Source organism: Hymenobacter glacieicola (assembly GCF_014640315.1).
GTDB classification, from domain to species: Bacteria; Bacteroidota; Bacteroidia; order Cytophagales; family Hymenobacteraceae; genus Hymenobacter; species Hymenobacter glacieicola.
On record NZ_BMGS01000010.1, the window covers coordinates 115,343 to 173,013 of the forward strand.

The following is a 57,671-nucleotide window of genomic DNA, read 5'->3' on the forward strand; positions in this document are numbered from 1 at the left end:
TACACCCAGACAACCGAACAAATCCGTGTAATCCGAGAAATCCGTCTAAATCCGTGATTTATTTAAGGGTAAAAGTGGTCTTGCCGATCATCACGCCGCCTTCGTACAGCTCCACGGTGTGGAGGCCGGTTTTGTAGGCCGCGCCTTTGGCGTACAGGAATTGCACGGGCTGGCGGGTGTTGTCGAATACCAGGTCCTGCTTGGCGGTGTAAAACGCCTCGGCGCCATCAATCATGAAGGTGCCGCCTCCGGTGCTCAGGTTGTACAAGGCCGCGCCGTCGGGCTCAATCAGGCGCATCAGGATCTGCTTGGTTTCCTTCGGCGACACATCATTGCGGGCCAGGTTAAAGGTTACCTTGATTTTCTCGACGCGCTTGGCTTTGAACTCGTTGTCTTCATCCGACTTTTCCTTCTCGCGGCTGTTGACCACGCCCACCCGGATGTTCTCGGCTTGCAGGCGGGAGGCAATGGTTACCTTCTCGTTGAGCTCCTGGTTGGAGCGCACAACCGTCGAAATAGTATCCGTGAGCTTGTTTTGGCGTTCTTTCAGCGTGGTCGTCTCGGTGTACAGCGCTTCGTTGTCGGCTTTCAGCTGGGCAATTTCCTCGTCTTTCTTGCGCAGCTGCGCCTCGAAGTTGGTGGCGCGCTGCTTGAACCGGTTCTGCTCGGCAATGCTGAAGCTGCCGGCCCGGAAGGAGCGAAGCTTGAGCAGGTCGGCATTAATCTGGGCCAGCTTGGCTTCCAACGAGTCGTTGGCCAGACCCATGCCCTGCACTTCCTGGCTTTGCCGCTCGTAGTCGGCCTTCAGCGCCTCGTACTGCTTAATCTGCTCTTCCAGCTTGGCATCCTTGGTTACCACATCAGCTTGGAGCTGTTCATTCTGCTTGGATTTCTGCTGGTTCATGTAGAAAAGCAGGCCGTTGATGCCAAGCAGCACCAGAATCAGGGCCACAATCAGGAGGACGCGGTTGTTGTTCTTCGGCTCGGGACTCTGGTCTTGTTCCATAGCAAGAGGGGTTAAGTGAGGCCCGGAAGAGTCCGGGCGGAGGTAGTACCTTTAGGCAAAAATAACGGAGTTCCGTACCCTGGCAAGTGCCGAAGGTACAACCCCGCTACAATATGCATCCGGATTCGCAACTTGACGCCGCTTATTGGCAGCAGCGCTACCTAACTGGGCAAACCGGCTGGGACGCGGGCAGCATAACGCCCCCGCTACTGGATTATTTCAGGCAGCTAGGATTACCCGATGAGCGCCGCATCCTGATTCCGGGGGCCGGGCGGGCCTACGAGGCCGAATACCTGCACCGCCAGGGCTGGCGCAAGGTGTGGGTAGCCGACGTAGCCGCCGCGCCCCTGCGCGACTTCCAGCAGCGCGTACCGGATTTTCCGGCCGCCCACCTGCTACAGCAGGATTTCTTCGCCCTGAAGCCTACCCCGCCGTTTGACTTGCTAGTGGAGCAAACCTTTTTTTGCGCTCTGGAGCCCAGCCAGCGCCCCCAGTACGCGCAGCAGTGCGCGCAGCTGTTGCGGCCCGGCGGTACCTTAATGGGCCTGCTCTTCGACACGGAGTTTAGCCAACTCGGCCCGCCCTTCGGTGGCTCCCGCGAAGAATATCGTAGCTACTTTGCGCCCTATTTCGACTTCGTGCATTTCGAAACGGCCACCAACTCCTTACCCCCGCGCCGGGGGCGGGAGTTGTTTATCTGTCTAAAGAAAAAGCAACCGTCAGATTCCTGATCTGCGGCCAGTCTGCTTTTCTTCCACTGTTCTTTTTTCAGCAGCCCAGCTCCGGCCGGCGCCCCAATTCTCCTACCATGATTCAAGCCCTTGCTACCGTTCTGCCCCACCTTCGCAACACCAACTCCGGTCAGTTTTTTCTGATGGCGGGGCCCTGCGTGATTGAGGGTGAGGATATGGCCCTGCACATTGCCGAGCAGGTTCGCACTCTTACCGATAAGCTGCAGATTCCATACATCTTCAAGGGCTCCTACCGCAAAGCCAACCGCTCCCGCCTCGATTCTTACACCGGCATTGGCGACGAGAAAGCCCTGCGCATTCTCCAGAAAGTGGGCCGGGAAATCGGGGTGCCTACCGTTACCGACATCCACGAATCGGAGGAGGCCGCCCTGGCGGCCGAGTACGTGGACGTGCTGCAGATTCCGGCCTTCCTGTGCCGGCAGACGGACTTGCTAGTAGCCGCCGCCAAAACCGGCAAGGTGGTAAACGTGAAGAAGGGCCAGTTTCTGAGCGGCGAGTCCATGCAGTTTGCCGTGGACAAGGTGCGGCAGTCGGGCAACGAAAACGTGATTCTTACCGACCGGGGCAACTCTTTCGGCTACTCCGACCTAGTAGTGGACTTCCGCAACCTGCCCGCTATGCGCGCGTTTGGCGTGCCCGTGGTGATGGACGTGACCCACTCCCTGCAGCAGCCCAACCAGAGCAGCGGCGTGACGGGCGGCAAGCCCCAGCTAATTGAAACCATTGCCAAAGCCGCCATTGCGGTTGGGGCCGATGGCCTGTTCATCGAGACTCACCCCACACCCGCCACGGCCAAGTCGGACGGGGCCAATATGCTGGCCCTGGATCGGCTGGAAGACCTGCTGGTGAAGCTCACGCGCGTGCGCGAAGCCATCCGCTAACCTAGTCAAGATACAAACTAAGGCTCCTGCATACTGGCGGTCAGACCTTGCCGGGAGGTATACCTTCTTTGCCAAAACATCCAGTATATTTGCTTCGTTGAAAACAAAAGTAGCAGGAAGCGTGCTGCCTCCTGCTACCGTTACCGCTAAGGGTTAAACAGGAGGTATAAGCCTCCTATTCCGCCTAAAGCGGCCACTACCTTCACTACAAAAGTAGTGGTCACATGAATGGAGCATTGGAAACGAAGCCCATCCATGTCAGTACGACCCTGTCCCATACCAATGGATTTGAGGGTGGCCTAAACACCCTACTTATCCCGAAGCCCGTGCTACAACACGGGCTTCACTGCTTTTGAGGCAGCCGTGTTGGCGGGGTGACAACCGCACGTATGCCAAATATACTAGTATTTGACGGCTTTGTTTTGCTATTTATTTTAGTAATCGTCTTGTGGTTGAGCTTGCCGCTAAGAAGAAAGCCAGCGCACCCGCTCCAGCAGGTTGTCAAGCGGGTTATCAAAACGCAGCGAAAAATGCTGTTTGGGCTGATTTCGGCGGAAAAAAACCAGGCCGATAAAGAACAAATCTACGGTCACGGTCACTTCAGGGTGCTGCTTGATGGTAGCCCAGGCCTGCTCCATTTCTTTGGACCAGTGGATGTCGTCCAGCACGAATACGCTCTGCTCTGTGCGGTAGCGGTTAAGCTGCTCAAAGTAGCGCACGGTGGGCTCATAGCGGTGGTTGCCATCAAAGAAGGCAAAGTCGACGGGCGTAGGTAGCGCGGCCAGGGTAGGGGCCAGGGTGTCATCCAGGTTGCCTTCGATAAGCTCAACTGCTGGTAAACCCAGGTGTTGGAAGGTCTGACGGGCTACGGCGGCAGTTTGGGGGCAGCCCTCGAAGGTAAGCACGCGGGCCCGCGAATCGGCGGCGCTGAGGTAGGCCGTTGTCAGGCCCAGGGAAGTGCCCAGCTCTATAATGGTGCGGGGCTGGAAGTGGTTTACCAACCGAAACAGCAGCTGGCCCAGCTTGGGCGGCTTGGCGGCCGACCGGGCAATGTCGCGCAGGCGGCGGGTACGGCCCGCGCCGGTGTGGGAGCCCGCCCCAAAGTCCCGTACCTGAATGGGGGTAGGGTCGGCTAACAGCTCCTGCCGCCGGGCTTCTACTGCCTCGTACGCCGCAAAGTGCCCGCTGTGGTTGATTACGTGCGCGTACAGGCCAAAGATGAAAGGAGAATGAAGCCCGTGCGCATTACCGGACCCGGTCAGAAAGCGGAGGTAGCTGAGAATCTGAAATAGCAACGGCGAAAGAAGCGCAAGAACCCGGCGCGGGCGGTTCGTGGTAGAAGGGAGGAAACGGCTGGGGCGAAGATACGGCAAGCGCCGCCGACGCAGGGCATGCAATACGAGGGTAGGCGCCAGTCATGAAAAAGCCGCCCCGAAAGCTCGGGGCGGCTGAAAATGGTGGCGGGTAAGCTGGCTCTAGGCTAGTTGAGGCGGTAAGGGACTACCAGCGTGAACTCCGGAATTTCCACCGTAAACTCGCTGCCGTCCATGAGGCGCTCCATTTGGTAGGTGCCGCGCATCTTGCCCAGCCCCGACTTCAGGTTGCAGCCCGACACGTACTGGTGCGACTCGCCGGGCTCCAGCACGGGTTGCTGGCCCACAACGCCTTCGCCTTCCACCTCCCGGACTACCCCGTTGGCGTCGTAGATGTACCAGTGCCGCCGCAACAGCTTCACGGTGTATTCGCTGTCGTTGCGGATATCAATTTTATACGCAAAAACGTAGTGCTCCTGACCTGGACTAGAGTAGTCGGGCAAGTAGTTGGTGGTAACGCTAACGGTTACTCCCTGGGTGGAAATGGTATTCATAGCGCCTGGGGTCCGAGTAGAAAAAAGCTAACAGCCGTATGCGGAATTTGGTTTATCTACGTAGCCAGTGCACGGCAAGGCCCACTCAACCGAAAAAATAATCCTCTCCCGTATGTCTGTAAAGATAGAAGAAAGCTGGCGCAAGGTCCTAGCGGCCGAATTCGAAAAGCCGTACTTCCACCACCTGATTGCCTTTGTAAGAGGCGAGTACGCAACTGCCACTGTATATCCGCCCGGCCCGCTCATATTTCACGCCTTCGACGCCTGCCCCTTCAATGAGGTGAAGGTAGTTATCCTAGGCCAGGACCCTTACCACGGCAAGGGCCAAGCGCACGGCCTGAGCTTTTCGGTGGCCGAGGACGTCCGTACCCCGCCCTCGCTGCAGAACATTTTCAAAGAGCTGCAAAGCGACCTGCCCGGAACCCCGCCCGCTTCCAACGGCAACCTCGACCGGTGGGCCCAGCAAGGGGTGCTGCTGCTGAACGCTACCCTCACGGTGCGGGCCGGAGAGCCCGCCAGTCACCAGAAAAGGGGCTGGGAGCAATTCACCGATGCCGTAATTCAGCAGATTTCGGACCTAAAGGAAAATGTCGTGTTTATTCTCTGGGGAGCCTCGGCCCAGAAAAAAGGAGAAATCATAGACGCCCGCAAACACTTGGTACTCAAGGCCGCTCACCCTTCGCCCTACGCCGCCGACCGGGGCTTTTTCGGCTCCCGGCCCTTTAGCCAAACCAACGCTTACCTGCAGCAACACGGCCAAGCGCCCATTCAGTGGTAAATCACGGATTGAGACGGATTTTCCGGATTACACGGATTTTTTGCCGGGTAACTTCATTGGCCGTTCCCTTTATACAAACTCAAAGAGCCTGGCCATGTGGCCAGGCTCTTTGAGTTTGTATAAAGTTGAGGATTGTTGCTCTAATCTCCCAGCACAGTGAAAAATCCGTGTAATCCGGAAAATCCGTCTCAATCCGTGATTTTAGTTGACTAGGTCGAACAGGCGGTTCCAGCGGATTTTCTGGGCAAAGGAGGCAGTGGGGTCCACGGACATCCAGATGAGCACGGCCTTGCCGACGATGTGGTCTTCGGGCACGAAGCCCCAGAAGCGGGAGTCGAGCGAGTTGTGGCGGTTGTCGCCCATCATGAAGTAGTAGTTCTGCTTGAAGGTGTAGCTCTTCAGCGGCTGGCCGTTCTGCAGAATCTGGCCGCTAGCGTCCACACTCATGCCTTCGTTGTGCTCGTAGCGCAGAATAATTTTCTGATAAATGGGCGAGTTCTGAGGGGTCAGCTGCACCGTCTGGCCTTCCTTCGGAATCTGCAGGGGTCCGTAGTTGTCCTTGTTCCAGGTGGGGAAGGGCGGGGCAGCCAGGGGCTGGCTGTACGGCGAGTCGGGGTTGTTGGGGAACACTTGCTGGCGTTCCGGCTGGCCCACGGGCGTTTTCAGGTCAATGATGCCTTTGATGTAGGGCTGCTGCTTAAAGTAATCGTAGGCGGCCCGGGTCATGTGCACCTCGTAGCCTAGCCCATACTGCGCGGTCTGCATCTGGAAGGGCATGCCATCGGGGGAGCTTTGCTCCCACACGCCAAAGCGCTTAAAGGCGTCGGCCAGGTCGTCGTTGGGTTGCGGCACCTGTAGAAAGTAGCTGCTCTGCATCTCGGGGTAGGTGGCGGCCTGCTTACCGTTCACAAACACCTGGCCCTGCTTAATTTCCAGCACGTCGCCGGCAATGGCAATGCAGCGCTTGATGTAGTTCGTGCGCAAATCAGCGGGGTGCTCGGCTTCAAACGGCACGTTAAACACTACTACATCGTTGTTTTTCACTTCCGAAAAACCTGGCAAGCGGTAGCTGGGGAGCTGAATCAGGTCGGAGTAGCTTTTCAGGCTCGTTCCCCAGATGGTCTGGTGCGTTAGGGGCACCTGCAGGGGCGTTTGGGGCGTGCGCGGACCGTAGTGCAGCTTGCTCACAAACAGGTAGTCGCCCACCAGCAGGGAATGCTCCATGGAAGGCGTAGGGATGGTATAGGCCTCGAACGTGGCCCAGCGGATAAGCGTAGCGGCCACCACCGCAAACAAAATGGCGTCGCCCCACTCCCGAACCACACTCTTGCGCTTCTTAGGTTCTCCTACGGGAGGCGCAGACGCCGGCTTATTCTTCTCGAGGTATTTCTCCCAGGATTGTACTGCCATAATGAATCAGAGGCCAGAAAAAACAAACAGCCGGCACGCGCCGGCCTCCTTCCGGATAAACGCCGGAAGATGCGAAATAATGCGGGTAAAGGTGAAATTGTGAGCTGGTGAACTGGTGAGTTTGTTGTTCAAATGCTCAAATAGGGCAGGTAGAACAACGAACTCACCAGTTCACCAGCTCACAATTTCACCACCTACAACCCCAGCAAATCCTTCATGCCGAATACGCCCTGGCGGCCAGGGAGCCATTCGGCGGCCAATAGCGCGCCCTGCACGAACCCTTCGCGGGTGTGGGCCTCGTGCGTAAGCTCAATGCTGTCGGCGGGAGAGGAGTAGGTGACAATGTGGGTGCCCACTACGGCTCCCTCGCGTTCCGAAAGGATGGCCAGCTCCGTGGGGGTAGTGGTGGCCTCGTTGCGCCAGGTGGTTTTGCCCGGGAAATGGCGCAGAATCCCTTCCGCCGTGGTCAGGGCCGTGCCGCTGGGCTGGTCTACCTTCTGGGTGTGGTGAATCTCGCGTACCTGCACATCGTAGCCGCCAAACTGGTGCATTTTGGCCGCTATGTACTCGTTGAAGTGAAAGAACAGGTTCACGCCCACGCTGTAGTTGGAGGCGTAAAACAGGGGCGTATTGGTCTGCTGGCTCAGGGCCTGGGCTTCGGGGAAATGATGCAGCCAGCCCGTGGAGCCGCACACCACCGGAATACCCTGCTTCAGACAGGCTACTACGTTTTGGAAGGCCGCATCAGGATGAGTAAACTCAATGGCCGCGTCGACCTGTTCGGTTGTAAAATCGGAGATGCGCACATCGGGCCGGGTAGGGTCCACGATGCCGGCAATCTGGTGGCCGCGGGCAATGGCCTGGGCTTCGATGGCCCGGCCCATTTTGCCGTAGCCAATCAGTAGGAGCTTCATTGAAAAAGTGCTGGCAGCAGACAGCTGGTTGGGGCGGCTGGGTAAGCAGCGCCGTAAGCAGGTGCGCTATTTTAGGTAGAAAGTAAGTGCCAGCCCTGTGCGTGGCACTGGTGAAGCAGAAGGAAGCAAGGCGGGGTCAAGGCGCAGACTTAAATCTTCGCTGATATCGAAGTCGCGCAAGTGGGCATCTACCAGCGCATCCAGAATAGTAATGCCATAGGCCAAGGCCGTGTAGGCAATAAATTTGTCGCGGGCGCCACGGTAATTTTGCAGGCCTACAATGACGTTTTGCCGGGAGGGCTCGCGCCGTACGCGGGAGCCTTTTAGTTCAGCAAGCGTTTTGCCGTTGTCCAGGTCATTCTTGGCAGTTTTGTACTCTTTAAAGGCCTTTTGATAGAAATACAGGCCGTAGCCCGTCCCCCCGATGGCTCCGTACACCAAAGGCAGCTTCCAGTACCGGCGGTTATACACCTGCCCGGCCCCCGGCAGCACCAACGCCAGCAGGGCGGCCTTCTGCGGCCTGGTAACGCGCATGCCCAGCAGCCGCTCCGTGCGCCGCGACGAATCCGGCACGACTTGGGTAGCTACCCGGGCCGAGTCGGGGCCCGCCGTGACGGTTTGCGCCTGCGCACTTTTCCCTAGCAGCACCAAACCAACCAGAAGCAGTAGCTGAAGGAAAAGACGTGAACAGCGCATAAGACGAATTTCTGCCGGGGCCAGTCGGAAGCAAGGCCGCGGCAGGTGAAGTTGACTGTACTCTCCGAAACCAGCGCCCCGCCACTTCGGCCACGAACCCTAAAACCAGCTAACGCCTACGTTTATCCGGTTAGTCTGCCCAGAAGCGGCGGGGCCTGAAAAGCCGATTCGCCGGTCCGCGCCCCAAAGGCCTCAACGTAGCGGGCAGGTAGCAAGGTAGGCTTGGGCCGGGAAGAGAAAGGTTACGCGGGCTGCAGAATGTGCAGAATACGCTGCATGTCCTCCACCGAATCGAAAGCAATTTTGATTTCGCCCCGGCCCTGGGGCCCGGGCTTCACCATCACGCGGCTACCGAAACGCTCCGAGAGATGACGCTCGGCGCGCTTGAGCTCCGCCGGCGGAACTACCGGGGCCGCTGGTTGAGTAGGTTTCTTTTCCGCGTCGGTGGGGGCGCCGGCGCCGGTTCGCACCAGTTGCTCCACGCGGCGCACGGAAAGGTCCTCGTCCACAATGCGGCGGAATAGGCTGAGCTGCTGCTCAGTATCCTCCACGTTAACCAGCGCCCGGGCGTGGCCCATGCTGATAACGTTGTCGCGCAGGCCAATCTGGATGTCGGGGGGCAGCTTCAGCAGACGCAGGTAGTTGGTAACGGTCGAGCGGTTTTTGCCCACCCGGTCGCCCAGCTCTTCCTGCTTCAGGTTGCACTCGCTTACCAAGCGTTGGTAGCTTAGGGCTATTTCAATAGCATTGAGGTTCTCGCGCTGGATGTTCTCAATCAGGGCCATTTCCAGCATCTGCTGGTCATCGGCCTTGCGGATGTAAGCCGGAATGGCATCGAGGCCGGCCAGCTTGGAGGCCTGCAGGCGCCGTTCCCCCGAAATAAGCTGGTAGGCGTTGGTACCGGTCTGGCGCACCGTAACGGGCTGGATAATGCCTTGCAGCTTGATGCTCTCGGCTAGTTCCTGCAGGGCCGCCTGGTCGAAGTGGGTGCGGGGCTGGTAAGGGTTGGCCTCAATCTGGTTCACGGCAATCAGGCCCACCGAGTTCACCGGGTGCGGAACCAGACCCAGCCGCTCACTTTTCTTCTCGTAGCTGCCCTCAATCAGGGCGTTCAGTCCCCGGCCCAAACCGCCAACTTTGCGCTTAACGGCGGCGGAAGCCGCGGCCGGCGTATTCTTCTCTTCGTTTTTCTCTGACATACCTGCAAGCAGCCCTCGCCCAATAGCACGGAGCGAAAGCGGGATCCAAAAATACACAAACGCCCGGGATGGCGGGGAAATTTGTTCCACGACTTGAAAAATTCGTGAAACACTACGTATCAGATTGCTACCTCCCGCGTCAGCGGGGTAGCCTGGTGGGAGAGAACGAAGCTCCAGAAGCTAAAACCCCCGCGGGGCAGCGCCCGCCGTCGTTAAACGAATGGTGCTGCCCCGCGGGGATTCTTTCGAGCGGTACGAATAAGGCCGCCGGTAGCGCTACGCCGCAGTATCCTCGGCGGCTTGCTCCTGCTCGGGGTCAGCCGAAACCACGTTCTTTTCCACGATTTCGCGGGCCAGATTAAGGTAGCTGATGCTGCCCTTGCTCTCGGCATCGTGCAGAATAACGGGAATACCGAAGCTCGGCGACTCCGACAATTTCACGTTGCGCGGAATGATGGTGTCGAACACGAGCTGCTGGAAGTGCAGCTTTACTTCTTCTACTACCTGGTTGGAAAGGCGCAACCGCACATCGTACATCGTGAGCAGAATGCCCTCAATTTCCAGTTCCTCGTTCAGGCGACTCTGAATGATTTTGATGGTATTCAGCAGCTTGCCCAGGCCTTCCAGGGCGAAATATTCGCACTGCACCGGCACAATTACGGAGTGCGCGGCCGTGAGGGCGTTTACCGTAATCAGGCCCAGGGAAGGCGAGCAGTCGATGATAATAAAGTCGTACTGATCGGCCAGGGGGCGCAGGGCCTCCTTCATTTTCTCTTCCCGGTTGGGTAGGTTGATCATCTCCACCTCGGCCCCTACCAGGTCGATATGGGAGGGAATCAGGTCGAGGTGGGGCAGCAGGGTGGTCTGCAGGATGATGTCCTGCACGTTAATCCCGTCTACCATGCACTCGTAAATGCTGTTCTGAATGTCCTTCGGGTCGAAGCCGACGCCGGAAGTGGCATTGGCCTGGGGGTCGGCATCCACGAGCAGGGTCCGATATTCCAGCGCCGCCAGCGAGGCCGCGAGGTTGATCGAGGAGGTGGTTTTACCGACCCCGCCCTTTTGGTTGGCTACCGCAATGATTTTGCCCATGTGGTTGAAAGCTGGTGGCTATCAGCGGTGAGCTGTTAGCTTGTCTCGGGTAATGCAAGAAATGAAAAAGCGGCTAGCTAACAGACGTAAGCGGTGCGCTTCTTACAGGGTAATCGTTTCTCCAATGTGCAGCAGCACCAGTTCTTTGCCGGCCTGCTGAGCCTGGGTTTTGGCTTCTTCGTGGTTGATGACCAGGGGCGGGAACGTATCGTAGTGCATGCCGATAATCTTGGGAGCCCCGGTCCAGTCGGCCGCAATCAGGGCATCTTCCACGCCCATGGTGTAGTGGCCGCCGATGGGTAGAATGGCAAAGTCGAGCGTGTGCCGCTCCCCAATGATTTTCATGTCGTAGGTCAGGGCCGTGTCGCCGGCGAAGTAGAAGGTTTTTCCTTCCGTTTCGATAACAAAACCGGCCGCTAGCCCGCCGTACGAGCCGTCGGGCAGGGAGCTGGAGTGCGCGGCGGCTACCATCTTCACCAAGCCGAAAGGCAGCTTTACGGTGCCGCCCAGGTTCATGGAGTAGGTGGCTTTCAGGCCTTTCTGCTCAAACCAGCCCAGCACTTCCACCATTCCAAGCAGGTCGGCGCCGGTGCGCTGTCCAATTTCCTCCGCGTCGCCGACATGGTCGCCGTGGCCGTGACTGAGCAGGATGAAATCTGCCTCAATTTTATCCACGTCCACGTTCTTGGCCAGCGGGTTGTGGCGGATGAACGGGTCAAAAAGCACTTTGCTGCCACCGGCTTCGAGCAGGAAGCAAGCGTGGCCGTAGTAGGTCAGGTTCATAAAGAAAGGCTAGGTAGGCGCCGCAGGTGGGCCGCAAACCCCGGATGTGGGATACCTTTGCAAATATACACTGTTTCGCCGTTCCCATGCTCCCGTTTTCGCGCTGCGCCGCTGGTTCCGCTTTGCTCCTGACCGCCCTGCTGGCCGCCTGCTCGGGCCCTACCACTACCACCGATGCGCGCCGGGTGTTTCGCTACAACCAACCCGAGGGCCTTACTTCCCTCGACCCCGCCTTTGCCCGCAACCAGGCCAACACCTGGGCCGTGACCCAGCTCTACAACGGCCTGGTAGAGCTGAATGACAGCCTCAAGCCCGGCCCTTCCCTGGCCCGCCGCTACGACATCAGCCCCGACGGCCGACGCTACACCTTCACCCTGCGGCCCAACGCGTTTTTCCACGATTCCGAAGTGTTTGCGGGCGGCAAGGGGCGGCGCGTAACGGCTCAGGACTTTGTGTATAGCTTCAAACGGCTGCTGGACGGGGGCACGGCCAGCCCCGGCGGCTGGATTTTCCGGGGTAAGGTGCTGGAAAACAGCCAGGGCGAGCCGTCGGATACCTGCTTTGTGGCCGTGAATGATTCCACGCTGCGCATTCATCTGCAGGAGCCATTCATTCCGTTTCTGGGCATCCTGACCATGCCCTACGCCTACGTCGTGCCGCGGGAGGCCGTGCAGAAATACGGCAAGGACTTCCGGGAGCATCCGGTGGGGACGGGGCCGTTTCGGTTCAAGGAGTGGGACGAGGGCAATGCCATTATCTACCACCGCAACTCCACCTACTGGAAAAAGGACGCGCGAGGCCGGCAATTGCCCTACCTCGATGCTGTGCAGATCAGCTTTATCCAGGACCGCAAATCGGAGTTCCTGACCTTTATGCAAGGCAAGCTCGACTTCGTGAGCGGCATCCGGAGCGGCTCCCGCGACTTGATTCTGTACCCCGATGGTACCGTGCGGGAAGACTTCCGGGGCAAGTTTCGCTTCCAGAAAGTGCCCTACCTCAACACCGAGTACCTGGGCATGCAGCAGGACCCCGCTAACCTGCGCGGCGACAACGCCGCAACTGGCCGCGCCCTGCAGGACAAGCGCGTACGCCAGGCCCTGAACTACGCCCTCAACAAGCCCGAGTTTCTGGCTTACTTCCTGAACAACGTGGGCAAGCCCGGCAACTCGGGCTTCGTGCCGGCTTCCCTGCCTTCCTTTAGCGCCTCCCTGGTTCCCGGCTACACCTACCAGCCCGACAAGGCCCGGCAGTTGCTGAAGGCGGCGGGCTACGGCCCCGGCAAACCGCTGCGCCTACGCCTGAGTACCGTGGCCGAAACCAAGGAATACTGCGAGTACTACCAGAAAAAGTGGGCCGAAGTAGGCGTGCAGGTAGACATTGACGTAAACCAGGCGGCCGCTCACGGGGAGCTGATCGACAACGGCCGCGCCGCTTTCTTCACCCGCAGCTGGCTCGGCGACTACCCCGACGCGGAAAACTACTTGGCCCTGTTCTACAGCAAGAACTTCGCCCCGGCCGGCCCCAACAAAACCCACTTCAAAAGCCCTGCCTACGATAAACTGTATCAGCAGGCCAAACTGGAGCAGAACACCGAAAAGCGCTACGCCCTCTACCAGCAAATGGACCGGCTGGTGGTGGAAGAAAGCCCCGTTATTGCCGTGTACTACGATGAGGTAGTGCGTCTGACCCAAAACAACGTGCAGGGCCTCACGCCCAACCCCATGAACCAGCTGGTGCTGGAGCGAGTACAAAAGCAGTAAGCCTGGCAGTAGTGGAGCACCTTCGCTGTCATTCCGAGCCCAGTGAGGAATCTGGGTTAGTCTCTGGAGACTAACCCAGATTCCTCACTGGGCTCGGAATGACAGGAGGGAGGAACTGCTAACGTCAACTCAAAAGCCGTCATGCAGGGCGGAGCGAAGCATCTCGTGTGCTGCTGTTGCCAAAGTATTGTCATGTGAGGCGGAGCCGAAGCATCTCGCTCGGTTGATGTATAAGTTACTACCACAGCGTCAGCCGAGCGAGATGCTTCGCTCCGCTCTGCATGACGGCCTTGTGTAATCCATGAGCCCTGACTGTTCACTCGGCCTAGTTGACCTAAGCTAGTTCGCCTGAACTAGACAGGTTGCTACAAGACAAAACAACAAGCGCTACAGAGAGGTAGGGCGCTACCTCACTCAGCATCTAAACCACGTAAAACCCCAACGCCCTGCTGCCGGAAAGCAACAGGGCGTTGGGGTTTTACGCTACGGCTCTGAATTACGAGCGGCGCGTTTTGCGGGGGCGCTTGGGCGAAATATCCGAGGCGCCGGTGCCGGGCTCCACGTCCGAATCGTCGGTGTCATTGGCGGCGGTAGTGTTGCGGCCGGCCTGGCGAGTCTGGGCTTCTTTCTCCTGGGCGGCTTTCATGGCATCGGCGAGGCGGGCACCCAGGCCGGAGGGCTTCTTGTCCTTGTTTTTGATCTTGTTGGCTTCCAGCTTGGCGCGCACCTTGGTGTCATCGACGAAGCGGCGGGTAAGGGCCTGCTGGCCCAGGGTTACCAGGTTCGAAACGAGGTAGTACCAGGTCAGACCGGCAGCGAAGTCGTTGAGTACGAAGAAGAACACCAGCGGCATGAGGTAGCTGTAGAACTTCATCGGGCCCTGCATGGCTGCCGGGTTGGCCTGGTTGCTCTGGTAGGTCATGGCCAGGGTCGAAATCGTCATCAGCAAAGTAAACAGGCTGATGTGGTTACCCAGGAAAGGCACGTTGAAGGGCAGCTTAATCAGGTCGTCGTAGGTGCTCAGGTCCTTGGCCCACAGGAAATGCTCCTGCCGCAGCTCAATGGCGTTGGGGAAGAACTGGAACATGGCAAACAGAATCGGAATCGTCAGTAGCGTAGGAATACAGCCGCCGAGCGGGTTCACGCCCATACTCTGGTTCAGCTTCATCGTTTCCTGCTGCTGCTTCATCTGGTCATCGGGGTACTTCTCCTTGATGGCGTCCAGCTCGGGCTTCAGCACCTTCATCTTGGCCTGCGACTCGTAGGTTTTGTAGGTCAGGGGCCAGGTCACCAGCTTAATCAGCACCACCAGCAGGGCGATGATGATGCCGTAGTTGCTGATGAATTTCTCCAGCACGTGGAACACGGGCAGAATCACGAACTGGTTAACCCAGCGGAACAAGCCCCAGCCCAGGTACACGTTCCGGTCGAAGCCCGGCGTAACTTCCTTCAGAATGTTGTAGGCGTTCGGTCCGAAGTAGAAGCGGAAGTTGGCCTTGCCCTGCTGCACGTCGGCGGCCGGAATGGTCAGGGTAGAGCTCAGGGTTTTGAGGTAGGTCGTGTCCTCCAGATTTACCGTGGAGTTAAACTGCCCGTTGCTGAACTGGTTATCGGCAATGATGCCGGCCACGAAGAAGTCGTGCTTGTGAGCGGCCCACTTCACGGGCTCCGTTATCTTTATTTCCTCCGGATTCTCGCTGGTCTCGGACAGGCTACCCGGGTCGTCGCTGGCCAGGTAGTGGTTGATGGTGGTGTGGTTGCGGTTCTGCTTGGCCACCTGCTCGGTCTGGCGCACCCGGTCGAGGAAGGTAAACGTCACCGGCTCCTGGGCCAGGGTGGCCGTCAGGTTGTTGAAGCGCAGCTTGTAGCCGACCTCAAAACTGTTAGCGGGCAACGTATATAGCTGCTCAATCTGGCCGCCGGCCACCTCGGCCACGAAGCGCAGCTCGTTGCTACCCCGGGGCTCAGCACGGAAGTACAGGTCGGAGAGCTTGATCTGGCGGCCGTCGGTAGTGCGGAAGCGCGTATCCAGCTGGGCGCTCTGGGCATCAAGCAAATCCAGGGGCTGGCCCCGGAAGGTCTTGTACTTGTTCAGACGCACGGCCTGGATCCGGCCTCCCTTTGACGAGAACGTAATGGTCAGGTTCTCGTTCTGCAGCTGCGTGGTTTGGGCCGTGCCCTGGGCGGCGGCGGCAAACGAGCCAAGCTGCTGCGCCAGTGCGGCCGAATCGGGGGCCGCTGGGGTAGTGCCCGGAGCAGCCGCGGCGGTTTTGGCGGGCTGCAGGGCAGGCTCAGGCTTCGGCTTGGGCGCGAACTGCAAGTAAATCAGAAGCAAGGCAGCCATCAGGAAGATGCCTATTGCTGAATTTCGGTCCATTCAAGTAATGGTGAAGGCAAATAAAAGAGAGACGGGGCAGCGCCAGCAAAAACCGACGCTGCCGCCGCAAAGGTCGGATTTGTCAGGCGAATATTTTTCGCGGCGGCACTTTTGTCAGGTGGAAAGGTGAGATTGTGAGGTGGGGCAGAAGGAATATGAGTTAAGCGACAGCCAGAAAACGCCAAAAGAAGGTCATGCAGAGGCGCAGCCGAAGCATCTCGCTCGGCTGACATTGTAGGTACTACCTCACATCAGCCGAGCGAGATGCTTCGGCTGCGCCTCTGCATGACAAACAAGCGGTGAGTTGGTGAGATACTGTTCTCACCAACTCACCGCTGCTACCCCTTGCGGTTCTGGATAGCGGCGCGCACGAAGCGCACAAACAAAGGGTGGGGGTTCTGGACGGTGCTTTTCAGCTCGGGGTGAAACTGGCCGGCCACAAACCAGGGATGGTCCTGAATTTCCACTACTTCCACTAGGCCAGTTTCAGGGTTGAGGCCGGAGGGAATCATGCCAGCTTCCTCGTACTGCTTGAGGTACTGGTTGTTGAACTCGTAGCGGTGGCGGTGCCGCTCGCTGATGTGGTTGCGGCCGTAGGCTTTGGCCGCCTTGGAGCCCCGGCGCAGCTCGCAGTCGTAGGCGCCCAGGCGCATGGTGCCGCCCTTCTGGGTGATGTTCTTCTGCTCCTCCATCATGGCAATGACGGGGTCCGGCGTCTGGGCGTGCATCTCAGTGGAGGAAGCCTCCGGGAGCCCCAGCACGTTGCGGGCGAATTCTACCACTGCTACCTGCATGCCCAGGCAAATGCCAAAGAACGGAATGTTGTTTTCGCGTACGTGCTTCACGGCCAGGATCTTGCCTTCGAAGCCCCGCTCCCCGAAGCCAGGCGCCACCAGCACCCCATCCACGCCGTGCAGCAGCTGGGCCACGTTGTCGGGGTTGATGTGGTCGGACTGAATGCTGCGCACCGTCACCTTGCACTCGTTCTGGGCGCCGGCGTGCACGAAGGCTTCGTTGATCGACTTATAGGCATCGGGCAGCTCCACGTACTTGCCCACCAGGGCAATGGTCACTTCCTCGGTGGGGTTTTTCAGCCGGCCCAAAAAGTCCTTCCAGGCTTCCAGATCGGGCTGGGCCGCGCCGCCCTGTAGCTTCAGCTTCTTGATAACCCGCTCATCGAGGTGCTCTTTTAGCATGAGCAACGGTACGGAGTAGATGCTGTCCGCGTCCAGGCTCTCGATAACTGAGTTGATGTTGACGTTGCAGAACAGGGCAATCTTGCGGCGCATCTCGGCCGGAATCGGGTACTCGGAGCGGCACACCAGAATGTCGGGCTGGAGGCCGGCGCTGCGCAGGTCGCGCACCGAGTGCTGGGTGGGCTTGGTTTTCAGCTCGCCGGCCGCCTTGAGGTAGGGCAGCAGCGTGAGGTGAATCACAAGGGAGCTGTTTTCGGGTAGCTCCCAGCGCAACTGCCGCACCGATTCCACGAAGGGCAGCGACTCAATGTCGCCAATAGAGCCCCCGATTTCGGTAATCACCACGTCGAACTCGCCGGTCTGGCCCAGCAGCAGCATGCGGCGCTTAATTTCGTCGGTGATGTGGGGTACTACCTGCACGGTTTTGCCAAGGTAGGCACCTTCGCGCTCCTTCGTGATGACGTGGTCGTAGATGCGGCCGGTGGTCACGTTGTTGGCCTGGGAGGTTGGCACGTTCAGGAACCGCTCGTAGTGGCCCAGGTCGAGGTCGGTTTCGGCCCCGTCGTCGGTTACATAACACTCGCCGTGCTCATAAGGGTTGAGCGTGCCGGGGTCGATGTTGATGTAGGGGTCGAACTTCTGGATGGTGACGCGGAAGCCGCGGGCTTGCAGCAGCTTGGCCAGGGAGGCCGAGATGATGCCTTTGCCCAGCGAGGAGGTCACTCCACCGGTGACGAAAATGTACTTGGCCGTTGCAGCCGTGGGGGTAGGGGTTCGGTCTGGCATAACGGGAAACAAAGTTAGCGGATATATCCGGGGCTGCCCACGAAACTTTGTGCTACGCGCGCAACAGCCGTTGGGCTACTAACGGCTATCATATTAAATGCAACAATGTTTCATATATTCGTGCCGAATTTATGCCCTTTCCTTTATTTCGGCTCCTATGAAAACGGACCTTGTTGCGGACGTACTGATTGTGGGGGGTAGCACGGCGGGATTGAGCGCAGCCCTGGCCCTGGGCCGTGCCTTGCGCAACGTAGTGGTACTGGATGCCGGCCGGCCCTGCAACCGCCAAACGCCGCACTCGCACAACTTTTTCACCCGCGACGGCGAAACGCCAGCCCAACTACTCGCTTTAGGTCGCGCCCAAGTGCAAGCCTACCCAACCGTGCAAGTGCTGGCTCGTACCGTGACCCAAGCTGCTCACGCAAACGGCCTGTTTCAGCTTTCAACTGCGGAAGGGGAGGTGTTTCAGGGGAAGCGGGTGCTGCTGGCTACCGGTGTTCAGGACGAGCTGCCGCCCATACCTGGCCTGGCCGAAAGCTGGGGAATATCGGTGCTGCACTGCCCCTACTGCCACGGCTACGAGGTGCGCGGGCAGGCGCTGGGGGTGCTCGGCAACGGGGACGCGGGCTTTGAGTTTGCCCGCCTCATTCGGCACTGGACGCCCAACTTGCAGCTGTTCACAGACGGCCCGTCCACGCTGTCAACGGCTCAGACCGGCCAGCTGCTGGCTCACGGCATTCAACTTATAGAAGCGCCCCTGGTTGCAATTGAGCATGACAGGGGCCAACTGCACCACCTTCAATTGGCCGATGGGCAGCGCCGACGGCTTGCGGCCCTGTACGCCCGCGTTCCGTTCGTGTTACCCGGCACACTGGCCCAGCAGCTAGGCTGCGAGCTGACCGCCCAAGGACTGATTCAGGTAAACGAATTTGGGCAAACCTCCGTGCCGGGCGTGATGGCGGCCGGCGACAACAGCTCACCCATGCGTCAGCTGGCACAGGCCGCTGCCAATGGCTCCAAGGCCGGCGCATTTCTCAACAATGAGCTGATTGCAGCAGAATTTTAGGTAGCTGGTAAGCAAGAAGCGGCGGTACGGCCCTACCAGAATCATTGGTCTGGTAAGGTCGTACCGCCGCTTGATATAAAACTCAAACAAGCAGCTTAAGCCTGTTTGGGCTCGGGTCCGCGGAAGGCGTCGGTGCCCTGCACTGGCTGAAGCTTCACGGGGCGGCCTTCGCGCGCCGATTGGTAGATGGCCTCCATGATGCGCTGGTCCTGCAGGCCTTCCTCGCCGGGCGTGTGGGGCTCTTTGTTTTCCAGTACGCATTCCGAAAAGTGGTCCATTTCAGCGGCAAACTGGTTTTTCTCGCTTAGCACCACCTGCGTTTTCATCTTGGCCGGACCCTCGGCGTGGGAGGTTTGGAGCTGCTGACCGGTGTAGGCGTAGGCGTTATCCAGGTGCAGCCAGCCCCGCTCGGTGTTCACCCGGTAGAAGCGCGAGTCGTGGGTGTTGTAGTGGGTAATGCAGTTGACGATGACGCCCTCCGGAAAGCGCATCTGCCACGACATGGCTTCTTCCACCTCTTTGAACAAGGGGTTGCCGGGAGTGCTGTGGGAGTAGGCAAACACCTCGGTAGGCTCGGTGCCCAGCACAAAGCGGCTGGTGTTTAGGCAGTACAAACCGATATCGGGGAGGGCCCCGCCGCCCGCCAAATCCTTTTTGTGGCGCCAGTGGTCGGGGTTGGCGGAGCTCTGGCTGTTCTGGGCTTCGATGTACTTGGGCTTGCCGAACTTGTTGCCCCGCACCATCTCCTTTACCTGTCGGTTATAGGGCTCGTACTGGATGCGGTAGGCAATCATCAGCTTTTTGTTGGCCTTTTTGCAGGCTGCAATCATGGCTTCACACTCGGCCGCGGAGTTGGCCATGGGCTTCTCGCAGAGAATGTGCTTGCCGGCCTGCGCCCCCCGGATGGTGTATTCGGCGTGCATGGAGTTAGGCAGCACAATGTAAATTACCTGCACCTCGGGGTTGTCCTTGAGCTTGTCGTAGTCCTGGTAGCTGTAGCAGCTGTCGGGCTTGATGCCATACTGCTGGGCTACTTTCTTAAGTTTTTCTGGCGAGCCACTGACCAGGGCCACGGGCTTCGACTTCTTGCATTCCCCGAAAGCGGGTAGTAGTTCTTCCAGGGTCAGGTGGCCCAGGCCCACCAGGGCGTAGCCCACCCGCTTATCCGGGGGTAGGGGGGTAGGCACCGGACCCGACTGCGGGTCCACGTCGGACTTCCATGCTTCCAGTTCAATGGGCTTGCTCAGGTCGGCGGGTACCTTGGCCGGGGGCGACGCGGCCTCGGAAGAAGGTACTTGCAGGCCGCCCGGTGCGGTGTATATCGTCGAACCGTCGACCTGCGAAGCGGGCGTACCGGTAGTAGGCGTAGTCGCAGCTGAAGCGGCGGACGATTTATCCTGGCAGCTAGCCAGTGTGCTAGTTGCCACGCCCACGGCCAAGCCGCGCCCGGCCAGGCTTAGAAACTCCTTGCGCGATACCTCCTGGCTGGCGTGGCGTAACACAGTATTGAACAGTTCATTGGTGATGGACATAGAACGCAGGCTGTAGGTGATAGATATACTATGGCATACTCTCAGACCCTAAGGAGGTTGCCTTTATCCGTTCAGCATCTCGAAGGAAATTATGGCTTTGCGAAGGCGTCGGCGCTGAAAAAAGGCCAGACCCAGTAGGATAGTTGAAAACCGCCGCAGTTTTACCCAAGTTGCGGGCGTTTTGTCTGTAGTTTCTGCCTTGATGTTGCTTTTTCGCCTGTGGCAACGCGCCTTGCTGGTACTTCTGTGCCTACAGCTTGGGGCTCCTGTTGTTGCTCAATCCCTGCCCGCTGCTACCCCTGCACCAGCTTCCAATCTGCCCTGGCTGGAACAACTGCTTGCCAGCTCCCCGATATTGCGGCGGCACCACGTGGGCGTGAGCTTAACCGATGTAGCCACCGGCCAGCAGTTGTTCGGCCTCAACGACGACCGGTATTTCACCCCGGCCAGCACCATGAAGCTGTTCAGCCTCTACGCCGGCCTGCGCCTGCTCCCCGATTCCTTGCCCAGCCTGCATTATGTAGTGCGCCCCGACAGCCTCGTGTTCTGGGGCACCGGCGACCCTACCTTGCTCCACGGCGACGTACCCTCCGCCCGTGCCCTGACGTTCCTGCAAAACCGGCCTGAAAAGCTGTTTTACGCCGAGGTGCCCACGGTTGCGGCCTTCGGTCCCGGCTGGAGCTGGGACGATTACAATTACTACTTCCAGCCGGAGCGGGGCGCTTTCCCGGTCTACGGGCACACGGTGCGTTTCTACGGCAAAGCAGGCCAGCCACTGCCCCGCGTGTATCCGCGCTTCTTTCGGCCGCTTACGGAGCTAGCCCCGGCCGGAGCCGCCAACCCGGCCGAGGACCACGTGCGCCGTACGCCGCTGGAAAACCGCTTCACCGTTTTTCCAACCACGAAAAACTGGGTCGATGAAACCCCATTCCGCACCAGTTCGGCGCTTCTGTTGCAGCTCTTGCAGGATACTTTGCGCCGGCCGGTGCTACCTACGCCGTTTCGGCTGCGGCCCCAGGATGCGGTGTACACCCTGCGCGGGCTGCCCGTCGATTCGCTCTACCGCCGCATGCTGCGGGTCAGCGACAACTTCCTGGCCGAGCAGCTCCTGCTGATGTGCTCCTCCTCGCTCCGCCTCGACTCCTTGAACACCGCCCGCGCCATTCAGGTGGTGCAGCAGCGCTACCTTCAAGGTTTGCCCGACCACCCTACCTGGGTCGATGGCTCCGGCCTTTCGCGCCTCAACCTCGTGACGCCCCGCACGCTCACGGCGTTGCTGCTACGCCTGCACCAGGAAGTAGAGGAACCGCGCCTGCTGAGCCTGCTGGCGGCTGGCGGCGGACAGGGCACGTTGCGCCGCCGCTACCGCCCCGTGGCCGGCAAACCCTGGCTGTGGGGCAAAACCGGCACGCTCACCAACAACCACAACCTGGTCGGCTATGTGCGCACGAAATCCGGCCGGCTGCTGGCCTTCAGCTTCCTGAACAACAACCTGCCCGGCGACGACGCCCCCGTACGAGCCGAGATGGAGCGCATCCTGACCCAGGTGCGGGAGCGGCTGTAGTTTCTATAGCGGGTTAGCAGTCCACTGCTTATCGACCTGAGTGAAATATTTACCAAGTAAAGTATAAGCGGCTTGCGTTCTGAATAACTCGTGCTGCAGTTGCATAGAGCTATCTACCACGGGATGGTGATGATTGAGCAGTCTGCACACATTGCGCTTGAGGCTTTGCGGCTCAAACGGCCCTTGCATGGCTTCTATAACATCCACACAAGCTAGCATTGCTTCACCCGGGTCAATGCATCGCAGCATAAGGTCCACGAAGAAGCCCAGGTGCTTGGTGCAGTCGTACTTGGCACAGGGCCAGATCAGGGTCGAGCTGTACTGCTCGTTGACTGGCGCTATAGCCGCCTTCATCAAAGGCTTTAACACTTTCTCGTCCTTCGCATAAGCGAAAGCATCGGCAACGAAATGTTGAACGTCCCGGTCGGTATCATCCTCCAGAAAATGCGCGAAAGAAAGGAAGAAAGCTACTACCCTGTTTCCAACAGTTCAGAAGCGCCGCTAACGCATCGTAACGCTCTGTATGGCCATCATTAGCAGCTTGTTTGGTGCTGTTGCGGAGTTCAGCCAGATGAGCCTTCTTCGAAAGGTTCATATACTCTTGGTCTAATACAGCACCCGAAACTTAATGGTGTGCTCCACCTTGCGCAGCTCGCCGATGACCTCCGGCTCGTATTGCTTGTCAATGTCGGTAATCACGTAGCCGATGTGCTCGTTGGTTTTCAGGTACTGGCCCAGGATGTTGACGTGGTGCTGGGCCAGCACGTTGTTGATGCGGGCCAGCACGCCGGGCACGTTGTGGTGAATGTGAATGAGGCGGTGGGCCTGCTGCTCGGGCAGCTGAATGTTGGGGAAATTGACGCTCTGCTGGGTGTTGCCGGTATTCACGTACTGCATAATCCGCTCGGGCACGAACTCGGCAATGTTGCGCTGGGCCTCGGCCGTGCTACCCCCCACGTGGGGCGTAAGCAGCACGTTGGGCAGGCCGCGCAGCTCGCTCTCGAAGCTTTCGTGGTTGGTTTTGGGCTCGTAAGGAAACACGTCCACGGCCGCCCCGCCCAGGTGGCCGGAGCGCAGCACGGCGGCCAGCGCGGGTACATCCACCACGTGGCCGCGGCTGTTGTTGAGCAGCAGGGCGCCGGGCTTCATCATGGCCAGCTCGGCCGCCCCGATGAGGTTGGTGTTGGCCGGGCGACCATCCACGTGCAGGGTCACGATGTCGGACTGGCGCAGGAGCTCCTCCAGGGTGCGGCACTTGACGGCGTTGCCCAGCTGCAGCTTCTCGGCTACGTCGTAGTAAAGCACCTGCATGCCCACGGCCTCGGCCACCACCGAAAGCTGGGAGCCAATGTTGCCGTAGCCGACGATGCCCAGCTTCTTGCCCCGGATTTCAAACGAGCCCTTGGCCGACTTATCCCACTCACCCTGGTGCATTTTGGGGCTTTTCTCCGGAATGCGGCGAGCCAGCATAATGATTTCGCCCAGGGCCAGCTCCACTACCGAGCGGGTGTTGCTGAAGGGGGCGTTGAACACGGCCACGCCCTTTTTCATGCAGCCCGTGAGGTCAATCTGGTTGGTGCCGATGCAGAACGCCCCGATGCTGATAAGGCGGTTGGCGGCATCCAGCACCCGTTGCGTTACCTGGGTTTTGCTCCGGATGCCCAGAATGCTCACGCCCTCAATCTGCTGCACCAACTCGTCCTCGTCGAGGCCGCCCGGCACGGTGTCTACCTGGTAGCCTTCCTGGCGGAACAGCTCGGCGGCGCGCGGATCGGGGTTTTCGAGCAGCAGGACTTTGATGCGGTTTTTGGGGTAGGAGAGGGTCATCGGGAGCTTGTTCTGGTAGAGAAATTCGTCGAAGGAAGGCAGCACCTCGTCGGCGCGGGCCACTACGGCCGCGCGGTGCACGTTTTCGGTGAAGGCGTAGAAACGGTTGGCCAGCCCGGCTTCCCGAATCTGATAGTCGGTGTACCCGTCGCCGAGGGCGTACACGTCGCCGTTGAGGTCGAGCTGGCGCAGCTGCAGAATCTTGCCGCCGTCGCGGCTGAGCACGTTTTCGGGGTCAAAGCCGGTAATGCGACCCTCGGCATCGAAGGTGAAGGTGTTGGCCAGCACGTGGTCGGCGTCAATGCCAAACTCGGCCACCACCGGCTCAATAAACTCCCGGAAGCCGCTACTGACAATGTAAATTCTACCCTGAAATTTCTCGAAAAAGCCCCGGTTGCGCTGGATGCTTTCCGACACTTTGCCGCGCAGGCGCTCTACCAGCAACGGCAGGTGCTCGCGCCGGGCCGGCAGCAGGGCTAGCCGCTGCCGCAGCGACTCCGAGAAGTTCAGCTCCCCGCTCATACCCCGGTCGGTGAGGGCCCGGATGGCGTTTACTACCTCCTCCCGGTTGGGCTGACCTTGCAGGGCAATGTCGGCCAGTTCATCGAGGCCTTCTACTTGGGTGAAGGTGCTGTCGAAGTCGATAATGAGGTAGGGGAGTGGTTGCGGCTGATCGGGCATAGTAGGGCCAAGGTAGAACGGAACGGGCAATAGGCGGCAAAGCGGCCGAAGCGCGCTACGATTTCTAACGGGAAAGCAGAGCGGTTTCGTAAACGGCTACCTCCTGCTTTCAGATACACTCAGGCTTTTGGTTCAGGCTGTTTTAAGGATGTTAGCCCTGCTGTTTTAGGAGAAAGGAGCAGTAAGCGGGCCGGCCGGTACTATGAGGCTCCACTTCGTGACCATTGTACGACCATCATTTGTACGACCATTATTCCGGCGGCGCGGCAGTCAGCAACGGCGCGAGGTGGAACTGCGCGGTACTGGCCGGCAGAGCAACGGCTGGGGGAACAAGTCGCGTAAAAAGCCGCATACCATGTAAGTCCGTTCGGTAGCCTTGAGCGGCTGGATGGACGCCCCAACGCCCTGGCTCCTGAGCCAAGGCGTTATTTTTTGGCCACCTATCCTCTGAATTTTAGTCAATCATTCCTCATAGAACTCTAGCGGCAGCCCGTCGGGGTCCTGGATGAAGGTAAAGCGCCGGCCAGTAAACTCATCGACCCGTAGGGGCTCCGCGGCTACCCCGTGGCTGCTGAGGTGATGCACGGTGGCTTCTATATCCGAGACGGCAAAGGCCAAGTGGCGCAGGCCGGTGGCCTCCGGGTGGGAGAGGCGGGCCGGTGGTGCCGGAAACGAAAACAGCTCAATGATGTACTGCTCACCCAGGGCCAAATCCAGCTTCCAGGACTCCCGCTCGGCCCGGTGCACCTCCCGAATAATGCGCAGCCCGAGCACTTCCGTGTAAAACCGTTTGGATGCAGCGTAATCGGCGCAAATAATAGCAATGTGATGAACGCGAAGCAGAGGTAGCATTCGGCAACGAGGTAAGAAGAGGGGAATGGTGCAAAGCTACACGACACGCGGGCCGGGGGGGCTCTACCAACCACCTCGGCCGCATCAATTTCCGCTGGGAGCAGTACACGTCGTTGAATATCAACCAAGTGGCGCAATCATGGCAAAGCAGCAACAACCGCAGGAGTATGCATTGGAAGCCGTAACGGTAGAGCGGCACGCGGCAGGAATGGAAGAACTCACGCTGCACACGAATGCTGGCCCCATGCCTGCTCGCCTGCACCCGGCCACCCCCGGAGCGGCCGCCGTAGTGTGGGTAGGCGGTTCAGGCGGGGGCCTCGACGGCCCTGCCTGGGGAATGTATCCGCGACTGGCAGGACAGCTGGCGGGGCAGGGCATTGCCTCCCTGCGCCTGCATTACCGCAAGCCCAACTACTTGGAGGAGTGCGTGGTGGATGCGCTGCTGGCCGTGCAGTATCTGGTGGAGCAGCGCGGCTACGGGCATGTTGCTTTAGTGGGGCACTCGTTTGGGGGCGCCGTGGTGATTAGCGCGGGCGCCCTGAGCCCGGAGGTAGTGGCGGTGGTGGCCATGAGCAGCCAAACCTACGGCACCGACCTAACGGCGCAGGTAAGCCCACGGCCCCTGCTGGTGTTGCACGGCACCGACGATGAAATACTACCCCACCGGTGCTCGGAGAATATTTATGAGCGGGCGCGTCAGCCCAAAGAGTTGCTGCTTTATCCCGGTTGCCGGCACGGGCTGGACGAGTGCCGCGACCAGGTAGACGCGGATGTGGTACGGTGGCTGCTTACCCATCTACGTGCCACGGCTCCGTTAGCGCAGGAGTTAAGTAAGTCGTAAGCCCCTTTCTTCGCTACTGGCTGGCCCGCAGTGGCTTACTGCACCCGCTTATCGGCGCAGGTGGGCACCCAGACGTCTTGGTGGCATACGGCGCAGTGGGCTACCCCACCGCGGGGTAGCTGCTGCACGTGACCGCAACTGGCGCAGGCATACTCGCCGGCCTGCTCGACCCGGCGCTGGGCTTGTTTGATGCGCTCGGGCCAGATAGGCAGGCCGGGCCGTACGTCGGCGTCCTCAAAAAAGTAGATGCTCACGTTGCCGGTAGCCTCAATGTAGGCGCGGCGCACCTGCCCCAAATGCTCTACCTGGTACTGGCGCAGTTCTCCAAATAGCTCTTTCTGAGTCAGGTTTTGTTTTTTCAGGGCATCAAACTTGATTTCGCCTTCCTCAATCAGCAGAATAGGCGCCCCTTCCAGCCAGTCGGAGAAACGGGGGTACTGTTCAGTTAGCCAGTTGAACAGTAAATACAAGCCGGAAATCAGCACGAACACCACCGCCACGTGCGCTAGGGGCACGTCGTCGTAGAACATGGCGTCGCCGGCGGCCGAGCCCAGGGCCAGAATGATGCTCAGCTCGAAGATGGACAGTTGGCGTACTCCGCGGCGGCCCGTTACGCGCAACGCCCCCAACACCAGCAGATACGTGACTACGCAGCGAAGGGCAATTTCCAGCAGAAACAGCGGGGGCGCGTTGTCCGAAATAAGAATACGTTTCCAGTCGAAGGGCTGAATATCGGCGGCAAGTAGCATACACAACGGAGTAGCAATCCGGCCGATGTGGCCGGATTGGGTCTAACGCAGGTAATAACTGAACAGTTAATTAAATCGGTATTAACAGCCCGGTTGGGTTGCCTCTCTACTGGACGGGCGGCGTCAAGGGCAAGACGAAATGGTAGGTAGAAGGCGCAAAGCCCAATGCCGTCCAGAACTGAACGCCGGCGGGGTTGGCCACGGCCACCTGTAGCTCCAGGTGGTCGGCGCCTTGGCGGGTAAGCCACTCCTTGGCCGTCTCGAACAGCAGCCGGCCCAGGCCGTTGCGCCGGTACTGGGGGCGCACAATGGTTTCGGCAATGTAGCCGCGCCGGCTGAAGTGCATGCCGTTGTTGCCAATCTGGTACATGGCCACGAGCAGCCCCATCAGCCCCTCGGCGTTTTCTACCACAAAAAAACGCGTATACGGCTCCTGCAGACGCTGGAGCAGCACGCGTCTCAGCTCCGGCTCAGCCTGACGGTAGTAGCCGAAAACAGGGTGGTAGGCCTCGTGGGAGTCCATTAGCTCGCACCACATGGAGTACAAAGCGTCAAGGTCGGGCCGGGTAGCGGTGCGGATGGTCATAAGCAAAAGCCGGGAAGCTAGCGCAAAAGTTGCAGAAGGATGGCCATAAACCAATAGCTTTCCAGCGTCGGTTGTCAGTGAGCTAGCCATGAACACGGGGCTGCCACGCTTTTTTAAGCTGACAAAAACCGGGAGCTATTGCCTCGGGGGGACTACCTCGCGGCAGGTCTGAACCGAAAGCCGCAAAACCGGCTGGGCCACGGATCCGGTAGCAGCTACCGGATCCGTGGCCCAGCCGGTTTTACAAACAAGATTAGGCGCTGGCCTCGTTCAGGGCTTGTACATCGTTGGGGGGGAGCTGCAGCTCGGTGGCTTTGAGCAGTTCGGTTACCTGCTCGGGGCTGGTGGCGCTGGCAATGGGCGCTGTAAGGCCGGGTTGAGCAAGTATCCAGGCCAAGGCTACCTGGGCGGGCGTGGCCTGCTGGCGGGCTGCCACGGCATCCAGGGCGCCGAGGATGCGCAGGCCTTTCTCGTTTAAATATTTCTGGCCTACCCCGCCCCCGCGGGCGCTTTTCTGCAGGTCGGCCGCGGTGCGGTACTTGCCCGTGAGGAAGCCCGCCGCCAGCCCGTAGTACGGAATCACGCCAATGTTGTGCTCCTGCACCAGGGGTAGGAGCTGCTGCTCGAACTCGGCCCGGTCGTAGAGGTTGTAGAGCGGCTGCAGCGACTCGTAGCGCGGGAAACCCAGGCGGGCACTGGCTTCCACCGACTCCCGGAGGCGGGCCGCATCAAAGTTCGAGGCCCCAATGACGCGCACCTTGCCCTGCTGCACTAGTTGGGCGTAGGCCTCCAGCGTTTCTTCCACGGGCGTGGTGGGGTCGTCTTTGTGGGACTGGTAGAGGTCAATGTAGTCGGTTTGCATGCGGCGCAGGGAGCCTTCCACGGCGCGCAGGATGTAGTCTTTCTTGAGGCCCTTGTTTTCGGGGTTGACTTCCCAGCCAACTTTGGTGGCAAGTACCACGTCGTCGCGGCGGCCGCGCTGGCGCAGCCACTTGCCGATGATGGTTTCCGACTCGCCGCCCACGTGGCCCGGCACCCACACCGAGTAGCCGTCGGCGGTGTCAATGGCGTTGCCGCCCCCGGCCACAAAAGCGTCCAGAATCCGGAAGGAAGTAGCTTGGTCGGCGGTCCAGCCGAAGACGTTGCCGCCCAGCACGAGCGGGGCAATGTGCAGGCCGGAGCGGCCCAGTTCACGGTGTTGCATAACTTAGGTACGTAAGGAAAGGAAACGGTAAGGTAAACCGGCGGGGCGCCCGGAGGTTAGGACCCGGGCACGCCACCTCGTATTTTTCCCCGATGGCTACCAAACTCGATACCCTGGAAATTGTAGATGCTCCCAGCCGGGCGGCGTGGCGAGCGTGGCTGGCTGCTCATCATACCCGGCCGGTCGGTATCTGGCTGGTACTCTACAAGAAAGGTAGCGGCCCGCGCCGCCTCACCTACGCCGAGGCCGTGGAGGAAGCCCTGTGCTTCGGCTGGATTGACTCGCTGCCCCGCAAGGTCGATGACAGCCGATTTCACCTGTACTTTTCGCCCCGGAAAAAAGGCAGCGTGTGGTCGGCAGTCAATAAAAAGCGAATTGCGCAACTGGGCGCCGCCGGCTTGCTCATGCCGGCCGGACAGGCCAAAATAGCCGCCGCGCAACAAGACGGTAGCTGGACCGCCCTAGATGAAGTCGACGCCCTGCTGGTGCCGCCCGATCTGGCCGCGGCCCTCGCCGCTACCCCCGGCGCGGAACAGCGTTTTTCCCGTTTAGCTCCCAGTACCCGCAAGCAGCACTTGCAGCAGTTGGCTGCCGCACGCCGGCCCGAAACGCGGCAGCGACGCATTGCGCGCCTGGTAGACCAGCTTATTGCGCCGCAGCCACCCCGATAGATAAGGGGAAAGTGCGGCTGCCCGTGCGCTAGGCTGCGGGCACCTCCTATCTTCGCGGCTATGCTACGGACTTGCTACCTGCTGCTGAGCCTCAGTTGCGTGCTGCTACTTGGTGCTGCTCCCGCGCCCCGCGTTACGGAGCGCAACCTGCAGCGTCACTTCGACCAGTACGGGGTGCGCGGCTCGTTTCTGCTCTACGAAACTGCCACCGGCCGCTTTACCGCCTACCAGGAAAAGCGCTGCCGTCGGGGCTTCCTGCCGGCCTCTACCTTTAAAATCCCGAATACCCTTATTGGCCTGCAAACCGGCGCCCTGCCCGATACGGCTACCCTCTGCCGCTGGGACGGCGTGAAGCGCGACTTTCCGCAGTGGAACCAGGACATGCCCTATGCCCGTGCCTTGCGCGTTTCCTGCGTGCCCTGCTACCAGCAGTTGGCTCGTAAAGTGGGCGTGAAACCGTACCAGCAGTGGCTGCGGAAGCTGCACTACCCTGGTATCGTTGTCACGCCCGGCACCCTCGATACGTTTTGGCTGGATGGCAAGTCCCAGATCAGTCAGTTTGAGCAGGTAGATTTCCTGCGGCGTCTGCAGGCCGAAACCCTGCCGGTGGCCGTGCGCCACCAGCGGGCCGTCAAGCAGCTGCTGATCTTGCAGAAAACGCCCACGCACACGCTGTACGGCAAAACCGGCTGGCGTTTCTATTCCGCTACCAACCCCGACAATGGCTGGTTTGTGGGTTGGGTCGAGCGCGCCGATGGCCGCACGGCCATCTTCGCCCTCAACGTGGAACCCCAGCCCGGCCCCAAAGCCGATGAGCGGTTTCTAACCGGCCGCCGCGCCCTCACGGAAGCTATTTTGCGGGAAATGCAGTGGCTGTAGAAGAAAGAATGCCGTGCCACGTCAAGCAGTAGCGCTTCCGTAAATAACCGCGCAACAAAGCAGGGCTGGTCTGCCTTGCCTATACTAGCTTCTCGCCGATTCGAAAAGTAGCCCGCTGCGGCGCTACCTTACGTTTCTATGCGCTACTACCTGCTGATTTTCCTGTCGCTGCTTACCCGCCTGGCCGTGGCCCAAACGCCGCGGGCGGACCTGCTGATTCGTAACGGCCGCCTCTACGATGGCACCGGCAACGCCTGGGTGCTCGGCGACGTGGCGGTGCGGGCCGGCCGCATCGTGGCCGTAGGACGGCTGCCCGCCACTTACCCCGCCGATACCGTGCTTGACGCCCAGGGCCTGGCCGTAGCGCCGGGTTTCATCGACGTGCACACCCATATCGAGGACGACGAAGTACGCCAGCCTACGGCCGATAACTTTCTCTACGACGGCGTCACGACCGTGGTAACCGGCAATTGCGGCTCGTCCCGCCCTAACCTGGGCCGTTACTTCCGCACCCTCGACAGCCTGCATTTATCCGTGAATACGGCCTCCCTGATTGGTCACGGCACCGTGCGCAAAGCCGTGATGGGCCGGGCCCAGCGCCCGCCTACCCCGGGTGAGCTAAGCCAGATGGAAAGCCTGGTGGATCAGGCCATGCGGGCCGGCGCCGTGGGGTTGTCGTCGGGGCTGATTTACGTGCCGGGCACCTACTCCCGCACGCCTGAGCTGATACAGTTAGCGAGGGCAGCGGCCCGCTACCGCGGCCTCTATGCCACCCACATGCGCAACGAAAGCGACAGTGTGCTGCTGGCCATGCAGGAAGCCTTGCGAGTAGGCCGGGAGGCCGGGCTGCCGCTCCAGATTTCCCACCTCAAACTGGGTGGCCAGCAGAACTGGGGCCGCACCGCCGAAATGTTGGCTTTGCTCGACCAAGCCCGCCACAATGGTCAGCAGGTCACCATCGACCAGTACCCGTACACGGCCAGCTCCACCTCCTTGAGCACCCTGCTACCCGATGCCGTGCAGGCCGACGGCCGCGACTCTCTGCGCCAGCGCCTGGCCCGTCCGGCCGTGCGCCGGGCCGTGGAAGCCAGCATGCTCGAGCGACTACGGGCGCGCAAAATGAAGCACTTCAGCTACGCCGTGGTGGCCAGCTTCCCGCCCGATACCAGCTACCAGGGCCAGAGTATCGAAGAAATAAACCGTCGCCGGGGGCGCCCGCACAAGGCCCGCGCCGAGGCCGCCACTATTCTGGAGCTGGTGCTCCAGTATGATGCGGGCATGGTGTTTCACGGCATGAGCGAAACCGACGTGCAACGCATCCTGCGCTACCCCCAGAACATGGTAGCTTCCGACGCCAGCATCCGGGTGTGGCGGGAAGGTGCGCCCCACCCGCGCGGCTACGGTTCCAACGCCCGGGTACTGGGCCGCTACGTGCGTGAATTGCGCGTGATTACGCTGGAAGAAGCCATCCGTCGCATGACCAGTCTGCCGGCCCAAACCTTCGGCTTCCCGGACCGTGGCCTGCTGCGCCCCGGTTTCGCCGCCGATGTGGTCATCTTCGACCCCGCTACCGTGCAGGACCGCTCCACCTTTGCGCAACCCCACCAGTATTCCACCGGCATGAAGTACGTGCTGGTGAACGGCCGCCTCACTGTCCGCAATGGCCAGCACACCGGCCAGCGCGCCGGACAGGTGCTCTACGGGCCCGGCAAGCAGTAAGCTGCCAGCGTGGTTGCCTGGTGTATTTGCCACCTCGCTTTCTGCCCGTCGCCTCCCGAATTCTCCATTTACCGGCTTTTTACCTCTTCTCAAATCTCTCGATCTGCCGGCCCGTCTCTCACCTCATGGGCTTGTTCTAGGCGAATGCGGAGAGGATGCCAGGGCTTATTTCCTACTGTTTTTCCAGCACCCGCCAGCCCTGGGGCGGCAACACCAGTTCTTCGCCTGCCCGGAATATGAGCTGTTCGCCGCTGAACGCGTCCAGCCAGGTGCCGGCGGCCTCGGCGGGCAGTTGAAGCAGGCGAGGTTCGGGGCTGGTGTTAACGGCCGTGAGTACGGCCGCCAGCCCCTTGGCACGCAGAAAGCAGTACGTGTCGGCGGGGCCGGGGAGGCGCTGGAAGAGGCTGAGCGGGTCGCCGTTCCGCAGGGCAAAGTGGCGGCGCTTGAGTTGGAGCAGGCGGGTATAAAAATCCTGCAGGGGGTAGTCTTGCCAGTCGACGGGGTCTTTGTCGAAGAAGGCCAAGCGCTTGTTGAGGGCCGCTTCCTGCCCGGTGTACACCAGGGGCATGCCCGGCAGCAACACCGTAAGTACGGCAAAGGGGAGGGCCAGCGGGCCCAGGCGCTCATACTCGGTGCCGTCCCAGCTGTTTACATCATGGTTACTGGTGAAGTGCATCAGGTACACCGAGGGCGGGTATTTGGCCCGCTCGGCGGCCAGGTACTCGTCAATGTCGGCAAGCGGCTGCTTGCCCTCCGCAATGTGGTCGAGCAGGTAGTGCAGGCGCAGGCCAAAGGTCATGTTGAAGGCCTTTTCCAGCAGCTTGGTGTCGGAATTGAATTGCTCCCAGGTCAGGCCACCTGAGGGGTAAAGCTCGTCCCACTCGGCCAGCATAAACAAGGGCTTCACGGCGTCCAGCTCCCGCCGGGCCTCGTCCCAGAAGTCGGTGGGCACGAGCCCGGCCACGTCGCAGCGGTACCCGTCAATGCCGGCCTCGCGCACCCAGTACAGCAGGGCATCGGTCATGTAGCGGCGCAGGGCGGGGTGGGCATAGTCAAAGGCTACCACGTCGGTCCAGTCGGGGACGGGCGGCACCAGGTGGCCCTGGGCGTCGTGCTGGTACCACTCGGGGTGCTGCTGCACCAGCGGGTTGTCCCAGCTGGTGTGGTTGGCTACCCAATCGAGCAGCACGCGCAAACCCAGGTGGTGAGCCGTCTGCACGAGGTGGCGCAACTCGTCGAGGGTGCCAAACTCCGGGTTCACTCCCAAATAGTCGCGCACGGCGTACTGGCTGCCCAGCGTGCCCTTGCGCTCCACTTCCCCAATCGGGTGGATCGGCATCAGCCACACTATGCTCACGCCCATGGAAGCCAGCCGGGGCAAGTGGGCCTCAAAGGCCCGGAACGTGCCCTCCGGCGTAAATTGGCGCAGGTTGACTTCGTAGATGGTGGCGTTGGCGGCCCAGTCGGGGTGGCGCACCTGAAACAGGTGCGCATCGGGGTGGGAGAGGAGTTCAGACATAAGCGGCGGGGTAGGAGCTAGCCCGTTCAACGACAAGCCGCCGCCGTAGTTACGCGGCTTCTCGCGCGCGGTAGGCGGCGCGGCCGGCGAGGCATCTGCCGCCAGGGCACGCACAAGCCATGCATAGGTCATGCGCAGCCCGAGACTACAGGAAACTGTAATTGCTTTTGGCTGAGGCTATTCTGGCTGCTACGATAAAACTTGGCGGCTTAAAACCAGCTGGTGTCCGGGTTCGGGAGCTGCTCATACACCTGGTAGCTGTGCGGGGTCAGCAGCAGGCGGGAGCCCGAGCCCAGGCTGAGCACCTTGCCCGTGAACACCTCCCGGTACACGCCCGGACCCAACCCGCTCAGGAGCAACTCGTGGGGTTGCTGGCCCAGGTTCACGGCCGTCAGGACGCCTGCGGGGCCCTTGCGGCGCACGAAGGCGTAGGTGTCGGGGCTGGCCGTGGGGGCCATGCGCGTAAACTCGCTGCACGGGTCGCCGTTGCGCAGGGCGGGGTGGCGCTTCTTGAGCTGAAGCAAGGTGGTATAAAAGTCCTGCAAGGGGTAGTCCTGCCACGGAATTGTGTCCTTGTCGAAGAAGCGCAGCCGCTTTTTCAGGGCCGCTTCCTGGCCGCTATATACCATCGGGATGCCGGGCAGCAGGGCCGCTAGCACGGCCTGGGGCAGGGCATCCTTGCCCAGACGCTCATACTCCGTGCCGTCCCAGCTGTTGATGTCGTGGCTGGTGGTGAAGTACATGAGGTAGGCCGAGGCGGGGTAGCGGCTGCGCTCTACCTCCCGATACGCATCGAGGGCCGTGAGGGGCTGCTGGCGCCGACTGATGCTGTCGAGCAGGTAGCGCATGCGCAGGGCGTAGGTGGCATCGAAGGCCTGTTCCAGCATGCCGGTGTTGGGGTTGAACTCGCCTTTGTTGAGGAAGGGCGGGCTGTGCAGCTCGTCCCATTCGGCCAGCATAAACACGGGCTTCACCTTTTCCAGCATAGGGCGGGTCTGGTTCCAGAAACCCATGGGCACGAGGCCGGCCACGTCGCAGCGGAACCCATCGAAGCCCACGTCGCGCAGCCAGTACACCATGGTTTGCTGCATGTACTGGCGCAGCTCGGGCTTGCTGTAATCCAGGTCGATGACGTCCTGCCAGTCGGCCACGGGCGGTACCAACTGGCCCTGGGCATTGCGCGTAAACCACTCGGGGTGCTGTTGCAGCAGCTGGCTGTCCCAGCTGGTGTGGTTGGCCACCCAGTCCAGAATGACGTGCATGCCCAGCTGATGCGCCGTCCGGATCAGGTGGCGCAACTCGTCGAGGGAGCCAAACTCCGGGTTTACGGCCCGGTAGTCCCGGATGGAATACTGGCTGCCCAGCCTGCCTTTGCGGTTGAGCTGGCCGATGGGCTGCACCGGCATCAGCCACAGAATGCCCACGCCCATTTTCTGGAGGCGGGGCAGGTGGGCTTCAAAGGCCCGGAACGTGCCCTCGGGCGTGTACTGCCGGATATTAACCTCGTAAATACTGGCGGAATCGGCCCACCGGGGGTGGCGAACGGTGTACGCTTCGGGAGCCTCGGGGGCGCAGGTTATGGCGGGCTCCTGGCGGCAGGCGCCGAGCAGCAGCAAGCCAAGGAGCAGGGAAAGAAAAGCACGGGACATGGCGAAACTTACCGCTTTTCCCGCATTTGCCGGGGCAAGAACTAGTACGATAGATGCAGCCCGGCGTAAACTAAGCAGCGCAATCAGCAACGCAGGGCCAAGACTGGATCGGGTGAACAGTCAGGGCTTGTGAATTGCATTAGCCCGTTGTGCCGAGCGCCGCGAAGCATCTCGCGGGCCGACTTCTAAGTTACTACCCAACGATTCGAGCGAGATGCTTCGGCTACGCCTCTGCAGGACGACCATTTTCATTACTGACCAGTACCCTCAGAGGCTGTTTGAGTTAGCGCAGAAGGGCGCTGCCCCGTGCCGTTTAGTTGCTCAAGTAGCTTGAAACAGCTTCTTGGCGGGTTTTCGGCCGCCGGTGGCGGTACGTGATGCCGCCAAACCAGTACAGCATCAGGGTGCGGGAGTAGCGCAGGCTGAGCGGGGTCAGGAGCACGGCTACCACGGCTACGCTCGTCACGTACACCCACACGGCCGGGTCGTGGAACAGGAAGTACACCAGCAACCCCGTTATCAGCATAATGGCCGTGGAAAAGGCGTAGCTGATGAACATGGCACCCCAGTAAAAGCCCGGCTCCGGCTCGTAGGCCTGCCCGCACACGGGGCAGTGCTCGGGCATTTCGGCAAAGTGCACGGGGTTGAGCGCCGAGTGCGTAAACAAGGGACTTTCGTGGCAACGGGGGCAGCGCTGTTGCAGCATGGCCAGGGCCGTCGAATGTAGCTTCGTCATGATTTCTTAGCGGGTTGGTGAAATCGTATGACAAAGATAAAATGCCGCCTACGCGCCCGTAAGAGCTATTTCCGGGTTTGTCCGGTACAAATCAACGCGGGCCAACCGGGGTTTTGCTGCCTTCCGGCTCCTCTCGCTCCTCCCGAAACGCCTCGGGCGTAAGGCCGGCGTGCTTGCGGAAGTAGCGGCTGAAGTACGACGCATCATCGAAGCCCAGGGAGTCGGCTACCTGCGCAACGGTAGCGGGCGTGTGGCGCAGCAGGCGGCGGGCTTCCACCAGAACCCGCTCCTGAATCAGGGCGCTGGCGGTTTTGCCAAGGTGGCGCCGGCACAGGGCGTTGAGGTGGTTGGGCGACACGTGCAGCAAATCGGCGTAGAGCTGCACCTCGCGTTGGGTGCGGAAGTGCTGGTTGATAAGGGCCCCGAATTCGCGCAGCTGCTGTTGGGCGTGGCGGGGCTCTCCGGCCGCCGCGGGCGGGCCCGCGCCCGCGGGGTAGTGCCGGGCGGCCAGCTCTAGGCAAATGTGCAGGTAGGAGCGAAACACCTCGTCCTGCTCCGGGGCGGGGGCCAGGTGCTCCTGCCACATCCGCTCGAACAGCGGCAGCAGCTCGGTGTCGGCGGGGCCCAGCTGCAGCACCGGTGGGTGGGCGTGCTGGAAGAAGGGGTAGGCAAACAGCCGAGAGCCGGGGTAGCGAAACAGGTAGAAATCAGCCTCGAACAAGACTACGTAGCCCTGGGCATCCGGGGAAAGCTGCCAATGGTGAACCTGCCCGGGCGTCATGAAAAACAGGCTGCCCGGCCCCAGCTCGTAGCTGACTAAATCAATGGTGTGGGTGCCGTGGCCGCTGGTGACGTAGAGCAGCAGGTAAAAATCGTGGGCGTGGGGCTGGCTGACCCCGGGGAAGTTAGCCACGTGGCGGGCCAGCTGCTCCAGGTACCAGGGCCGGGGCCGTCCCTGCGGAAAGGACTCCAGGGTGAGAACGGGCAGGCCGGGCGGATTCATGGGAGCGGGGTAGGGTAGGAAAGTCAAGGACGGAAGCTACAACATGCCCGGCGGTTAGTCGCCGAAGTTACGCAGGCGTTTCTTGCTGAGTTCGTAGCTGATGATGGCCGGAACGTAGAAGGTCACGTCGGCCGCGAACTTGGCCAGCAGCACCCCGCCCACCCGGCTGCCGGTCCAGCGCGGCAGCCAGTACAGCAGGGCCGGCCGAATCAGCAGGCTGTCCAGCACCTCGGCCGGACCAAATTCCACTACCAGGGCCCGCACGTTGCGCCCGAACGTGTGCCTGGTGTAGGGGCGGCCCTGGGCCCGCAGGCTACGGCGGGCCAGGAGCATATCCTGCCCCAGCAGCCAGCCAAAGTAGGCCACATTGCCGGCCCAGGTGCCCGCCAGCGCCGCCCGCAACTCCTGCCCCGGGGCTAGGTACCACACCAGGCCCGCCCCAGCCAGGGTGGCCCCTACGGATAGCACCTCGGCCAGCAGGTAACGGCGCAGCCACTCGCGGATTTTCTGTCTCATAGGCGGCCACCGGAACCCGCTAACGCAAGGAGCCCCGGGGGTTCTGCCAAAAATAGCTTGCCGGAGCAGATGAGCAGGCACGCAGACTGCCCTTCACCACAGAGCCAGACTTTTTTGGTCAGACTAACAGTCAAGCCAGGCTGTGTAGCCACTGTCTACAAAGGGTGCTTTCAACGCAAACAGACTGTACGGCGCAGACGCTAAATCAAGCCGTTTTCCTGATTAGGGCCCACGCGGCTGAGCTCAGGTGAACAGTCAGGAATGATGAAGTGAATCAGCCCGCGAGATGCTGCGGCTTCGGTTCGGCATAACGGCCTTCACCCCAACCGTTAACAGCTCCGATAGACACTGCCGCCGCTAAGAAGCAAATTGGTAAGCTGCCGGTCCGGAGGTACTACGGGAACTGGATAGGGCAAGTGAAGAGGTACTTGCGAAGCTTGTCGAGGAAAATAATAACGGCCTCAATAAAAAAAATTGAGCCTCGGAGGCTACAAGTTCATCCCAAATTGAAACCATAGGTAAAGTACAAAAAATGCAGGTGTTCTACGCCTGAGTTCAGGTGGTTTCATAATTGGACATAAGCATTGATGTATGTTTCAATCTGGGATACAATTCCAATTAATAGAATTTACTTTAAGCAATTGAATATTAAATAGTTATAGTGAATTAGTAATCTAATATTCCTTATAAGCGCTAGAAGTTCAACTTAATAAGTAATTGAACTTTATAAGGTAGATGGTAGTAAATTTGGTCTTGCTTGCGGGGGCGGGCTTGTCGTGGATGCCCTCAGATACACCTATTCATTTCTGCATGAAGACACCTTTACGCTACTGGGCCCCTTTAGGGCTCGTTTTGGGGGTAGGACTTTGGAATCAGGTGGCGGCCCAATGCGCGGCCACCACTACGCTCGCTTTTTCCAGTGACGCCGCCAGTGGGGAGTGGAAAGCCCGTACGCCCCAGGGGGTACCGGCCGGCTCCCCCCTTACTACAATTGGTAGTGAAGGCTACTACTCCGGGGCTACGGGTACCAGCGCAGTGCTGCGGACCCAGGCCGTTAACGGCGCCACCATGCTGGCTTGGTCAAATGACTACCCCGATAACTCGGCTGCCAGTGAGCGGTACTCTACCATCACCTTTACCTTTAACCGGCCCGTTGCCAACCTGACCATTCGGCTCCAGGACGTGGATATGGCCGCTGGCTTTACTGACCAGGTAACGGTTGCTGGCAGCAACAGCGGGGCACCCGTAACGCCTGTCCTCACGAAGCCATCCACCAGCTCAACCGCAATATCAGGCACTACGGCCACCGGTACCCAGAACGTGGACAATAACACGGGCGGTACCGTGACGGCCAGCTTTACTGGCAATATTACTCGCCTAACGCTGACCTACCGCAATACCACTAGCGGAACTCCTGACAACCACATGGTTGGCATTGAGCAGATTACTTGGTGCCGTACCGCGCCGGTAGCTGGCAACATAACCAATGCGGCTGCCTTGGCCAACTCCCTAGGCCAAACCGATATCGACTCGCCCACGGCCCAGGCCGAAGGCACCATTACGGGGTACACCGTAACGCAGCTGCCGCCGGCCAATGAAGGGGTGCTCTATTACAATGCGCCCGTTCTGCTCGGCATCCCCAACTACATTGCGCTGCCGGCCGGCACCACTATTTCGCCCGATCAGGCGGCTGGCCTGCGCTTCGACCCGGCCCCAACCTTTGCCGGCGGCACTTCTACGTTCCGGTACACCGCTACCGATAACGTCGGCCTGGTATCTGCTCCCGCCACCTTCAGCATCCCGATTCAGGCCATTGCTGGCCCGGCGGGCTGCTCGGCATCCTATTTTGACAACACGAACTCCTACGGCGGCCTGACCGCCGAATACTACGCGGGCTACTTCGCCGATAACCTGACGTTCTTTAGCAGCCGCACGCCCAGCCTGCGCCGCGTAGATGCCCAGGTGAACTTCCCGGAAACCAGCAGCTTCGGCAGCGACCTGACCGGCACGAATACTGCTACCGGCACCGCAGCCAATCCCGACCTGTTCAGTGCCCACCTGCGGGGTAGCATTTACGTGCCCGTTTCGGGTAGCTACACTTTCTATATTTCCTCTGACGATGCCGCTTACCTGTGGCTCGATGCGGCAGCCGTAGCTGCTACCCCCACCGCGGCCACGGCTACCGTTGATAACGGAACGGCCCACACCGTGCGCGAGCGGCAAGCTACCGTGACCCTCTCGGCGGGCCTGCACAACTTGCTGCTGATGTACGGCGACAACGATGGCGAGAATAGCCTGGTATTCTCCTACTCCAGCGCGATTCCGGGCGCTACCATCTCCAAGCAGCCAGTCCCGACCTCGGCTTTGTGCGCGGGCCCCAGCAACCTGCCGCCGGTAGCCAACAACGTCACGGCTACGCTACCCACCTTCGGCTACGCCCTGGCCCCGCTCAGCGGCACCGACTCGGATGGCAGCATTGCTAGCTACACTATTGAATCCCTGCCCGCTAACGGCCGCCTACAGCTCGGCAACGCGGCCGTAACGGTTGGCCAGGTAATTTTGGCGGCTAATGCTGGTAACCTGACTTTCGTGCCGAACGCGGGCTTTGTGGGTACGACCACCTTTACGTACACGGCTACCGACAACGCCGGGCTGCGCTCCAACCTGGCCGCCACCTACACCGTGAATGCCCCGAACCGTCCGCCCGTGGTGGCCGGCGACTCCCGCGACGTACCCCTGAACACGGCCGTGAACGGCAACGTGGTGCTGAACGACTACGACCAGGAGCAGAACGGCTTCACCGTGACGCTGGCCACCGCGCCCACCCACGGCACGCTCGTGCTTAACGCAAACGGTACCTACACTTACACGCCCGTTACCGGCTACACTGGCCCCGACAGCTTCACCTACACCGCCTGCGACAACGCCGCCACGCCCTTGTGCTCGGGCAGCGCCACGGTAAGCCTGCGCGTATTCAGCACGAACACGGCCTGCACTTCCGCCACAGGCTCCAACCTGCTGGCTAACCCAGCCTTCACTAGCGGCAACACTGGCTTCGCAACCAACTACAGCTACGTGGCCTCAGCCTACACTGCGGGCAACACCAGCACCGGTATTTACCCCGAGGGCACCTACACGGTGGGCACCAACGCCAGCACCTACCACCCCAACTTCCAGGGAACCGGTCACACGGGCGGCACTACGGATAACTTCCTGATGGTAAACGGCGCCGCTTCCATCCGGACGCTCTACGCCCAGACCGTAACCGTGCAGCCCAACCGCTACTACACCTTCTCGGCCTTCTTCAACAACCTGCTGGCTCCCAACAGCGGCCAGGGCATTCCGGAGCTGGGCTTCGTTATCAATGGTGAGTCCGTGTCGGGTACGATTCAGCTGAACGAGTCGCCCGACCAGTGGGTGCAGTTCTCCGACGTGTGGTACTCGGGCAACAACACCTCGGCCACCTTCGAGATTCGCAACGTGAGCACTGCCACCGGCGGCAACGACCTGGGCGTGGACGACGTGTACTTCGGCTCCTGTAACCTGGCCCCCACGGCCGTAGCCGACGTGGCTTCTACTACCGCGGGCGCCAGCACCCGCCTGAACGTGCTGACCAACGACATCGACCCCGAGAATTCGTTTAACGTGGCTACCGTTGACCTGAACCCGGGCCTGGCCAACCGCCAGCTCAGCGTGACTACCGCCGAGGGCACCTTCACGGTGGACAACAGTGGGGTAGTAACCTTCGCGCCGGTAGCGGGCTTCGTGGGTACGGCCACGGCTCCTTACACCGTGCAGGACGCGGCCGGGGCGCCCACCAACCAAGCCAATATTGTGGTGATGGTGCAGCAGCCTACGGCTGATGTGGTGGTAGCCCTGACCGCGCCGGCCAACAACACTACCGCTCCGGCTGGGCAGCCGATTACCTTCACGGTGCAGGCTACCAACAACGGCTCGGTTACGGCCAGCAACGTGGCGCCTACCCTGCAACTGCCCGCCAGCCTTCTCGGCCCCGGCCCGAACGGCGCCCTTACGTTTAGCAATGGCGGCACCTACAACAGCAGCACCGGCCTGGTAACTTTCCCGGCCGCCAGCATTGCAGGCGGTGCCAACGCACTTTACAGCGTCACCTTCCTGGTGCCCGGCTCCGGCCCCTTCGTGGGCACGGCCAGCGCCACTTCCGCCACGGTGGCTGACCTGACTACCGGCAACAACACGGCCAGCGCCACGGTGAACGTAACGCCCGCCTTCGACCTGACGACTACTCTGCAGGCGCCCGCCAACGCGGCGGTGGGGACTACCCTCACGTACACGGTCGTAACCCGCAACAACGGCCCCTCCCTGGCAACCGACGTGGTGGAAACCGTGTCGTTGCCCGGCAACCTGACGGGCCTGTTCGTGTCGGGCAACGGCAGCTACGCCTACAACGCGGCCACGAACTCAACGGACGTTACCTTCCCCGTCATCAGCGCCCTGCCCGCCGGCCAGACGGTGAGCAACACCATCAGTTTGCCGGCTCCGGCTACGGTGGGCACGTTCACGGCTACGGCCAGCGTGAAAGCCAACGGCGAGACGGTACCCGGCAACAACTCCCTCACGACCTCTACAACCCTGGTAGCCAACCCCGACGCTCCGGCTAACGTCTACACTTCCCTGGCCCTGACCAGCAACGGCACAGCCGTTAGCGCGGCCGCTCCCGGCGCTCCGCTGACCCTGACGGCAATAGTAACCAACGCCGGCCCCGGCACGGCGGCGGGCGTAGTGCAGGAGCTTACCGTTCCGGCCGACCTGCCGGCCAGTGCCCTTACCATTTCCGGCAACGGCACCTACAATGCCAGCACCGGCGTGGTGGCCTGGCCCGCTACCAGCCTGGTAAGTGGCACCAAGCAAACCTTTACCGTGCAGCTGAATACGCCGGCCTACGGCCCGGTGCTCTTCAACTCCCACGTAAGCACGACCACCACCGACCCGGTTCCCGCCGACAACGTGACGGCCCTCATGCTCACGGTTCGGCCGGCGGCGGATGTGGTAACCACCCTGGTAGGCCCCACGGCCGTGACGGCTGGCCAGCGTGTGACCTACACCCTGACGACGACCAACAATGGCTCCGTGGCGGCCGCCAACGTGCAGCAGTTCCTGCGCCTGCCCCCGGCTGTTGCCAACCTGACCTACTCCAGCAACCTGCCGGCCGGCACCACCGGCACCGTGGATGTGCAGCCCAACCAGGCCCTGCTGGCCTATCCGGTTATCAGCAGCCTGGCCCCCGGCCAGACGGTAACCAACACGGTATCATTTGATGCCCCGACGGGTTCGTTCACTAACACGGCCTTCGTAACCAGCACTACTCCCGACAACGCCACGGCCACTAACACCAGCACCCTGGCCGTGACGGCCAGCCGCGCCTCCGATGTGGTAGCCACCATTTCGGGTCCGGATGTGGTAGTGAACGGCACGCCGGTTGTCCTGACGGTGCGCACCCTGAACACCGGCACTTCGCCGGCCGCCGGGGTAACCACCACGGTGCAGCTGCCCGTAGGCCTGACGGACGTAACCGTGCGCAACGCCGCCGGCACCCCCATCAGCGGTGCTTACAACGCCACCACGGGCCGCGTAACCTTCCCCGCCCAGACGGAGGTAGTAGCTGGCCTGGCCGGTTCCGTAACGAACACCATTACCTTCAATGCCCCCGACGTGGCCGCCATCAGCGCCACGGCCATTGCCACCGCCAGCACGGCAACCAACGACGTGAACGGCAGCAACAACGCCACCACGTTCACGACCAGCGTACTGCGGCCCACCCTGACGGCGGCCGATGTGGTAATGGGGCTCAGCGTAAGCGCAACCAGCCAGACGGCCGGTCAGCCGGTAGTCTTCACGGTAACGGCGACCAACAACGGCACGGCCCCGGCTACCAACGTAGTGCAGCGCGTGGCCCTGCCCGCCGGCCTCGACCCGGCCAGCCTGAGCATCACCAACGGCGGCACCTACGACCCGGCCTCGGGCCAGGTGACCTTCCCGGCCCTGACCCTGCAAGCCAGCGGCACGGCCGGTAACGCGCAAACCAGCACCATCACGGTGGTAACGCCGGGCGTGGGCCCCCTGACGGGCGTAGCCAGCGTAAGCTCGGCCTTCAGCGACGGTACCCCGACCAACAACACGGCCGTGGCCAGCGTGGCGGTGAACTCGCTCAGCAACGTACGCGCCATTGTGCGCGGCCCCAGCGCCCAGACCTCGGCCCAGGCCGGCACGGTTCTGCCCAGTCAGCCGGCTACCTACCTGGTACGGGTGCTGAATGACGGGCCTTCGGCGGCTACCGGCGTAAGCATTTCGGCGCAGATTCCGGCCAACCTGAACCCGGCCGATGTGGTGATTACGGGCGGCGGCACCTACGCTCCCGGCACGGGCACGGTCACGTTCCCGGCCGTGGGCACCCTGGCCGCTGGTCAGGCCGCTTCGGTAGGCTACACCATCACCTTCCCGGTGCCGGCTACCGCTGCCTCGTTCCCGGTATCGGCCACGGTAGGCGCGTCCTCGGCGCAAACCACTACCGCCGACGACACCCAGACCTACACGACTACCCTGGCCAACCAGGTAGCCGTGGCCAACCAAGTGGTAAACAACCTGACGGCTCCCGACGGCAACACCGCCGCAGTGGCCCTGGCGTTGTCGCCGCTCAGCGCTTCCGATGCTGATGGCTCCATCACGGGCTACGCCATTACTTCCCTGCCCGATGCGGGCACCCAAGGCACGCTGTTCTACGCCGCCGACGGAACCAACTTCGCGCCGGTAACCCTGAGCAACGGCCGCTTCCCGCTACCGGCTACCGCGGCCGGCAACCTGCGCTTCGACCCGGTAAGCTCCTTCGTGGGCAATGCTTACTTTACCTTTACGGCCCTTGATAACAGCAACGCCGAGTCGGCGCCGGTGCTCTACACCATTCCCGTAGGCCAGGATAACACAACGGTTTACACGGCGGCTACTGTAAAAGGCGGCAGCAATGGAGCCTACCAGAACGGCGACGTAATTACGAGTGCCTTCGATGCCAACGGCGGCGAGTACAGCTTCAGCTCGGTTACTAACCTGAACACGGTAACTGACACCGGCATCCGAACGGCTACCACCGATGCCGCCGGCACGGCCCAGCTTGCTAGCCTTGGCCTGACGCTGGACGCGGCCACGGGCCGCGTAACGGTTGCCAACCGCACCCTACTGCGCACCGGCAGCTACAACCTGACCGTAACCACCACCGACGAGTTTGGGGGCACGAGCAGCCAGCTGGTGGCCTTCAGCATTGGCGGGGCCCCGCTGCCCGTGCAGCTGATAAGCTTCACGGCCCAGGGTCAGGGCGCTAATGCCCTGCTGAACTGGGCTACGGCTCAGGAGCTGAACAACGCCCGTTTCGAGGTGGAGCGCTCCGTAGATGGCAAAACCTTCGAGAAAATCGGGCAGGTAGCCGGTCACGGCACCACCTCCGCAGCCCAGCAGTACCGCTTCCAGGATGCCGGCGCCAGCCGCCACGGGGCAGTCGTGTACTACCGCCTCAAGCAAGTAGACACGGATGGCCAAGCCCACCTGACGGAAGTGCAGCTCGTGCGCTTCGTGCTAAGCGCCGAGCCGGAGCTGGTACTGTTTCCCAACCCCGCTACCGATGTGCTGCACGTGCGTCTGTCGGCCAAAGCCAGCCAGGCCACCATCACGGTGTACAGCGCCACCGGCGCCCAGGTACTGCAAACCCAGCTGGATGCGGCCCTGAGCACCACGCTTCCGGTAAGCAACCTGCCGGCCGGTACCTACCTCGTGAAAGTGCAGACCCCGAACGGCATTCCCCTGGTACGTCGCTTCGTGAAAGAATAGGGTAGCTTCCTGTAAGGCCTAAAAAAGCCGCGGCCCAGAGGGCCGCGGCTTTTTTTCTGTGCTCTACTACGGTGTAGAAGGTACGCACAAGGAGCAGTTCTTAGCCAGCTTGTTGTCAAGGCAAAAGCCGTGTCATCCTGAGCTGAGCCTGAGCCAAGGGCCTCTACTGTTTCTATGGGGTAGTAGATTCAGTTTGTCAGGCTCCCCCTCTCCCGCGGAGAGGGGGCCGGGGGGTGAGGCGCCTTCCAGAACGATGCCGCAGAAAACCGACACCGAGGAAGCAGGAAGTTTTTTTTGCGCGCTCTAAGCTACTTGAAAGACTAGGGGTGCCAGCTGCCGAATGGGCATGAACACCTCATTTCTGCGGGACTGAACCCGGCTGTTCCCCCAGGTTGACAAACGCCGTGCAGCGTTCAGTAAACAGATAACCAGCTGCCGCCCCCAAACGGGCCACCGCCGCGCTGATTTCCTGCTGCCTGCGGCCTAAGGCAACGCCTGAGCCGCCGCTGGCGTACAGTTCTACTACCTCTTCATCCTTCCCCAACTTCCCGCGTTATGAATCACGCCGACCGCATCGAAGAAACTATTGAGGGCATCTACCATGCCCTGGAGCAGCACAGCAACCATCCCGTGGATGCCGGGCTAGCCCATATTGACAACTGGATTCAGGCCCTGGACGGTCTCGGCGGCTCCGCCCTAACCGGGCTGCAAAGTGAGTTGCGCAACTTGCGCACCCTTGTGGAGCGCGACGACCGGCCCGCCATGGCGGCCTCCTTGCAGCACCTGGGCCAGCAAACGTCCCTGATTGCCCGCGACATGCACGATGGGGTAGGGGACCACCTGCGCCACCTGGGCCAGACGCTCATTGCCGCCGCTGGCAACCTGAAAGTTTCCTAAGCTGACTAGCCCGTAGGCGCATCACTGCCGCAGCCTTGCCTACTGGGCGAGGCTGTTTTTTTACTGAGCAAGCCGACTGCATTCTGGTCGGCTACTGAATTTTCGTCACTCACATTACTTGCTATATGAGCACCTCCCCTAACTCCGGCACCGGCCATACCCCCGGTTCCGTGCTGGCCGGCAGCCAGACCCACCTCGAAGCCACCCTGCACGCCCTGCAAACCGACCAGCTACCCCACCTACTCCCGGCCGCCGGCGACAACCTCTACCGCTGGATGAATCTGCTCCAGACCGTAGAGGGTGACCGGTTTGCGCCTCTGATTGAGGAACTGCAGAACCTTTACAACGCCATCGACCACGGCAACCCCAACGGCGCCCAGGTAAAACAGTGCCTGCACAACTTGGCCAACCTGACTACCCAAGCCGCCGCCAGCGCCGATGCTCAGTCGCAGCTCAAGCTGCAGCAGCTAAGTGAGGCCCTCCAAAACGCCGCCGCCACTTTATAACCTCCTTTTTCCTGCGCCCTCATCGAAGTCGGCCTACTTCCTAAGAGGTAGGCCGCTTTTGTGGAAGAAGGGATACAGAGCGCAACGCAGCCGCGCTGGCGTGTTTAGGCCAGCGCGGCTGATGGAACAAGTGAGGTGAGGCTGCCGGGGAGGGGTGAAAGGCAATTTACCTGCCTTCGAAGCGGGTGCAGCGCACGCAACGAAGCTGAACTACAAGCCAAATATTGTACCCTGGTTGCTACCAACCCTGAGAGTAAGGAAGTAGTACACAGGCTAGTGTCTCTGTGTTTCACTCAACCTCCTTTCCTATGTCTATTTCGCATTCTGCCAGCGCCGACCAACTGGAGGCAACCCTCCGCATCCTTCGCAGTGAAGACGTAACGCAAGTGGTAGCCCGGGCTACGGAGAACATCGACGGCTGGATTCAGATGCTGCGTTCCTCCGGCGAAACCGCCCACGCTACCCTCGCCGCCGACCTGGTAAAGCTCAAAGGCTTCTTTAACGGCACAGACCCCAACCCCATCAGCGACGTGCTGCAAACGCTGGCCGAGCACATCAACAGTTTCGTGGACAATGCCAACCCGCGCTACATTGAATCCCTGGACCAACTTTCCAAGCAGCTCACCGAGGTAGCCCGCAACCTGCAAACCGCCCGCGACGCCCAGCAGCAGTAAGCAATCCACTTCCGGCCCTAACTCAAAACCCACCTAGCCTTGCAGTATGCAAAGCCGGGTGGGTTTTGAGCTGATGGATGGTAGACCAACAGCCGCTTAGTATCCGGCCGCAGCGTCGTCGCCGCGGGGGTCGGCGCCGCCTTCCAACTTGCCGCCGGGCAGCACCCGAATCACTTCTACCCGGCCCCAGGGCGCACGGGGGTTCAGGAGGTAGCCGCGGGCCCGGAGCGTGTCCTGGGCGGCGGGTAGCAGGGCGCCGGCTTCCACGTCAATCTGGTCGGGGAGCCACTGGTGGTGCAGGCGGGGCGCGGCCACGGCTTGCTGAGCGTTCAGGCCGTAATCCAAGGTGTTTAGGATGGCCTGCATGACGCTGGTAATGATGGTGCTACCGCCGGGCGTGCCCACTACCAGGGCCAGCTTCTTGTTTTTGGTGAGAATGGCAGGCGTCATCGAGGACAGCATCCGCTTGCCGGGAGCTATGGCATTGGCCGCGCCGCCCACCAGCCCGTAGGCGTTGGGCGTGCCGGGTTTGCTGCTGAAGTCGTCCATTTCGTTGTTAAGCAGAAAACCCGCGCCGGCTACTACCACTTTGCTGCCGTAGGCTCCATTAAGGGTAGTGGTGCAGCTTACGGCATTGCCCTGCGCGTCCACAATGTTGTAGTGCGTGGTCTGGTCCGACTCGTAGCCGGGCAGTCCCGCGCCGGCCGTTACCTGCGCGCTCGGGGTGGCCCGGTAGGGTAGGGTAGAAGCCATGCGCCGCTTGTTATAGGGCTTTTCGAGCAACTGCGCCACCGGCACCCGCCCAAAGTCTGGGTCACCGAGGTAGGTAGCGCGGTCGGCGTACACGCGGCGTTCGGCCTCCGTAATCCAGTGCGTGGCCTGGGGCGAATGCCAACCAGCCTTACCTAGGTTGTAGGGCTCCAGCATCTGTAGCATTTGCAGCAGGGCTACCCCGCCGGAGCTGGGCGGCGGAAACGTCAGCACCTCGTAACCCCGGTACTTGCCATGCAGGGGCGTGCGCCACTTGGGCTGGTAATTGAGCAAGTCCTGCTTGCTGATGATGCCCTTGCCGCGCTGCATTTCGGCTGCAATTAGGTCGGCAGTAGGGCCCTCATAAAAGCCGGCGCGCCCTTGGTCGCGGATGCGCTCCAGCGTGTGGGCTAGCTCGGCCTGCACGAATTTTTCATCGGCTTTCCACTCGCCCTGAGAGCGAATAAAGGCGGCGCTCTGATTAACCTTCAGGAACGTATCACGCTGACGGTTCAGGCCGGCCGCCTCCTTTTCTGTCAGCACCACGCCCTGAGCAGCCAGGTCTACGGCGGGCTGCACCACGTCTTTCCAGGGCAGCTTGCCTAGCTTTTGGTGCAGCTCCACCATGCCGGCCACGGTGCCCGGCACGCCGGCCGCCAAATGGCCCAGGGTACTCAGGTCGGGAATAACGTTGCCCTGCTGGTCCAGGTACATGTCGCGGGTAGCGGCGGCGGGGGCCGTTTCGCGGAAATCCAGGGCGCCTTCCCGGCCGTCGGCCCCGCGGTAGAGCAGAAAGCCGCCGCCCCCAAGGTTGCCGGCCACCGGAAACACCACGGCCAGGGCAAACTGCACCGCCACGGCCGCGTCGTAGGCATTGCCCCCCTTGCGCAGAATTTCAACCCCCACGCGCGTGGCCTCCGGGTGGGCCGATACGACCATGGCCTTATCCGTGACGACGGGCGTGGCGGCGGGCACTGGCGACGCCAGGGTAGCGGCCGGGCCGGGCGCCGTAGTATGCTGCGGGGCTGAGCAGGCCACCAGTACGGCCAGGGCCAACGGGGAGAAAAAGCGTTTCATATCCGTAAAGCTACGCGAAGTTCAGAAGCCCCCGCCGCGGGCGGGTTTCACCGGTTCCGCTGAAATCCGCCGGGGAGGTCGGATGTTACGTATGAGCTCCGTGGCCTAGGTGTCCTATCGAGACTTGCTCGAATCCTGTAGCTTTGGGCCGGACCTGACTTGTACCTGCGCTATGACTCCCGACCTGCCTACTGCCCCCGGTGCTACCGAAATTGCCCCCGCGCTGCCCCTGGTGCAGCACGACCCCTGGCTGGCGCCCTACGAGCCCGTACTCCGCCGCCGTCAGCAGCGGCTACAGCAGCGCCTCTCGGAAATTACGGCCCAGTGCGGCTCGCTCACCAAGTTTGCCCAGGCTCACCAGCGCCTCGGCCTTAATTACGACGCCCGCCGCCGGGGCTACTGGTTTCGGGAGTGGGCCCCGGCCGCCGAAGCCCTGTTTCTGGTGGGCGACTTCAACGGCTGGGACCGGCAGGCCACGCCCCTGACCCGGGGCCCGGAGGGCGTGTGGGAAGTATTCCTGGCCGATAAAGACTACCAGGACCGGCTAACCCACCACTCGCTCTACAAGGTGCACGTGGTGACCCGCAAGGGCGGCAAAGACCGGCTGCCCGCTACCCTGCGCCGCGCCGTGCAACACCCCGAAACCAAGGATTTCGCCGCCCAGGTCTGGAAGCCGGAAACGCCCTTCCCCTGGACCGATCAGAAGTTTCGGGTGCCTAATTTCGTGCGTGAGCCCCTGATTTACGAGGCCCACGTGGGCATGGCCCTGGAGGCCGACCGGGTGGGCTCCTACCTCGAGTTTGCCGAGCAGATTCTGCCCCGCATTCAGGCCGCCGGCTACAATTGCCTGCAGCTGATGGCCGTGATGGAGCACCCGTATTACGGCTCCTTTGGCTACCACGTGGCCAATTTCTTTGCGGTATCCTCACGCTTTGGCACCCCCGAGGAGCTGAAGCACCTCATCAACGAGGCCCATAACCGTGGCATTGCCGTGCTGCTCGACGTGGTGCACTCCCACGCCGTAAAAAACGAGGCCGAAGGACTGGCCGACTTTGATGGCTCCGGCGGGCAGTATTTCCACGAAGGCGCCCGCGGCAACCACCCCGGTTGGGACTCCAAGCTCTTCGACTATGGCAAGCCTGAGGTGCAGCAGTTTCTGCTCAGCAACCTGCGCTACTGGCTGGAGGAGTTTCACTTCGATGGATTCCGCTTCGACGGCATCACCAGCATGCTCTACCACCACCACGGCGAAGGCGTGAGCTTTGGCTCCTACGACCAGTATTTCGGCCCGGAGGTAGACGAGGACGCCATTCTGTACCTGCAGCTGGCCGCTACCCTGGTGCGGGAGTGCAAGCGCAGCGCCCTGCTCATTGCCGAGGACATGAGCGGCATGCCCGGCCTCTGCCGGCCGATTTCGGAGGGCGGTATCGGCTTTGATTTTCGCTTGGCCATGGGCATACCGGACTACTGGATCAAGCTGCTCAAGCACACCCGCGACGAGGACTGGAACCTGCACGACCTCTGGTATACCCTCACCAACCGCCGCCTCGGCGAGAAAACCGTGGCCTACGCCGAAAGCCACGACCAAGCCCTGGTGGGCGACAAAACCCTGGCCCACTGGCTGCTGGACAAGGCCATTTATGAGCACATGCACAAGGACGATGCTGACCCCATCACGGCCCGCGGCATTGCCTTGCACAAGCTTATCCGGCTGGCTACCCTGAGTTTGGGCGGCGAGGCTTACCTCAACTTTATCGGTAATGAATTCGGCCACCCGGAGTGGGTGGATTTTCCCCGGGAAGGCAACAACTGGAGCCACCACTTCGCCCGCCGCCAGTGGAGCCTAGCCAACAACCCCGACCTGAAGTACCAGTACCTGCTCAACTTCGACCGAGCCATGATTGGGCTGGCGAAATCCTCGCGGGTGTTGGCCGGCGGTCCGGCTCACGAGCTCAACATCGACAGCCACAACCAAGTCCTGATTTTCGAGCGCGGCAACCTGCTTTTTGTGTTCAGCTTCCACGTCGACCGGAGCGTGCCCGACTACCGCTTCTACGTGCCCCAACCCGGCCGCTACCGCATCCTGCTCAACTCCGACGATGCTGACTTCGGCGGCTTCCAGCGCATTGACACTGCCCTGACCTACGAAACGTTCGAGGAGGACGGCGTCAATAAGCTCAGCCTCTACGTTACCAGCCGCACGGCCCTGGTGCTGGCGCGGGTGTAGCCATAACTACGTTATAGGTGCAACAAGCCAGCGGCTTCTTTCCCGTGGGAGAGAAGCCGCTGGCTTGTTGAGTAGTGCTGAAAACCGCTAGTGCCGGGTTTTGCGGCCAGACTGGGCCTGCTCCAGAGCATCCTCGATGCGCTGGGCGCGGGCCTCGGGCTTTTTGGTGCGGGCCACGCGCTGGGCCAGTTCCTTGCGCTGGGTGTAGGGTAGGGCATCGAAGCCGACTTGCAGGCCGGCCCGCTCCAGGGCGTATTTCAGGTCGTCGGGCAGCTCAAGGCCGGTGGAGTCGTTGTCGCGCTCCAGCACCACGTGCACCGTGTCAGTCCAGGTTTTGTTGATGGCGTTGCGCACTTCTTTGCGGATGCTGATCATGTGCTGGCCGTCGCCCATGGGCACCAGGTTCAGCCGGATGGGGAAGCCATCCACGGTGCCGCGCACCGGCAGGGGGCCTTTGGTGCCGTACACCTCGGGCACGCTGAAGGGAACTACCAGGAAAACGCCGCTGTCGGCGCCATCCATTTCCATGGGGGCCTCAAATTCGTGGCGGATGGGCGGGTCGGTACTCATGCAGTAGGGGGGAAGAAGGGTGCGGAAAGCTGGCGGACGGGCAGGCCGTTTTCCAGCTGGCGCAGGGTGGTGGTAAGCGTTTCGGTATCCGTGGGGTCCAGGACCAGCAGGCGGCTAACCACGGCCGGGTAGCGCGTCCGGAGCAGGTCGGCTACCTGCTCGGTAGCGGCCAGCACCACGTCGGCCCGTCGCAACGTCAGGCGCTCCAGTTCCAGCGCCCAACCCCGGTCGGCGGGGGTCGCGCGCTCCTGGGCCAGGCTGTGCACGTGCAACACCAGGGGCCGGCCGGTTTGCTGGCGAATTTCCAGGGCCGCCAGCCAGGTAGGCCAGTCGGAGGCGTAAATCACGGAAAAGTTTTCCAGCAGGGCCCGGCGCGTGGCAAAACGGGCGTACTGAATCACCTGAAAATTAAAGTCGGCGGGGGCGGCCGAGTCGGAGCCTAGGGCGGCCAAGGCTTCCGGTAGTGAGGCCAGCTGCGGCAGGGCCAGAGTTGCCGGCTGCGCCGCTGCTTCGGGCACCAGATCATCGGCCGGTTGACTAAGGTCGGCAGCTTCGGCGCCGTCGGGCTCGGCGGCTTCGCCCGCAAAATCGTCTTGGTTTAGCAGCAGCTCTTCCTGCGAAAACTCGGATACTTCGGCGGAGGTAGGCGGGGTAGGCGTGCCAGAGGAAGCCGGGCTGTGCTGCTGCTGCGGATTGGGCTCAATGTCCGGCAGCACGGCAATGGTGGTGGAAGCCAAGGCTGCTGCCAGCGCCTGGGCAGTGGCCGGGGTGGCTCCCTGGTACGGCGCGGCGGGTGCCTGCCAAGAGCCATCGGCCGCGCCTAGAAAAGAGGTTGCCGCCCCCGGCGTTTCGCTGGTCCCGAGGTAGGGGGCGGCCGGCCGCTGCCAAGCACCGGGGCGCTGATCGGGCCGAGGGCGCGGGGCGCGGGCCTCGGCCTCCGTCAGGTTGGCCAGGCCCGTGACGCGGGTGGCGGCGGGGGTAGCCAGCGGCGGGTGGGGCAGGCGGGGCAGCATCACCGAGAGCGGCAGGCGGGCCGAGAGCCCTTGCACGAGGGCCCGCACACCGGCCGCGGGAAGCCCGTCCGCCGTGGGCGCCTCGTTCCAGCCAAGCAACAACACGGAAAATGGAGCAGAAATCATAAGGCGGGTAAATGAGCAGCTGGCACGGATGAGGTATGGCAAGGTAGAGAAAAATGTGCCTGCTGCCGCTCCTATTGGCAGTTTCTCAAAAAGTAGCCCCTAAGCTGCTCCGTTGTAGGCCGAATCAGTTTTACCTTGCGGGCTACTACAGGGCACTTCCGACTCAGCCGGAGTTTTTCTGCCTTCTTTACCTCTGACTACCCTCGACACCTCCCCGCAATGGCCGACAATATCCAGGAAAACAACTACATGGTCAATGACCTGGCCGCCCAATCCAAACAGGAGTTCTACCCCGGCCGGGTAGTACAGGGCGAACGGCAGGGCACTGATTTTATCTTCCGCTGCGACAACGGCGTGCAGCTTAACCTTCAGGTAATCACCGACAAGGTGCTGCGCTTCCGCTACGCCACGGAGGCTGGCTTTGGGCCCGATTTCAGCTACGCCTTCCCCCAAGGCGTACCCGCCCGCCAGGATCTGGAGTTTCTGGAGTTTCGGGAGAAGCCCGACCACTACCGCATTACCACCGACCGCCTCATTTGCGTCGTGGATAAGGAAAACCTGCGCACCCGGGTGCTCAACCGCTCCGGCCTGGTGCTAAGCGAGGACGAAAAGGGCTTTCACTGGGAGTACGAGTACGAAACCGGCAACGACATCGTGAAGATGAGCAAGCTGGTGCAAAGCGGGGCCCACTACTACGGCCTCGGCGACAAGCCCGACAACATGAACCTGCGCGGCAAGCAGTTCACCAACTGGGGCACCGACACCTACGGCTACCAGAAGGGCTCCGATCCGCTCTACAAAAACATTCCCTTTTTCCTGGGGCTGCACCAGAAAATTGCCCACGGCATCTTCTTCGACAACTCCTTTAAGGCCGGGTTCGATTTTGCCGCCGAGCGGGCCGACGTGTCCTCGTTCTGGGCCCAGGGCGGCGAGATGAACTACTACTTCATCTACGGCCCCAGCCTGCTGGAAGTAACCCAGGAGTACACCCGCCTGACCAGTCCGCCCGAGCTGCCCCCGCTCTGGGCCCTGGGCTACCACCAGTGCAAGTGGAGCTACTTTCCCGAAAGCAACGTGAAGGCCATTGCCCAGGGCTTCCGCGACCGGCAGATTCCCTGCGACGCCCTGTACCTGGACATCGACTACATGGACGGCTACCGGTGCTTTACCTGGAGCCCCACCCACTTCCCGGAGCCCCAGCGCATGGTGCGGGAGCTGGCCGAAGACGGCTTCAAAACCATCGTCATTATTGACCCCGGCATCAAGATTGACCCCGACTATAGCGTGTACCAGGAGGGGCTGAAAAACGACTACTTCTGCCGCCGCGCCGACGGCCCCCTGATGAAAGGCTCCGTATGGCCCGGCCTCTGCAACTTCCCCGACTACACCCGCCCCGAGGTGCGCGAGTGGTGGGCCGGCCTGTTCAAGGGTCTGATTCAGGAAACCGGCGTGAAGGGCGTGTGGAACGACATGAACGAGCCGGCCGTGTTTGAGAAGGGCACTTTCCCGGATGACGTGCGCTTTGGCTACGAAGGCTACCCCGCCTCCCACCGCAAGGCCCACAACATCTACGGCATGCAAATGGCCCGCGCCACCAACGACGGCGTCAAGCAGTTTGCTTACCCCAACCGGCCCTTTACCATCACGCGCAGCACCTACGCCGGCGGGCAGCGCTACTCCTCCGGCTGGACCGGCGACAACATTGCGTCCTGGGAGCACCTGTGGCTGGCTAATATTCAGTGCCAGCGCCTGAGCATTTCGGGCTTCTCGTTTGTGGGCTCCGATATTGGGGGCTTTATTGATACGCCCGACGGCGAGCTGTACGTGCGCTGGGTGGCGCTAGGGGCCTTTCATCCCTTCTTCCGCACCCACAGCTCCGGCGACCACGGCGACCAGGAGCCCTGGTCGTTTGGGGAAAACTTTGCCGAGCTGGCCAAGGGCTTCATCGAGCTGCGCTACCGCCTGCTGCCCTACATGTACACCACGTTCTGGCAGTACAACCAGCAGGGCACGCCCATGCTGCGCCCCCTGGCCTTCCTCGACCAGGCCGACACCGACACCTACCTGCGCATGGCTGAGTTCAGCCTCGGCGACCACCTGCTGGTGTGCCCCATCACCCAGCCCGGTGCCGATGGCCGCTGGATGTACTTGCCCCGCGGCAACTGGTTTTATTACTGGACCGACGAAGCCAAAACGGGCGGCGCCGAGGTGTGGGCCGCCGCCGACCTCACCCGCATTCCGCTCTTCATCAAGGCCGGTGCCGTGGTGCCCATGTACCCGCTGATGCAGTACGTCGGCGAGAAAACGGTGGAAGAAGTAACCCTGCACGTGTACTACAAGCAGGGCTCGGAAACCAGCGTGTTGTACGAAGATGGGGGCGAAGGCTACGGCTACGAGCAAGGCCAGAGCACTACCCGCCGCTTCACCGTAACCGGCACCGAAACCGGCCTGTTGGTTCAGCAGCAGACGGAAGGCGACTTCCAACCCACCTGGACCACGTACCGCGTAGTGCTGCACGGACTGCCCTTCGCCGCCGCCGCCCTGAGCACCGACGGCCAGCCCGCCGAAGCCACCGAAGTAACCACCGAAACCGGCCTGACCTTACCCGCAGTGGTAGTAGGCGCCGATTTCACGGAGCTGGTAATCGGGTAGGGAATGTACAACCACGTGATGCTAATTGTCTGGTGGAGCAGGCAGCTTGAAATCAGGTTATGGTCCGCAGTTGTTTCAGCTTTTTCCTAAGCACATAAAAGCTGCCCCTATAATGTAACGCGAAGCTCCGCTTCGCGACCCGCTTGAACGGCCCTCGGGTGTTGCTCAGGTCGGTCGCGAAGTGGAGCTTCGCGTTACGGCTATAGCATTCGTGTGAGCTGACTGAGTAAAACGACTTGGCGTCCAGCTCCTCTCTTCAGCGGAAGTGAGCCTACCCGATATTCTCCCTGATGTACGCATACACCTCCGGATTGCTAAGCAGGGTGCCGTGGTGCAGGCGCGGATACACGCGGGTAGTAATGAGCAAATCAGGCGGTGCGGCCGGGTCCCGGAAGATGCGGCCGCGGGCACTGCCAGCTCCTACCAAACCGTCGCCAAAGTACTCGTGTAGGGCGGAGTCAACCGTTTTCAGCAGGGAGCCGACCAGCACGTGGTAGCGCACGCCGGGCAGGGGCGGCACCACCGTGCGGGGAGGAAACAGGTCGTCGGCGTGTGCATTCTGCCAGTCCTCATCGGTTAGGCGGGCAAAGCGCAGGTCCTTGATGCCGTTGCTGCGCTTGTCCAGTAGCCCGCTGATGGCCCGGGTGGGCCAGATGTTGATTTTCCGCAGAATCAGGGCCGTCAGGTGGCTGTTTTGCTCCAGGAAAGAGCCGTCGTTGGGCACACCCAGCAGAAACACGTCGCGCAGAGAAGGCAGCCAGCGTAAGGCCGGTTCGGGGGTGTTGTCGGCCGGACCAGAAGCTACGGGGGCTTCGGAAAATAACTGCTCCTGTGCGGCGTAGTAGCCCGCTGAGCGAATAACCAGGCCCCCCATGCTGTGGCCAACCAATACCAGCTCGCCAACCGCGGCGGGAAACGTCTGGACTAACTCGGTGAGAAGCTGGTGGAGGCGGCGGCCGTTTTCAGAAATGTGCAGGCCGGAGTTGTAACGCACGTACAGGCAGTTTACGCCCAGCTCCCGCTGCAGACGGGGGCCAAAACGCACATCTTCCGGGCCGGCGCCGGTTTGCCAGATGATTTCGTCGCCCATCAGTCCGTGCAGGAAAACCACCGTTTTGCGAACCTGTCCCTCCGGGGGCGGTTGCAGCCGTAGCTCGGCCACGCTTACATCAGCCTCGTAGCGACGGAAGCTCATCTGAATGGCCCGACGGTCGTGGCGGGCCGCCAGCTGGTCGCCGAACGCCCCGTTGAGCACCGGCAGCGTAAAATGCAGGTTCTCCTGACCAATGCGGTAGAGCAGGCCCGCCCCGTTAAACGGAGCCCGCGCGGCACGGCCCACGGCCGCCGCCGCCCGCCGCCAGCGCGAGCCCGGCTTGTCGGCGGGGCCTTCGGGGAGTTCGGCTGGGTCCTCAGGTTCAGTCATGGGGGCAAAGGTAGGCCGCCCCGAAAACGTGGGGCGCCGCGGGAAGGTGCAAAAGTTTGCCGGTCCTTGGCGAGGTAGGCGCTTCGGCCCAATAAAAAGCCCCACCCGGCGCAAAGCCAGGGCGGGGCCGTATGCGTGCTAGGCCAAAATGTGCTACTGCACCACCAGTTTACGCGAAATCAGACCGTCGGGGGTTTCCAGCTGCAGCAGGTACACGCCGCTGCGCTGCTCCCGCAAATCAACCAGGCGGCCGCGCGCGGCGCTCAGTGGGGCCTTACCCTGGCGCAGCACCACGCGGCCCGTTGCGTCGGTAACCGTGAAGGGCGCCGTGGACAGGGCCGCATCCGTCAGAGAGGCCAGGGAGAACTCGCCGGTAGAACTGGGGTTGGGGTACACCTGCAGCGCCGCTTCGGTGACCGGGTTGCGGGTGGCCGTAATGCTGCCCGTGAACTGAATATCGTCAACGAGCAGGACGGTGCCCTCGTGCAGGTTCTCGGCAATACCAGAATCGATTTCTATCAGCATCGAGTCGGGCGAGACACCAAGCGGCGTGTACTCAAAGGGCTGACTTACCAACGTGTAGGTAGCTGTGGGCGCCAGAATCAAGTCGCTCTGGGCAATTAACTGGGTGGTGCCGTTGATGTTACGGGTCAGCACAGCCCCGGCAAAGGCGGAATCGGCCCTGGCATCGGGGCCCGTGAGGCGGTACCAGAACTGCAGGCGGGCGGGCCGCGAGGTGTACGGCGTGCCCAGGCCCGTTGGGGAGCCCGTAACCAGCACCCCAGGCACGATCAACGGCCTGGTGTTGCCT

At 61.3% G+C, this 57,671-nt stretch carries 44 protein-coding genes (1 of these 44 cut by a window edge); 16 read left to right on the top strand and 28 right to left on the bottom strand.

Annotated elements, in window-relative coordinates; all coding sequences use genetic code 11:
- Positions 1–58 precede the first annotated feature (58 nt).
- Entirely contained in the window at positions 59–1,006 is a 948-nt protein-coding gene (locus IEW18_RS17660; protein WP_188559197.1) for a DUF8428 domain-containing protein, read from the bottom strand.
- A gap of 113 nt (positions 1,007–1,119) precedes the next feature.
- Between IEW18_RS17660 and IEW18_RS17665 the strand changes: the two genes are divergently transcribed.
- Both IEW18_RS17665 and kdsA read left to right on the top strand, forming a co-directional pair.
- Complete coding sequence (locus IEW18_RS17665) at positions 1,120–1,737, top strand: methyltransferase domain-containing protein (RefSeq protein ID WP_188559198.1); 618 nt, start codon at positions 1,120–1,122, stop codon at positions 1,735–1,737.
- A 77-nt stretch (positions 1,738–1,814) separates the two neighbouring features.
- Positions 1,815–2,639: a 3-deoxy-8-phosphooctulonate synthase gene (kdsA, locus tag IEW18_RS17670; protein WP_188559199.1), complete on the top strand. Its 825-nt coding sequence runs from the start codon at positions 1,815–1,817 to the stop codon at positions 2,637–2,639.
- Positions 2,640–3,103: 464 nt separating this feature from the next.
- Here kdsA and IEW18_RS17675 read toward each other — a convergent pair whose 3' ends face one another.
- Positions 3,104–3,934, bottom strand: coding sequence for an O-methyltransferase (locus tag IEW18_RS17675; protein ID WP_188559200.1), 831 nt, complete (start codon positions 3,932–3,934; stop codon positions 3,104–3,106).
- Positions 3,935–4,119: 185 nt separating this feature from the next.
- Positions 4,120–4,506: a Co2+/Mg2+ efflux facilitator ApaG/CorD gene (apaG, locus tag IEW18_RS17680; RefSeq protein ID WP_188559201.1), complete on the bottom strand. Its 387-nt coding sequence runs from the start codon at positions 4,504–4,506 to the stop codon at positions 4,120–4,122.
- Positions 4,507–4,618: 112 nt separating this feature from the next.
- On the opposite strand from apaG, the gene IEW18_RS17685 reads away from it, so the two are divergent.
- A complete protein-coding gene (locus IEW18_RS17685; RefSeq protein ID WP_188559202.1) occupies positions 4,619–5,284 on the top strand; it encodes a uracil-DNA glycosylase in 666 nt (221 codons plus the stop codon).
- A 201-nt stretch (positions 5,285–5,485) separates the two neighbouring features.
- Here the strand turns inward: IEW18_RS17685 and lepB are convergent, their stop codons facing one another.
- The 6 genes from lepB to IEW18_RS17715 form a co-directional block, all read right to left on the bottom strand.
- Complete coding sequence (gene lepB, locus IEW18_RS17690) at positions 5,486–6,694, bottom strand: signal peptidase I (protein WP_188559203.1); 1,209 nt, start codon at positions 6,692–6,694, stop codon at positions 5,486–5,488.
- Between the two features lie 194 nt (positions 6,695–6,888).
- The gene (dapB, locus tag IEW18_RS17695; RefSeq protein ID WP_188559204.1) at positions 6,889–7,608 is read right to left on the bottom strand and encodes a 4-hydroxy-tetrahydrodipicolinate reductase; all 720 of its coding nucleotides are present in this window, start codon (positions 7,606–7,608) and stop codon (positions 6,889–6,891) included.
- Positions 7,609–7,674: 66 nt separating this feature from the next.
- On the bottom strand, positions 7,675–8,256 hold the full coding sequence (locus IEW18_RS17700; RefSeq protein WP_229728818.1) for a DUF5683 domain-containing protein: 582 nt from the start codon (positions 8,254–8,256) through the stop codon (positions 7,675–7,677).
- A gap of 290 nt (positions 8,257–8,546) precedes the next feature.
- Positions 8,547–9,503 (bottom strand): ParB/RepB/Spo0J family partition protein, encoded by a 957-nt coding sequence (locus tag IEW18_RS17705; protein ID WP_188559206.1) that lies wholly within the window; start codon positions 9,501–9,503, stop codon positions 8,547–8,549.
- Positions 9,504–9,779: 276 nt separating this feature from the next.
- On the bottom strand, positions 9,780–10,595 hold the full coding sequence (locus IEW18_RS17710) for a ParA family protein (protein ID WP_188559207.1): 816 nt from the start codon (positions 10,593–10,595) through the stop codon (positions 9,780–9,782).
- 102 nt (positions 10,596–10,697) lie between these two features.
- Positions 10,698–11,378, bottom strand: coding sequence for a metal-dependent hydrolase (locus IEW18_RS17715; protein ID WP_188559208.1), 681 nt, complete (start codon positions 11,376–11,378; stop codon positions 10,698–10,700).
- An 86-nt stretch (positions 11,379–11,464) separates the two neighbouring features.
- On the opposite strand from IEW18_RS17715, the gene IEW18_RS17720 reads away from it, so the two are divergent.
- A complete protein-coding gene (locus IEW18_RS17720; RefSeq protein WP_229728819.1) occupies positions 11,465–13,138 on the top strand; it encodes an ABC transporter substrate-binding protein in 1,674 nt (557 codons plus the stop codon).
- 496 nt (positions 13,139–13,634) lie between these two features.
- On the opposite strand, the gene yidC is transcribed toward IEW18_RS17720, so the two are convergent.
- Entirely contained in the window at positions 13,635–15,515 is a 1,881-nt protein-coding gene (yidC, locus tag IEW18_RS17725; protein ID WP_188559210.1) for a membrane protein insertase YidC, read from the bottom strand.
- Positions 15,516–15,853: 338 nt separating this feature from the next.
- The gene (gene pyrG / locus IEW18_RS17730; protein ID WP_188559211.1) at positions 15,854–17,497 is read right to left on the bottom strand and encodes a CTP synthase; all 1,644 of its coding nucleotides are present in this window, start codon (positions 17,495–17,497) and stop codon (positions 15,854–15,856) included.
- A 157-nt stretch (positions 17,498–17,654) separates the two neighbouring features.
- On the opposite strand from pyrG, the gene IEW18_RS17735 reads away from it, so the two are divergent.
- On the top strand, positions 17,655–18,563 hold the full coding sequence (locus IEW18_RS17735) for an NAD(P)/FAD-dependent oxidoreductase (protein ID WP_188559212.1): 909 nt from the start codon (positions 17,655–17,657) through the stop codon (positions 18,561–18,563).
- A 95-nt stretch (positions 18,564–18,658) separates the two neighbouring features.
- On the opposite strand, the gene IEW18_RS17740 is transcribed toward IEW18_RS17735, so the two are convergent.
- On the bottom strand, positions 18,659–20,095 hold the full coding sequence (locus tag IEW18_RS17740) for a Gfo/Idh/MocA family protein (RefSeq protein ID WP_188559213.1): 1,437 nt from the start codon (positions 20,093–20,095) through the stop codon (positions 18,659–18,661).
- Positions 20,096–20,297: 202 nt separating this feature from the next.
- Between IEW18_RS17740 and IEW18_RS17745 the strand changes: the two genes are divergently transcribed.
- Positions 20,298–21,659, top strand: coding sequence for a D-alanyl-D-alanine carboxypeptidase/D-alanyl-D-alanine-endopeptidase (locus tag IEW18_RS17745; protein WP_188559214.1), 1,362 nt, complete (start codon positions 20,298–20,300; stop codon positions 21,657–21,659).
- Positions 21,660–21,662: 3 nt separating this feature from the next.
- Here the strand turns inward: IEW18_RS17745 and IEW18_RS21755 are convergent, their stop codons facing one another.
- The 3 genes from IEW18_RS21755 to gloA2 form a co-directional block, all read right to left on the bottom strand.
- Positions 21,663–21,908 carry a hypothetical protein gene (locus IEW18_RS21755; protein ID WP_229728822.1) on the bottom strand — a complete coding sequence of 82 codons (246 nt, stop codon included), beginning with the start codon at positions 21,906–21,908 and terminating at the stop codon, positions 21,663–21,665.
- A gap of 357 nt (positions 21,909–22,265) precedes the next feature.
- Positions 22,266–24,167, bottom strand: coding sequence for a phosphoglycerate dehydrogenase (serA, locus tag IEW18_RS17750; RefSeq protein WP_188559215.1), 1,902 nt, complete (start codon positions 24,165–24,167; stop codon positions 22,266–22,268).
- 462 nt (positions 24,168–24,629) lie between these two features.
- Positions 24,630–25,019, bottom strand: a complete 390-nt coding sequence (gloA2, locus tag IEW18_RS17755; protein WP_188559216.1) for an SMU1112c/YaeR family gloxylase I-like metalloprotein — start codon at positions 25,017–25,019, stop codon at positions 24,630–24,632.
- Positions 25,020–25,158: 139 nt separating this feature from the next.
- On the opposite strand from gloA2, the gene IEW18_RS17760 reads away from it, so the two are divergent.
- The gene (locus tag IEW18_RS17760; protein ID WP_188559217.1) at positions 25,159–25,860 is read left to right on the top strand and encodes an alpha/beta hydrolase; all 702 of its coding nucleotides are present in this window, start codon (positions 25,159–25,161) and stop codon (positions 25,858–25,860) included.
- A gap of 35 nt (positions 25,861–25,895) precedes the next feature.
- On the opposite strand, the gene IEW18_RS17765 is transcribed toward IEW18_RS17760, so the two are convergent.
- The 3 genes from IEW18_RS17765 to IEW18_RS17775 form a co-directional block, all read right to left on the bottom strand.
- Entirely contained in the window at positions 25,896–26,609 is a 714-nt protein-coding gene (locus tag IEW18_RS17765) for a DUF421 domain-containing protein (protein ID WP_188559218.1), read from the bottom strand.
- A 106-nt stretch (positions 26,610–26,715) separates the two neighbouring features.
- Positions 26,716–27,195, bottom strand: a complete 480-nt coding sequence (locus IEW18_RS17770) for a GNAT family N-acetyltransferase (RefSeq protein ID WP_188559219.1) — start codon at positions 27,193–27,195, stop codon at positions 26,716–26,718.
- Positions 27,196–27,448: 253 nt separating this feature from the next.
- Complete coding sequence (locus tag IEW18_RS17775; protein WP_188559220.1) at positions 27,449–28,399, bottom strand: aldo/keto reductase; 951 nt, start codon at positions 28,397–28,399, stop codon at positions 27,449–27,451.
- A gap of 92 nt (positions 28,400–28,491) precedes the next feature.
- Between IEW18_RS17775 and IEW18_RS17780 the strand changes: the two genes are divergently transcribed.
- From IEW18_RS17780 to IEW18_RS17790, 3 genes are all read left to right on the top strand, one after another.
- A complete protein-coding gene (locus IEW18_RS17780; RefSeq protein WP_188559221.1) occupies positions 28,492–29,070 on the top strand; it encodes a YdeI/OmpD-associated family protein in 579 nt (192 codons plus the stop codon).
- Positions 29,071–29,130: 60 nt separating this feature from the next.
- Complete coding sequence (locus IEW18_RS17785) at positions 29,131–29,949, top strand: penicillin-binding transpeptidase domain-containing protein (protein ID WP_188559222.1); 819 nt, start codon at positions 29,131–29,133, stop codon at positions 29,947–29,949.
- A 138-nt stretch (positions 29,950–30,087) separates the two neighbouring features.
- Positions 30,088–31,668, top strand: a complete 1,581-nt coding sequence (locus IEW18_RS17790) for an N-acyl-D-amino-acid deacylase family protein (protein WP_188559223.1) — start codon at positions 30,088–30,090, stop codon at positions 31,666–31,668.
- Positions 31,669–31,840: 172 nt separating this feature from the next.
- On the opposite strand, the gene IEW18_RS17795 is transcribed toward IEW18_RS17790, so the two are convergent.
- From IEW18_RS17795 to IEW18_RS17815, 5 genes are all read right to left on the bottom strand, one after another.
- Positions 31,841–33,187, bottom strand: coding sequence for an alpha-amylase family glycosyl hydrolase (locus IEW18_RS17795; RefSeq protein ID WP_188559224.1), 1,347 nt, complete (start codon positions 33,185–33,187; stop codon positions 31,841–31,843).
- Positions 33,188–33,396: 209 nt separating this feature from the next.
- The gene (locus tag IEW18_RS17800) at positions 33,397–34,836 is read right to left on the bottom strand and encodes an alpha-amylase family glycosyl hydrolase (protein WP_188559225.1); all 1,440 of its coding nucleotides are present in this window, start codon (positions 34,834–34,836) and stop codon (positions 33,397–33,399) included.
- Between the two features lie 313 nt (positions 34,837–35,149).
- The gene (locus IEW18_RS17805) at positions 35,150–35,572 is read right to left on the bottom strand and encodes a DUF983 domain-containing protein (protein ID WP_229728825.1); all 423 of its coding nucleotides are present in this window, start codon (positions 35,570–35,572) and stop codon (positions 35,150–35,152) included.
- Between the two features lie 91 nt (positions 35,573–35,663).
- Positions 35,664–36,575, bottom strand: a complete 912-nt coding sequence (locus IEW18_RS17810) for a helix-turn-helix transcriptional regulator (protein ID WP_188559226.1) — start codon at positions 36,573–36,575, stop codon at positions 35,664–35,666.
- Positions 36,576–36,629: 54 nt separating this feature from the next.
- Entirely contained in the window at positions 36,630–37,091 is a 462-nt protein-coding gene (locus IEW18_RS17815; protein WP_188559227.1) for a hypothetical protein, read from the bottom strand.
- Between the two features lie 810 nt (positions 37,092–37,901).
- Here IEW18_RS17815 and IEW18_RS17820 point away from each other — a divergent pair.
- From IEW18_RS17820 to IEW18_RS17835, 4 genes are all read left to right on the top strand, one after another.
- Positions 37,902–44,945, top strand: a complete 7,044-nt coding sequence (locus IEW18_RS17820; protein WP_188559228.1) for a cadherin-like domain-containing protein — start codon at positions 37,902–37,904, stop codon at positions 44,943–44,945.
- A 555-nt stretch (positions 44,946–45,500) separates the two neighbouring features.
- Positions 45,501–45,842: a hypothetical protein gene (locus IEW18_RS17825; RefSeq protein ID WP_188559229.1), complete on the top strand. Its 342-nt coding sequence runs from the start codon at positions 45,501–45,503 to the stop codon at positions 45,840–45,842.
- A gap of 125 nt (positions 45,843–45,967) precedes the next feature.
- Positions 45,968–46,348 (top strand): hypothetical protein, encoded by a 381-nt coding sequence (locus tag IEW18_RS17830; RefSeq protein ID WP_188559230.1) that lies wholly within the window; start codon positions 45,968–45,970, stop codon positions 46,346–46,348.
- Between the two features lie 308 nt (positions 46,349–46,656).
- A complete protein-coding gene (locus tag IEW18_RS17835) occupies positions 46,657–47,022 on the top strand; it encodes a hypothetical protein (RefSeq protein WP_188559231.1) in 366 nt (121 codons plus the stop codon).
- Between the two features lie 96 nt (positions 47,023–47,118).
- On the opposite strand, the gene ggt is transcribed toward IEW18_RS17835, so the two are convergent.
- Positions 47,119–48,849, bottom strand: coding sequence for a gamma-glutamyltransferase (gene ggt / locus IEW18_RS17840; protein ID WP_188559232.1), 1,731 nt, complete (start codon positions 48,847–48,849; stop codon positions 47,119–47,121).
- A 172-nt stretch (positions 48,850–49,021) separates the two neighbouring features.
- Between ggt and IEW18_RS17845 the strand changes: the two genes are divergently transcribed.
- Positions 49,022–51,076, top strand: coding sequence for an alpha amylase C-terminal domain-containing protein (locus IEW18_RS17845; protein WP_188559233.1), 2,055 nt, complete (start codon positions 49,022–49,024; stop codon positions 51,074–51,076).
- Positions 51,077–51,163: 87 nt separating this feature from the next.
- Here the strand turns inward: IEW18_RS17845 and IEW18_RS17850 are convergent, their stop codons facing one another.
- Together IEW18_RS17850 and IEW18_RS17855 are read right to left on the bottom strand one after the other, a co-directional pair.
- Entirely contained in the window at positions 51,164–51,646 is a 483-nt protein-coding gene (locus IEW18_RS17850) for a YdeI/OmpD-associated family protein (protein ID WP_188559234.1), read from the bottom strand.
- Positions 51,643–52,785 (bottom strand): glycosyltransferase, encoded by a 1,143-nt coding sequence (locus tag IEW18_RS17855; RefSeq protein ID WP_188559235.1) that lies wholly within the window; start codon positions 52,783–52,785, stop codon positions 51,643–51,645. Before IEW18_RS17855 ends, IEW18_RS17850 begins: the two co-directional genes overlap by 4 nt.
- A gap of 219 nt (positions 52,786–53,004) precedes the next feature.
- Here IEW18_RS17855 and IEW18_RS17860 point away from each other — a divergent pair, with 219 nt between their 5' ends.
- Complete coding sequence (locus IEW18_RS17860; protein ID WP_229728827.1) at positions 53,005–55,437, top strand: glycoside hydrolase family 31 protein; 2,433 nt, start codon at positions 53,005–53,007, stop codon at positions 55,435–55,437.
- Positions 55,438–55,708: 271 nt separating this feature from the next.
- Here the strand turns inward: IEW18_RS17860 and IEW18_RS17865 are convergent, their stop codons facing one another.
- Positions 55,709–56,860 carry an esterase/lipase family protein gene (locus tag IEW18_RS17865; RefSeq protein WP_188559236.1) on the bottom strand — a complete coding sequence of 384 codons (1,152 nt, stop codon included), beginning with the start codon at positions 56,858–56,860 and terminating at the stop codon, positions 55,709–55,711.
- Between the two features lie 153 nt (positions 56,861–57,013).
- Positions 57,014–57,671, bottom strand: partial view of a T9SS type A sorting domain-containing protein gene (locus IEW18_RS17870; protein ID WP_188559237.1) — the 3' portion only. 275 nt of this gene lie beyond the right edge of the window; only the last 658 of its 933 coding nucleotides appear in the window; its start codon lies beyond the right edge, outside the window; it ends in the stop codon at positions 57,014–57,016.

Excerpts from the sequence above, each read along its gene's own strand:
- apaG (WP_188559201.1), bottom strand. The coding sequence starts at position 4,506 with ATGAATACCATTTCCACCCAGGGAGTAACCGTTAGCGTTACCACCAAC.
- lepB (WP_188559203.1), bottom strand. The coding sequence starts at position 6,694 with ATGGCAGTACAATCCTGGGAGAAATACCTCGAGAAGAATAAGCCGGCG.
- IEW18_RS17830 (WP_188559230.1), top strand. The coding sequence starts at position 45,968 with ATGAGCACCTCCCCTAACTCCGGCACCGGCCATACCCCCGGTTCCGTG.
- gloA2 (WP_188559216.1), bottom strand. The coding sequence starts at position 25,019 with ATGCTACCTCTGCTTCGCGTTCATCACATTGCTATTATTTGCGCCGAT.
- IEW18_RS21755 (WP_229728822.1), bottom strand. The coding sequence starts at position 21,908 with ATGCTGCGATGCATTGACCCGGGTGAAGCAATGCTAGCTTGTGTGGAT.
- IEW18_RS17855 (WP_188559235.1), bottom strand. The coding sequence starts at position 52,785 with ATGATTTCTGCTCCATTTTCCGTGTTGTTGCTTGGCTGGAACGAGGCG.
- yidC (WP_188559210.1), bottom strand. The coding sequence starts at position 15,515 with ATGGACCGAAATTCAGCAATAGGCATCTTCCTGATGGCTGCCTTGCTT.
- IEW18_RS17760 (WP_188559217.1), top strand. The coding sequence starts at position 25,159 with ATGGCAAAGCAGCAACAACCGCAGGAGTATGCATTGGAAGCCGTAACG.
- ggt (WP_188559232.1), bottom strand. The coding sequence starts at position 48,849 with ATGAAACGCTTTTTCTCCCCGTTGGCCCTGGCCGTACTGGTGGCCTGC.
- IEW18_RS17715 (WP_188559208.1), bottom strand. The coding sequence starts at position 11,378 with ATGAACCTGACCTACTACGGCCACGCTTGCTTCCTGCTCGAAGCCGGT.
- IEW18_RS17825 (WP_188559229.1), top strand. The coding sequence starts at position 45,501 with ATGAATCACGCCGACCGCATCGAAGAAACTATTGAGGGCATCTACCAT.
- IEW18_RS17705 (WP_188559206.1), bottom strand. The coding sequence starts at position 9,503 with ATGTCAGAGAAAAACGAAGAGAAGAATACGCCGGCCGCGGCTTCCGCC.
- IEW18_RS17805 (WP_229728825.1), bottom strand. The coding sequence starts at position 35,572 with ATGACGAAGCTACATTCGACGGCCCTGGCCATGCTGCAACAGCGCTGC.
- serA (WP_188559215.1), bottom strand. The coding sequence starts at position 24,167 with ATGCCCGATCAGCCGCAACCACTCCCCTACCTCATTATCGACTTCGAC.
- IEW18_RS17845 (WP_188559233.1), top strand. The coding sequence starts at position 49,022 with ATGACTCCCGACCTGCCTACTGCCCCCGGTGCTACCGAAATTGCCCCC.
- IEW18_RS17835 (WP_188559231.1), top strand. The coding sequence starts at position 46,657 with ATGTCTATTTCGCATTCTGCCAGCGCCGACCAACTGGAGGCAACCCTC.
- IEW18_RS17800 (WP_188559225.1), bottom strand. The coding sequence starts at position 34,836 with ATGTCCCGTGCTTTTCTTTCCCTGCTCCTTGGCTTGCTGCTGCTCGGC.
- IEW18_RS17710 (WP_188559207.1), bottom strand. The coding sequence starts at position 10,595 with ATGGGCAAAATCATTGCGGTAGCCAACCAAAAGGGCGGGGTCGGTAAA.
- IEW18_RS17685 (WP_188559202.1), top strand. The coding sequence starts at position 4,619 with ATGTCTGTAAAGATAGAAGAAAGCTGGCGCAAGGTCCTAGCGGCCGAA.
- IEW18_RS17785 (WP_188559222.1), top strand. The coding sequence starts at position 29,131 with ATGCTACGGACTTGCTACCTGCTGCTGAGCCTCAGTTGCGTGCTGCTA.
- IEW18_RS17795 (WP_188559224.1), bottom strand. The coding sequence starts at position 33,187 with ATGTCTGAACTCCTCTCCCACCCCGATGCGCACCTGTTTCAGGTGCGC.
- kdsA (WP_188559199.1), top strand. The coding sequence starts at position 1,815 with ATGATTCAAGCCCTTGCTACCGTTCTGCCCCACCTTCGCAACACCAAC.
- dapB (WP_188559204.1), bottom strand. The coding sequence starts at position 7,608 with ATGAAGCTCCTACTGATTGGCTACGGCAAAATGGGCCGGGCCATCGAA.
- IEW18_RS17775 (WP_188559220.1), bottom strand. The coding sequence starts at position 28,399 with ATGCAACACCGTGAACTGGGCCGCTCCGGCCTGCACATTGCCCCGCTC.
- IEW18_RS17770 (WP_188559219.1), bottom strand. The coding sequence starts at position 27,195 with ATGACCATCCGCACCGCTACCCGGCCCGACCTTGACGCTTTGTACTCC.
- IEW18_RS17665 (WP_188559198.1), top strand. The coding sequence starts at position 1,120 with ATGCATCCGGATTCGCAACTTGACGCCGCTTATTGGCAGCAGCGCTAC.
- IEW18_RS17720 (WP_229728819.1), top strand. The coding sequence starts at position 11,465 with ATGCTCCCGTTTTCGCGCTGCGCCGCTGGTTCCGCTTTGCTCCTGACC.
- IEW18_RS17765 (WP_188559218.1), bottom strand. The coding sequence starts at position 26,609 with ATGCTACTTGCCGCCGATATTCAGCCCTTCGACTGGAAACGTATTCTT.
- IEW18_RS17810 (WP_188559226.1), bottom strand. The coding sequence starts at position 36,575 with ATGAATCCGCCCGGCCTGCCCGTTCTCACCCTGGAGTCCTTTCCGCAG.
- IEW18_RS17865 (WP_188559236.1), bottom strand. The coding sequence starts at position 56,860 with ATGACTGAACCTGAGGACCCAGCCGAACTCCCCGAAGGCCCCGCCGAC.
- IEW18_RS17740 (WP_188559213.1), bottom strand. The coding sequence starts at position 20,095 with ATGTCCATCACCAATGAACTGTTCAATACTGTGTTACGCCACGCCAGC.
- IEW18_RS17820 (WP_188559228.1), top strand. The coding sequence starts at position 37,902 with ATGAAGACACCTTTACGCTACTGGGCCCCTTTAGGGCTCGTTTTGGGG.
- IEW18_RS17790 (WP_188559223.1), top strand. The coding sequence starts at position 30,088 with ATGCGCTACTACCTGCTGATTTTCCTGTCGCTGCTTACCCGCCTGGCC.
- IEW18_RS17735 (WP_188559212.1), top strand. The coding sequence starts at position 17,655 with ATGAAAACGGACCTTGTTGCGGACGTACTGATTGTGGGGGGTAGCACG.
- IEW18_RS17660 (WP_188559197.1), bottom strand. The coding sequence starts at position 1,006 with ATGGAACAAGACCAGAGTCCCGAGCCGAAGAACAACAACCGCGTCCTC.
- IEW18_RS17780 (WP_188559221.1), top strand. The coding sequence starts at position 28,492 with ATGGCTACCAAACTCGATACCCTGGAAATTGTAGATGCTCCCAGCCGG.
- pyrG (WP_188559211.1), bottom strand. The coding sequence starts at position 17,497 with ATGCCAGACCGAACCCCTACCCCCACGGCTGCAACGGCCAAGTACATT.
- IEW18_RS17745 (WP_188559214.1), top strand. The coding sequence starts at position 20,298 with ATGTTGCTTTTTCGCCTGTGGCAACGCGCCTTGCTGGTACTTCTGTGC.
- IEW18_RS17860 (WP_229728827.1), top strand. The coding sequence starts at position 53,005 with ATGGCCGACAATATCCAGGAAAACAACTACATGGTCAATGACCTGGCC.
- IEW18_RS17850 (WP_188559234.1), bottom strand. The coding sequence starts at position 51,646 with ATGAGTACCGACCCGCCCATCCGCCACGAATTTGAGGCCCCCATGGAA.
- IEW18_RS17815 (WP_188559227.1), bottom strand. The coding sequence starts at position 37,091 with ATGAGACAGAAAATCCGCGAGTGGCTGCGCCGTTACCTGCTGGCCGAG.